We start from the raw sequence: 56,437 nt of genomic DNA on the forward strand, positions 1-56,437 counted from the left end.
CACGCGGCACGCCAACGAATCTCGAAGCATCGGATGAGGTTGCCGTTCAAGGCCGACCAGGGGGCGTGTCACTGACGCTAGCGAAGTCGCTTGCGTAGACTCGTGGCTATGAGCGCCGAGCATGCGCATGAGGAGCTTCACCACCTGGTGGACCGGCTGTCGCCGGATCAGGCGCGTCGTCTCCTGCGTTTGGTGAGGACGGATCCCGACTTGGCCGAGGCGGCGGAGGAACCCTCTGAGCCGGCTCGTCGCAGGAGGTTGTCGATCGCAAGGATCGGTGCCTCCGGTGAGGGAGATCTGTCGGAACGGGTCGAAGATCTGCTGGCGGAGCGGTTCAATCGGTCAACGTGACTGCAACGCTCCTGGCCACGGGCCCCTTGATCGCTGTGGTAGATCGTGATGACAAGCACCACGCCTCATGCGTGCGTCTCCTTGAGGAGTTGGTGGGACCGCTTCTCCTGCCTTCGACCATCTTGATCGAGGCCGGGTGGACCGTTAACAGGCACATGGGGTCTCGTGTGCACGCGCGGTTTCCGGATCTGGCTGCCGAGGAGTTCGAACTGGTCCATCTGGTGCCGGTCGATGTGCGGCGAATGGCTGAACTCGTCCGTACCTACCGAGACGCTCGGCTCGACCCAGCTGACGTCTCTGTGGTCGCCATCGCGGAGCGCCTGAACGTTACCCAGATCGCCACTTTGGATCGACGCGATTTCACCTTGATCCGACCTCGACACGTGTCAGCGTTCACGCTGCTACCGGAAGTACTTCGCTGACCTGGTCGAACAAGAGTGGAGCGGGTGACGGGAATCGAACCCGCGCTGTCAGCTTGGGAATCGTACGGATCCGGCCACGTAGAGCCGCTGACCTGGGCGTACGGCCGGCCCTGAGTGTCCGTGGTTGCCCCTCGTTACCGGGGCTAATGGCACGCTAATGGCACGGCGATCAAGCCGCAGAGCTGGACTTGGGCGCATCGCGCGCACCCCGCGCCCGAGATGGCATCGGTGACCCGGCCAGTCGAGATCAGCGACACAGTCCCCTATTCCTTATGCCGGGGGCGTGGCAAGAAGCTGTGTGGGTGTTCGTCGGATACGGCGGCGCGTACTACTCCTGGCAGTCCGCCGAGAAAAGGCATCCGGTCAGCGATGTGGTCGGGGCAGCGCGAGAGCTGGCCGGTTACCTATACCGGTAGCCCATCTAGAGCCGGCGCGGCGAGACACCCGGAGCCGGCCTACTCCGCCGGCGCCGGAGATGGGCGCGAGGCATGATCGAGACGCAGCGCACGGCGGGCGAGGACGGCGAGGACGACCGCTGGGACCAGCACCATGAGCACACCCATCGGCCAGCCGTCAGCCCAGGTCGTCGTGTAGGCGCTGGTGGCCAGGTGCACCGCTAGGGGGACGGTGAGGAGGGCGGCGCTCCTGCGTCCGACCGGTGAGCGAAGCGCGAGGCCGCTCGCCACGAAGGCGGCGGCGATGAAGGGCAGGTCCTCGATGAGCATCATTCCGTAGACGGGGGTGGGCAGCCAGAACATCACCTGGTTCCAGATCAGCGTGGCGAACACCACGAAGGTCCAGGGGAGCAGCCGTCTCGCGCCGAGCAGGGTCAGGCCCCGCCGGGGCGTCCGGCAGAAGGTCAGCGCGAGCGCGGTGACGACGGCGACGTAGGACCAGCCGTCGATTTGCGGGAGGACCCGGACGACGAACCCGCCGCCGTCCGCCACCCCGGTCACCGGCCACATGTCGGTCGCCATCAGCCCCCATACGGCCATCGCCACCAGCCCCCACGCGGCCGCCGAGGTCACCCGGCGCAGGTTCGCCGCCGAGGCGGCCAGGGCGATGGCGGACAGGAGCGGCGGAAGCAGGAGCCAGACGAGGTCGGCCGGCGGGTGGAGCTGTATGCCGCCGCCTGTGGTGACCAGCGTCATCGCGCGACCGGAGGTGAACGCGAGCGCTTTGGCCAGGGCCAGCAGGAGGCCGATCGCCCCGGTGACGGCGAGCGCGTCTTGCCAGGGCCCGGACCTCCCCCGGCCGAACGCCCGGCGGGCGCGCAGGCGTAAACCGCCGTGCAGCAGGTCGAGCGCGTCGCGTACACCGGGGCGTCCTTGACCGGGGTGTGCCCCCGCGAGCAACACCCCGATCATCTCCTCCTCGTGGGTCGCCCGGTGGTCACGCGGATACCAGGCCAGCAGCCTGCGGTATCGCGCCTCCAGCGCGTCCTGCGACTCCGGTCCACCCGTTCGCCCTGTCGTCGGTATCGCGTCGGCGGCACTCACGCGGCACCTCCGGCCAGACGGGCCTGCAGGCGGGTCGCCGCCAGGTCGGCGTGGGCGCGCAACCGCTCGGCCTCCGCCGACAGCCGGGTGGCCCCCTCGCCGGTCAGCATGTAGTAGCGGCGGGCCCGGCCCTCGACGACCTCTTCGCGGTCGACCGCGATCAGCCTCTCCTGGCTCAGCCGGTCCAGCGCCGCGTACAGCGTGCCCGCCCGCAGCCGCACCCGCTCGCCGGAGATGCGCTGGACGTCGGTGATGATCCCATACCCGTGCTGTGGCCCGGCCGCGAGCGCGGTCAGAATCAGGAACGTCGGCTCCTGCATTGGTCTGATACTCATGCCATCAGTATATACCGATGATCTGACTATCGACCAGAATGGTGCAGCGCCTGGCGCGGGGGCCGGCGCGGAGGGCAGTCACCATGAGCGGGCCGCCGCCAGCAGTTCGTTCTGGACGGCGGCGATGTGCGGCAGGCTAGTGGCGCCGGCGCGGGTGGCCAGAACCAGGGTGTTGATCGGCGGAACCTCCGGCTGGAGCAGCGCCACCAGCTCGCCGCCTGCCAGCTCGCGGGCGCAGAGGTAGCGCGGCAGCACCGTGATCCCCACGCCAGCCGAGACGGCGGCCAGCACTCCCCGCAGCGCGATGGCGCGGATGGGGCATGACAACGTCAGGGCCGCGATGATCTGTCAGCACGCGGTTCGCGGGGCGGACAACGCGATCACGGACGCGATCAACAAGCAGCTTGAAGAGCGGGACGGCGACGAGCGACGGCGCGGCCGGGGTGCTGATCCCTGCGGGGGATAAGAGCTACTGGCCCGCTAATGGCCCGTGAGGATCGAAGGGTCTTAGAAACAATCAAGGCCCGGTCGGGAGTGGATCCCTGACCTGGGCCTTAGGCGTGGAGCGGGTGACGGGAATCGAACCCGCGCTGTCAGCTTGGGAATCGGTTACTGATCTTGGCGGCCTGGCCTGCGAGAACTGCAATACAGGTGAGAGTGGGCCACGCATCCGTGAGTCCCCGTGAATGCCCGCTGTTCCCCGTCCGTTCTGGCACGCATCTGGCACGCGATCAAGACCCTGACCACATCAGAACCACCTGGCACGTGACCGAAAGCTTGTGTCCTGCTCCGGGATGGTGCCGACCGGTGAGGATCGTGAGCGGTTGTGGGGCTGTTGCAGAACGTGTTGCGGTAGTCGGTCCGTCGCCTGGTTCTCCCCCGGCATCCTCGTAGCTGCCGATCCCCAGGGCGAGGCCGCTGTGTCAAGGGTCAACGAAGTTGATCGCGTAGCGACGCCGTAGGCGCCCCTGACTCGGCGGTCACAACCGGGACACTCGACCAGCGAGGAGGACGGGACTCCTGACGATGGCAACTAGATCACGCTTCGATGATCGAGATCAGGGCTGGGGCGAACATTGCTGTGGTTCGAATCGCGCCACAAGACTCATATCAGGCCGCTTACGACAAATCTCTTGCAGCGTGCCAACAGGGTCTCGATCTAATCTCAATGACGCGGGGGCTTGCATTCGCGATCAAGGACACCGATTCGCACTTGGTCTGGTGGAATCGCTCACATGAGACCATAGCAAGACTGACGCTCTTTGTGGTCGCTACCTTTGATGCGCCGCCGGCTCCTTTAAGAGTTCTGGACAGCAACGGGATGGACGTAACCCCTACCCCTGTCCCTCCTGCCTGGGACCAAAGTTATCGATACTATCGCCTCTCGCAGATTACACCCGACATGGCCGACGCGTATCGGAATATGTTCCTAATGCTGGAGTCACTGCTTAGTGATATTCGACCTCAGAGATATGGCGAACGCGAGAATGACTGGCTTAAGGCTGCCTTAGGGGAAGCCCATAGACTTTATAATCTAAGTGGGTTTAGCAATCTGGCGAAGCCAGGTCGTGAAGCCGAGGGCCTGCGTTCTGATTTCGCAACGGAGGCAAGGCACCCACTAAACCACGCAAAGAGACAGCGAAACAACGCGCTCCCCTTAGAGCGCGCTCTGCGCAAGACCTTGTTGGATAAGCTTGAGCGGCTTAGCGCTCTCTGTCTTTATGTTGCAGAGAAGCGGTTCGGGGTACGTCGAATCCAGGGAGGCATCTTTCCCTCATGGGTCAGATCCAGCCTCGATCAGCGAACTACGGCAGCGTTCTTGATCCTCAACAATGAGCAGCGCGAACTAGATCTACAAGCGCAATCGATTCCGATCGCTTCCGAGGCGACTTCGCTATGGATCACTGCAAGACGCGACACGAGCTACGAGGACGCTTATCGATACGCAATGTTCGGGCAGGCTTCCAAAGTGGAGCTTGCCAAGATTGACACCATCAGGCGAGTTATCAGCACTCTGGACGGCATAAATCCTTTTGGTGAAGGGCAGCTTGATAACGCCCTAAATCCGGCGGGGATTTCATGTCTCCAAATGGTTTTTGGTCTACACGTCTTGAATAGGCGGAGCAATCGAAGAGACTATAATCTATAGACTAAATTAGATGTCGTGGTCAGAGATGCCATGCCGGACCGCCGTGGAAACTCATGACGGCACGCCTAGCTCTAAACAAATGCAGTGGCATCTCCGGAGGTCTGTTGATGGAGAATCCCCTAGTGGATAATGAATTCGAGGGTAGCATTGGATTCTTCTGGCCATTTAATGGCAAGTTGCCCAACCTTCAGGCATCGGAACCGGAACGAGGCTATGTCCACCGGGATGGTGGGTGGCTGATAATCGAGACGCTTGACGAAGACGTTGCGCGAAAGTTTTCGGTCAGGCAAGCCGAGGGTTCACCGCTGGGTATAGCGGCTCTGCTTCCGGAGAAATCGGTACTGTTCCTTGAGAATATCCGAAGTGGGTGGATTCAACGTTCGGGGTATCGGGCTTCATCGAGAAGGTGCAGAGCTAGAACTGCCATCAGTAATATCCCCTTCGATCGCCTCTTAAGCTCCAAGGTTAAGGCCCTAAGCGCGAACTTTCATGGAGTCGGTGATTGGGCCGGCCTGTCGGCTACCAAAGAGAGTAGGGATCAGGATGAACATGGCCGCATTCAGAGTTGGACAGTTACTCTAAAATCCGCGAATGCGATCAGTCACCCCCTTAGGCAAGGGAGATCCCTGATGATTTCAACGACATGGAAAGTAGGAGGAGATGAAGACCGACGAGTGTTGAGCGCTCCAGTAACCATCGGTTGTTCCAGTCTTCGCCCGCGCGATGTCTGGGATCTACTACAGCCACTACTTCATGTCCAAGGGCTCCTCAATCTTGCATGGGACGGTTTTGTGGCTGCGGATACGGGATCGGCAGAGCTGCACCTCAAGAAGAAGGACGGAGTTGACCTCTCTACCCGTCCTGAAATGTGGAATGGTGCTCTCATGGTGCCATTGGCTGGGGTCTCAGCGCCAAAATCTATGAACGAAAACCCACTTTTCAGCCTCTCTGCATTAGGGGGCATCGCTGGGCTTACACGATGGATCCGATTGTGTGACGAGCATCCACGCGCAATCAATCCGGTAATCAATCGTTACCGATACGGCCCCACAACAGCCGAAACAACTTTGTTGGATATCGCTTCGGCAATCGAGTATTGGGTTAAGTGTAACCGCCCAGCCGCATGGGCGAACGCTATGTATGCCCAGGCGCTGGCTGGCCGTGTTGGTAATCATTTCACGAAGTGGGTCGGTGATCCGGAAAAGTGGGGTAGGGACTTTTGGAGGACGTATAACAAACTCAAGCACGAGATTACTTACGCTGTTGATCCGCATAGCGTGTCTGATCTTGCACAGAGTGGGCGGCTTCTTTTGGCTGCTGCGCTTCTTGATCGAGCAGCTTGTTCGAAGGCTCCGAGCCGTCAGTTGTTCAATACCCACAGGACCGATCGCCTAGGCCGAAGACTTCGGTCTCTATACACTTAGCCTTCTTCGGCGGCAGCTTTTATTGGGGATGATTCTGGCCTCGTGAACCGTGCATGCTGGCTCAGTGCTGGTGAGATGAGGAAAGAAGCCTTCATCCGGCGGCGGTGCGTACAAAGTGCGGCATGCGTGCCTAGGTACGGCGAGTGCTTGGTACGGCGGGCGGCCCGCGTTCCTACCGCCGGCCGGGACCGGCGTCCACGCCGCACGCCCGGCCGGCGGAGCGGGTGGCGGGCCGTGCGGCGGCGCGGAGCGCTGCCGCCTTGATAGATATGAGCGCAATTCGGCAACCACGTCACCTTGGCTAAAGCTTCTACGTCGTGAGGTTTCCTGCTGAGGCCAAGATGTTGCCAATATAGACATGTGTCACCCCTGGGCGATGGGAGTGTCTCTGTTCAAGGCTCGTTGTGCTCGATACTTTCCTGGAATGGCGAGGGGAACGACTGGAATCATCAAAAAGTACTGGGGATACTTGATCGTTGGTCTCTTGATCTGGGGATGGTGGGCGGCTGAAGACAAGGGAAAGATCGCCCCACTTTTGATCATCGGTTCAGTACTCGCGATCGTCTACTTTCTCTTTCGCGTCCCGCGTACATGCGGAGCAGTCGGCCGCCAGGGGCCTTGCAGAAATAACGCACGTGGACTGTTGTTCGGCTGCAACCAAGTTCGCCAGCACAAACGCCAGAACTTCGCCCGCAAGCTCGGACGTGATCGTTGGAAGCAACTGAACGCAGGTCTTTGGGTTTCCCCTAAGGAACGTGTGGCGACGTTGTCATGTCTTGGCTCCGCGTTCTCCGGGATAGCTGCTGTTGTCGCGATCATTCTGGATAGAGGTTAGTCCCAGCCATTCAGCGTGAGGTGCCATGGGTAGCGGTTCAGTAGCGGGAATGCGCCGTGGCCGGTCGGGTTAGGCGCAGTTGATGGCGGTGTAGGAGGCGTTGTAGGTCGAGGTGACCTGCCGGCCGTCGATCGTCGCGGTCGCCGTCACGGTCGCACTGCCCGTGGCGATCTGCCCGGCCCTGGTGTTGAAGGACTGGTAGGCCTGCTTGCCTTGGGCGACGTCGGCCACGGTCTTCGAACCGTAGGGGGTGGTCAGCGTCACGTTCGCCGGTACGGCGGCGTCGTTGACCGCGGTCACGGCCACGTACGCCGTGGTGCCCACGCAGCGGGCGGTGGCGGTCACGGTCAGCGCGAGCTCCGGAGCGCCCGGCACCGTGAACGACGCCGCAGCTTCCGACGCCTTCAGATAGTCGAAGCCGAGGTACTCGGCCTTGACCGTCCGGGTACCCGCAGGCAGACCCTCCGGCAGCGTGACCGTGGCCGCGCCGTCCTTCAGGTGGGCGAGTTCCGACCACGAGCCGATGCTGAACCGCACCTGACCACCGGTCTCGAACCCGTCAGCGGCCTCGACGGTGGCGGTGGCCGTGGTCGTCTGGGCCCCGCTCGCGTACGGCTCGACGGCCACCTTGGTGGTGGTCGTGACGTCGCTGTTCGGGATCCCGCGGATGTCGTTCCACTCACGGACGGTGAGCGGGATCACGGTGCCGTGACGCGGACGGACGACGCCCGCGTTGGTCATCGTGAGCGGCTTGGCGTTCCAGGTCGGAGCCTCGATGTTCTCGTGGCACGCGGCCTGGTACCCACCACCGTTGGTGTACCGGTCACCCCAGAGGTAGAACTGGCCGGGGCAGGAGGTGTCACCGGGGTTGGCCTTGAAGATGACCGGCCCCTCGTACCCCTGGTTGGCGACCCACGTCGTGCGCCCCAGAGCCGGAGCGAGCAACGTCCAGTTGTTGATGTTGCTGTCCAGGAAGTCGGTGTGCTTCTCCGAGAAGATGTCCGAACCCTGGTTGCCGGCCTCGTTCTTGGTCACACGGTAGTAGTGGTCACCGACCCGGATCGCGGTCGTGTCGATCCGCGACAGCGGGGCCGGGTCCTGCCAGACCTTGGGGGCGGAGAACGTCTGGAAGTCGCGCGTCGTGGCGTACCACATCTGCGCGTTCCCCTGACCGGTGCGGTTCACGGGGTCGTTCCACAGCGACTGCGCCCAGAACACGGCGTAGGCGCCGATCTCCTCGACCCACAGCGACTCGGGTGCGAAGGCGTTGCCCGCGTTGTCGGGCGCGACCTTCACGTGCCGCTGTGGAGTCCAGTTCACCAGGTCGTGCGACTCGAACACCTCGATGTACTGGGTGTCGTTGATCGCGTATCCGCCCTGGTCGTACCAGTTCAGGTCGGTGGCGATCATGTAGAACGTGTCGCCGTCGGGCGAGCGGACGATGTGCGGGTCACGAAGCCCCTGGTCGCCCAGCTGGGAGACGAGCGACGGCCAGCCCCCGGTCAGACCGGTCCAGTCCAGAGCGGTGTTTCCGTTGGACGTCGCGAACATGATCTGCTCGCCGTCGGCGATCCCCTCGCCCTTGAAGTACCCCATGAAGTACCGCTCGTGCTTCTCGGAACGGGGCTTCGCGGTGATGGTCACCGGGAACGACTTCGTCTTCGAGGCCGAACCCTTGGTGATGGTCGCCGTCAGGGTGGCGGTGACATCCGCACGGCCGAAGGCCGGGCGGGTCACCTCACCCGTCGGGGTGACGAGGTCGGTGGTCGACTTCCAGGTGATCGTGGATCCGAACTCGCCGCCGGCCGGAAGGTTGATGTTTCCGTGCACGTCGTCGGTGGCGTACAGGGCCAGGTCGAACGCGTCACGGTCGACCGCCTGCGCGTCGTCGAACTCGGCCTTCACCACAATGGGGATCTCCCGTGTGGTGACCTCTTGGGCGCCCTTGCGGACGGTCGCCGTGAGCGTGGCCGTCGCGTCGGGCTGCCCCTGCGCGGGTCGGGTGATCTTGCCGGTCACCGCGACCTTGCGTGCGCTGGGGACGGCCGGAGGGGTGTAGACCTCGACGACCGACGGGTCCGAACTCGTCCACGTGATGGCCGAGCCCGCCACGGAGCCCACCTTGGGCAGAACGATGTCGCGTACGATCGCACTGGTCAGGCCGAGGTCGATGGCGGCGGCGTCGGCGCTAACGCCATTGGAGACGGTCTCTTTCGCCAGGGCGAGTGTCTCTTCGGGGCTCACTGCCCTGTCGTAGACCCGGAAGTCCCGGAGCGTTCCGCGGAATGAGTAGTGGCCCGACGTCTGCGAGCGAGCGAGGAAGTTACAGTTGGTCCCCGCGGCGTTCACCGACGGCGGCGTGGTCAGGTTCGTTGACGTCGCGTGCTGCACGCCGTCGAGGTAAAGCGTGCCGGTCCAGCTCGTGCCGTTCGCGTTCAGGGACTGGGTGTAGGTGACGTGCGTCCAGGCTCCCTCGGTCATGCGGACCCGGTTCTGCTGGAGGTTCGCCGAGCCCACCGCGACGCGGAACCGCTGGGTGTTCGACGCGAAGATGGAGCCCTGGGCGCCGGTGTCGACGTCGCACGAGCCGGACTTCCTGCCGAAGCCCCACATCTGGTGCTCGCCGACGTTCGCCGGGTCGATCCACACGTCATAGTCGACCGTGAGGTTCGACATGCCGGCGGTGATGTCCTTCGGCAGCGCCACGTACGCACCGTCGAGGGCGCTCGCGTAGGAGTCGGGGTTGAACCTGACTCCGTTGCCGGTCAAGGTCGCCTTCTCCGGATTGACGAGCGTGGCGTTCGCCGCCGAGCCCGCGCTACCCGAGTTGACCAGCGTCGTCCCACTGGTCTCGTCGAGGGCGAAGTGGTGCACCAGCCCCTCGTTGAGCTGCTCGTCGGCAGCGCGCGAGGGTGTCGCTGCCAACGAGACGGAGAGAAGCGCGCCCAGGGCCAGGCCCGCGACACCTCTCCCCTTCCGGATCAGTCGGTGGCGCGACCTTTGCTGTCGCAATCTCACTTGATCCTCCTTACTCCGGTCGCTGTGGACGCGTGGGGCACGGCCCCATTGGGGGCGGGGGCGACCGCACTCGCGGGAGAGGCGAAGCCCGAATGGATGGTCAGCGCGCCGGCGAGGCCCAGCGTGATCAGGTCTGGTTGAGCGCTCCGACGAGACGAGGGCAGCACAGACAAAGGGTTACCTCGCTGTGAGATGTGGGGGGATGGTGTGAACTGGGGGGGACGGGGCCATATATCACAGATGTCCGGGTCTCGAATGCAGACACTAACCGCCAGTCCCGGCGAAAGACAGCCTCAGTTGCACCCAAACTTCTGCGTGAACCGACGAAAGTTATGCGATCCTGGACGAAAGTCTCGTCCCTGTCAGCACTCCGCAAGCATCAAAGCGACCATAGGGACGGGAATTACCAGGTCACGTGGGGTTCTTACCGCCGGTGCCGTCCGCCTGCTGCCCGCGCATCACCCGCCCAGGCCGACCCAGACGGGCGGAGCGGCGTCGGACGACCACGGCGGACCGCCAGCACATCGAGGAATGCGACCTCCACCGCGACGACGTGCCGTTTCACGTCAAGTACGCCCGCCGTCTCCGTGGGATCCCGACAAACTGATCGCGGACGGCATAGGTCGGCTGGCCGAGCGGATCATGAGCGGCAGCGAGGATCACGGGGGATCGGGCACGTAACGGGCACGGAAGATCCAAAAGGTGGCGGAAACGGATAAGGCCCGGGTCGGAAAATGCTTCCTGACCTGGGCCTTTGGCTGTGGAGCGGGTGACGGGAATCGAACCCGCGCTGTCAGCTTGGGAAGCTGATGTTCTGCCATTGAACTACACCCGCGTCGATCACCTGGGTGATGACTGCGTCTACTCTAGCGGAACTTGGAGGGTGGGGGGTGATGGGTTGGGGGGGAGTTGCGGGGTGGGGGTTGGTAGGTTGCTGAGGTGCTGCTTTCGGATGGGGATATTCGGGCGGAGATCGAGTCGGGGCGGGTCAAGGTTGATCCGTTTGATAAGGAGATGGTGCAGCCGTCTAGTGTGGATGTGCGGCTCGATCGGTACTTTCGGGTGTTCGAGAACCATCGGTATCCGCACATCGATCCGTCGGTGGAGCAGCCGGAGCTGACGCGGCTGGTGGTGCCGGAGGGGGAGGAACCGTTCATCCTGCATCCGGGGGAGTTCGTGCTGGCCTCCACCTATGAGGTGATCGGGCTGCCGGACGACATCGCGGGGCGGCTGGAGGGGAAGTCCAGCTTGGGGCGGCTGGGGTTGCTGACGCATTCGACGGCGGGGTTCGTCGATCCGGGGTTCGAGGGGCATGTGACGCTGGAGCTGTCCAACGTCGCGACGTTGCCGATCAAGCTGTGGCCGGGGATGAAGATCGGGCAGCTGTGCATGTTCCGGCTGAGTTCGCCGGCCGAGCATCCGTACGGGAGTGCGCGGTACGGCTCGCGCTACCAGGGGCAGCGGGGGCCGACGCCCAGCCGGTCGTTCATGAACTTCCACCGCTCGGTGGTCTGACCGGGGAGTGATCCGACCGCGTGCGCCGGTGGTGTACGCGGGTTTCTCCATGTTTTCTTGCGCTTTGGTGCGCTTGCGTTCTGTGTCCGAGGTATTACCGAGGGGAGGGCGGGAAGCGAGGGTGGGGAGGGCGATAGGGTGTGCGAGGTTTGTGCTGGTTTGGGAAGATTGACGCCGCTGGGGGGGAGTGACGGGAGAGTGCCGGTGAGGCGGATGGGTGTGCTGGGCCGGCATGGGTACAGAAGGTGTCCGGAAGGGAAAGAGGAGGTTACGCGCGAGTGTTCAGGTCACGAACTTCGCATTTCAGCCACTACCCCTTAACCTTCTCTGCGGACAGTCCCCGCACATCTGGAGATCGACGTGCGCCTGCGACTCACGCCACGTGAGGACAGCTACTATGATCTGTTCGCCGACTCGGCGAACAATCTCGTCACCGCATCCCGTCTGCTGGTCGAGATCATCGGTGACGGCTCGGACAGGGAAGCCCTGGCCGAGAAGATGCGCGCGTGCGAGCACGCCGGCGACGAGCGTACACACGCGATCATGAAACGCCTCAACGAGAGCTTCATCACGCCGTTCGATCGCGAGGACATCTACCGCCTGGCGTCCAATCTCGACGACGTCATGGACTACATGGAAGCCGCCGCCGACCTCATCGGCCTCTACCAGATCGGCCACCTCCCCAAGGAGGTCGTCCGGCAGGTCGAGGTGCTGGAGCGCGCGGCGGAGCTCACCGCGGAGGCCATGCCGCGGCTGCGGTCGATGAAGAACCTCAACGAGTACTGGATCGAGATCAACCGCCTGGAGAACCAGGCCGATCAGGTCTACCGGCGTCTGCTCGCCAAGTTGTTCAGCGGCGAGTACGACACGCTCACCGTCATGAAGATGAAGGAAGTCATCGATCAGCTGGAGATGGCCGCCGACGCCTTCGAGCATGTGGCGAACACGATCGAATCGATCGCGGTCAAGGAAAGCTAAGTGGAGCTCACGCTAGTCATCGGCGTGATCGTTGTCGCCCTGGTGTTCGACTACACCAACGGCTTCCACGACGCCGCCAACGCGATCGCGACCTCGGTCTCGACCCGCGCCCTGACCCCTCGCGCCGCCCTGCTCATGGCAGCCGGCATGAACTTCGTCGGCGCGCACATCAGCACCGAGGTCGCGAGGACGGTCGGCACCGGCATCATCGAGCCGCCGTCCGGCACGCACGGCCTGGTCATCGTGGGTGCGGGCCTGGTCGGCGCGATCGCGTGGAACCTCATCACGTGGTACTTCGGCCTGCCCTCCTCCAGCAGCCACGCCCTGATCGGCGGGCTCGTCGGCTCGGCCCTCGCCGCCTCCAGCGACATCCTGTGGAGCGGCGTGGTGGAGAAGGTCGTCATCCCGATGGTGATCTCGCCCCTGGTCGGTTTCCTGCTGGGCGGCATCATCATGATCGCCATATTGTGGATCTTCCGCCGGGCCAACCCCCACAAGGCGACCCGCGGTTTCCGGTACGCCCAGTCGATCTCGGCCGCGGCCATGGCGCTCGGCCACGGCCTGCAGGACGCGCAGAAGACGATGGGCGTCATCTTCCTCGCGCTGTACACCGGCGGGTACGTGGCGGCCTCCGACCCGATCCCGCAGTGGGTGATCCTCTCCGCTGCGGCGGCGATCTCGCTCGGCACGTACGCCGGCGGCTGGCGCATCATGCGCACGCTCGGCCGTAAGATCATCCACCTGAACCCGGCCCAGGGCTTCGCGGCCGAGACGGCGGCGTCGGTGGTGCTCTACACGATGGCCATCGCGGCCAAGGCCCCCGTCTCCACGACCCACACCATCACCAGCGCCATCATGGGCGTCGGCGCTACCAAGCGGCTGTCGGCGGTGCGGTGGGGCGTGGCGGGGAACATCCTGGTCGCGTGGGTGCTCACCATCCCGGCGGCGGCGGTGGTGGCCGCGCTGACGTACTGGGCGCTGCACTGGGTCGTCGAGTAATTCACGTAACCAAATTGTGACTGAAAACCGTGGAATACGCACGGTATCGGTGAGGGCACGGCGGGGTGTCACCCGTGGCTGTACATCACGTCGACGTCCCAGCGGGCGAACCCGAGCGCGGTGTACAGCCGGATGGCGGCCGGATTGTCCTCGTCCACGTAGAGCATCACCTCGGGGAGGCCCCGGGACCGCAGGTAGGTCAGCCCGGCGACGGTGAGCGCCTTGCCGAGGCCGCCGCCCTGTTCGTCCGGGTCCACGCCCACGACGTACACCTCGCCGAGGTCGCCGGGGTCGCCGTGCACCTTCGTCCAGTGGAAGCCCACCAGCCGCGGCGGGTCCTCGCGGACGGCGAGGAAGAACCCCGCCGGGTCGAACCACGACTCCTGCTCGCGCCGCCGCAGGTCCTCGGAGGTCCAGGACCCCTGCTCGGGGTGGTGGGCGAACGCGCGGGCGTTCAGCTTGAGCCACGCGTCGTCGTCCGAGCCGGGCCGGAACGCGCGCAGCCGCACCCCGGCGGGCAGGTGGACGGACGGCAGCGGCTCGGCCAGGGGCCGGCCCATCCGCCAGAGCGACCGGGCCTTGGTGAAGCCCAGCGCGGCGGCCAGCCGTTCCGCCCCGGGATGCCCGCCGTGCGCCCACAGGCGCAGCCGCCCGCCCGCCTCGTCGAGCGTGGCCCCGAGCAGGTGCCGCCCGAAGCCGCGCCCGCGGAAGCCGGGGTGGACGACCAGCTCGCCGCTCGGGCCCTCGGCGGGATCGGCGGGGTCGATGTGCGCGAAGCCCGTGAGCGTGGTGCCGTCGTACAGCAGCAGGGCGCGGGAGCCGGGGCCGCCGCCGTAGCGCAGGTGGAGCATCGCGTGCTCGTTGAGGGGGCTGACCGAGTCGGCGCGGGTGGCGGCCTCCACCAGGGCGGCCACCGCCGCCGCCTCCTGCTCGTCGAGCCGCTCGCGGACGTCCACTCTCATGGTCGAACTCTAATCTGGCAGAAGACGCCATCAACTGGCGGGGTAAATCGTTACCTGTGGTTCGTTTTATGCTGAGCTGACGTCCCTAGTGTCGTGGGCTATGAGCTCAGGAACGTTCCTGCGGACCGCGGTCGCCGGCCTAGTAGTGGCCGCCGGTCTCGCGGTGGCCGTCGCCGCTCCGGCGTCGGCCCACCCCAAACCGCCCAAGCCCCCCAAGCCGCCCGTGACGGTCCCCGTCCGGCTGGTCGCCATCAACGACTTCCACGGCAACCTGGAGCCCCCCACCGGCTCCGGCGGCGCCATCGTCAACGAGAGCGGCACGTCGGTCCCCGCCGGCGGCGCCGCCTTCATGGCGACCCACCTGAAGTCGCTGGTGAACCGGGACACCGCCGTCGTGGCCGCGGGCGACCTGATCGGCGCGACGCCGCTGATCTCCGCCGCCTTCCACGACGAGCCCACCGTCGAGCTGCTCGGCAAGCTCGGCCTGGACGTCTCCAGCGTCGGCAACCACGAGTTCGACGAGGGAATCGCCGAGCTCAAGCGCATCCAGAACGGCGGCTGCCACCCCGTCGACGGATGCTCCCCGGCGGGCCGCTGGAAGGGCGCCAAGTACGAGTACCTCGGCGCCAACGTCCTGAAGGAGGACAGCGGCAGGTACGCCCTCCCGCCGGTCGCCATCAAGAAGATCAACGGCGTGAAGGTCGGCTTCATCGGCCTGGTCACCCAGACCACGCCGACCATCGTGACCGCCGCCGGCATCGAGGGCCTCGAGTTCGCCGAGGAGGTCGAGTCGGGCAACCGCGCGGCCCGGCTGCTGCGCCTCGCGGGCGTGAAGGCCATCGTGGCGCTGGTGCACGAGGGTGACTCGGTCGCCCCGAACCAGAGCCCGGACGCCTGCCCGGTCACCCCGGCCGCGGGCACCCGGATCGCCCAGGGCCTCAGCCCGGACGTGGACCTCGTCGTCATGGGTCACTCCCACCAGGCCTACATCTGCAAGACGCAGGACCCGGCGGGCCAGGACCGCTACTACACCCAGGGCTCGTCGTTCGGCCGCGTGCTGACCACGATCGACTTCCAGGTGGACAAGAAGACCGGTGAGGTCGTCCGCTCGTCGGTGGTGCCGGACAACCACGTCGTCACCCGCGACGTGACGGCCGACCCGGCGACCAGCACGTTCGTGCAGACCTGGAAGGACCGGGTCTCGACGGTGGCCAACAAGCCCATCGGCAACATCACCGCCGACATCGGCCGCACCGCCGCCCCGTCGGGTGAGACGCCGCTCGGCGACCTGATCGCGGACGCGCAGCTGGAGGCCACCAGGACCGGCGGCAACGCCGAGATCGCGCTGATGAACCCCGGCGGCGTGCGCGCCGACCTGACCTTCGCCCAGAGCGGGTCGGAGGGCAACGGGGTCGTGACGTACGGCGAGGCGTTCACCGTCCAGCCGTTCAACAACCTCATGCAGGTCGTCACGCTGACCGGCGCGCGGCTGGACGCGCTGCTGGAGCAGCAGTGGCAGAGCGGCGGCACGGTCACCCGCATCCTGCAGCCGTCCGCGTCGCTGACCTACACGATGAACCTCTCGCAGCCGATCGGCTCGCGGGTGTCGGACATCAAGATCAATGGCGTGGCGGTCACCGACGCGCAGCAGATCAGGGTCGCGGCGAACAACTTCCTGGTCGGCGGCGGTGACGGCTTCAGCGTCTTCCGCGAGGGCACCGACCTGTGGAGCGGGCCGCTGGACATCGACGCGCTGGTCGCCTACTTCGGTGCCCACACGCCGATCGCCCCGCCCGCGGTGGGCCGCATCACGCTCGCCGGATAGCACAGACCGTCCCGGGCTCGCCCTCTTGAAGGAGGGCGAGCCCGCGGATCGGCCGGTGTCTAGCGGTGGACGGGCGCGGGCTCGCGCTCGTCGATCTGCTCCCCGCCGCGGTCCGGGACGAAGCGGTACCCGACGTTGCGCACCGTGCCGATCAGCGACTCGTACTCGGCGCCCAGCTTGGCGCGCAGGCGCCGCACGTGGACGTCGACGGTGCGGGTGCCGCCGAAGTAGTCGTATCCCCACACCTCCTGCAGCAGCTGGGCGCGGGTGAAGACCCGGCCTGGGTGCTGCGCGAGGTACTTGAGCAGCTCGAACTCCTTGAACGTGAGGTCGAGGGCGCGATTGCGCAGCCGGGCCGTGTAGGTGGCCTCGTCGATCGAAAGATCGCCGCTGCGGATCTCGTCCGGAACCTCGTCGCTCGCGGAGATGGACATGCGGCCGACGGCGAGCCGGAGCCGCGCCTCGACCTCCGCGGGTCCCGCCGTGTCGAGGAGAACGTCGTCGGCTCCCCATTCGGCGGTCATCGCGGCCAGCCCGCCTTCGGTGACGATCACCATCAGCGGGCAGTCGATACCAGTGGTCCGGAGGAGGCGGCACAGGCTCTTGGCATGTACGAGCTCCCTCCGGGCGTCGACCAGGACGGCGTCGGCCGGCGGCGCGTCGATCAGAGCGGACGCCTCGGCGGGCGCCACACGGACCGAGTGAAGGAGCAGCCCAAGTGCGGGCAGGACCTCAGCAGAGGGCTCCAATGCGTTGGTGAGCAGCAGCAGATTACTCACAGCACCTCCTCATCCAGAGGCTGATCGGGGAGTGAGAGGACGCGGCTTCGCTCACTCACCGCATCGGCCTCCTCCCCGCGTTGTGACGGCGCAGCCGTACAAAACACGTAAAGGACCCGGGGGCTTCATCGCCCAGGTCCCGTCAGTACGTGAGGATAGCCCACGGGAAAGATGCGTCCATAGGCCGGTCACCTGTGAACGACCTATCACCCGGGAAATACGCGGGAAATACGCGTAACCGAGCCCTTGCCGTGTGTTACCCGCGTACCGCGAGGCGAGGGCCGGGTCGCGGCTGGGAAGGGCAGGTCACTGATGGCAAAAGGTACAGTCCGTTACTGGGCGGCGGCCAAGGAGGCCGCGGGTGTCGCCGAGGAACCGTTCGATGCGGCAACTCTGGCTGATCTGGTGGCAAAAATCACATTAAAATATGAGAATCCGGATTTGGAGCGCGTGCTGGGTCTCTCGTCCTTCCTCGTGGACGGCGACCCCGCGGGCACCCGGGATCCGCGCACGGTCGCGCTGAAGGACGGCGCGGTCGTGGAGGTCCTGCCACCCTTCGCCGGTGGGTGAGCGTTTCGCCCCCGGACCCCGGGGGAGTTGGCCGGACGCGGATGCTCTCCGCATGTGGATCCCCGAAGGAGTCGGATGCGCAAGTTCTTGGTCTTCCTGATCCTGCTCGCCGTCGCCCTCGTCGTCCTCGACCGCGTCGCCGTCTCCGGCGTGCAGAGTGAGATCGCCCGCCAGATCGCCGCCAAGTACGACCTGTCGAGCGAGCCGAAGGTCGAGGTGCGCGGCATCCCCTTCCTCACCCAGGCGGTCGCCGGGCACTACGACGAGATCAGCGTCGGCATCGGTGAGATGACCACCCCGGACGGCGCGAGGGTCTCCCGCATCGACGCCGTCCTGTACGGCGTGCGCGCCCCGCTGATGGACCTGATCCAGAGCCCCGCCACGGCCGACATCCGCGCCGACCGCGTCACCGGCACCGTGGTGATCTCCAAGGAGACCCTGGACCGGCGCGCCCCGCGCGGCCTGAAGGTGACCGGTGGCGGCGACGACTCCCTCAACGTCACCGGCAAGATCACCGTGGCGGGGATCGAGATCCCGGTGAACGCCACGATGAAGATCTCGGTCGTCTCCGGCGGCATCCGCCTGACCCCGGAGAAGGTCAACGGCACGCAGGTGCCCGACGCCGCCCGCCTGCTCAGCTTCAACGTGCCCATCAAGGACCTCCCCCTCAGCCTGAAGATCAAGAGCGTGCGGAGCACCTCCGAGGGATTGGCCGTCGAAGGCACCGCCACGGACGTGCCGCTACGTGCCTGAACCGGACCGGCCCGCCGTACGTCATGAGTCTGTGAGCCCCGCCGGAACAGCCGACGAGCAGCTGATCAGGACTCTTTTCGACGAACACGCGGGGTCACTCTATGGTTACGTGTTGCGATTGACGGGCGATCCGGGCAAGGCGGAGGACGTGGTTCAGGAGACGCTGCTGCGAGCGTGGAAGCATCCGGACATGCTGGAGGGCCGTCCGGTGCGGGCCTGGCTGTTCACCGTCGCCCGCAACCTCGTCGTCGACCACCACCGCGCCCGCAAGTCCCGCCCTCCGGAGACCGGTGACGAGGCGCTGGCCGTGATCCCGGCCGACGACGAGCTGGACCGCGCCGTGGAGTCGTGGGCCATCGCCGACGCCATCGCGGCGCTGCGTCCCGAGCATCGCGAGGTGCTCCTGGAGACCTATTACCGCGGCCGTTCTGTGAAGGAGGCGGCCGAGATCCTGGGCATCCCCGCCGGAACCGTCAAGTCCCGCACCTATTACGCCCTGCGCGCGCTGAAGCTCGCCCTGGAGGAACGAGGGCTGGCGCCATGACCTGCGAGGAGGTACGGATGTCGCTCGGCGCGCACGTCCTCGGCGCGCTGGAGCCGGAGGAGGCCGTCCTGGTGGAGGCGCACCTGGCGACCTGCCCGGAATGCCGGGACGAGCTGGCCGGGCTCACCGGGCTGACCGCGATGCTCGCCCGGGTCGGCGAGGAGGACATCGAGCAGGTGGGCCGCCCGCCGCACGCCGTGCTCGACCGCCTGATCACGACGTCGGCGCGCCGCAGGAGGCTGAACCGCGTCGTGCTCGGCCTCGCGGCGACACTGGTCACGGTCGCCCTCGGCGGCACGGCCTTCCTCAGCTTCGCCGGCGGGGGGCCGGCGAGCGACGCCGGCGCGCCGGCCGCCCTGGCGTCGGCGCCGACCCCGAACCCCAGCCCCGAGGCGGCGGCCGGGCAGCGGCGCAGCATGGAGCAGGACACCGCCGACCAGCCGATGCTCGCCACGGGGTCGGCCGTCCCGCCGGGCGAGACGCCGATGCTCCAGAAGGGCGACGCCGCCTCCGAGGTGTCGGGCCGGCAGAACGGCGTGAGCGCCTTCCTCACCATGACCCCGGGGACCAAGGGCACCGCGATCACGGTGCAGCTGTCCGGCGTCCCGAGCGGCACCTCCTGCCGCGTGACCGCGGTCGGGCGGAACGGCACCAGGGCCCCCGCGGGCAGCTGGACGGTCGAGAAGGCCGACTACCGCGACGGCATGGCGACCTTCACCGGGCACACCGAGCTGCTGCCCGCGACGATCGAAGGATTCGACATCAGCACCTCGACCGGACGCCGCCTGCTGTGGCTACCCTTGCCGTGAGCACCGCGCGTTTCGCGGTGCGCGCGGTGAGGAGTGAGATGGAGACCGTGTCGCCGGCCGACCTCGGCGCCGAGCTGGGCGAACGCGCCACGCTGGTCCACTTCTCCACGGCCTTCTGCCAGCCGTGCCGGGCCACCAGGCGCATATTGGGAGAGGTGGCCGAGATGGTCGCCGGGGTGCGTCACGTCGAGGTGGACGCCGAGTCGAGCCTTGACCTGGTCAGGCGGCTCGGCGTGGAGAGCACGCCGACGGTGTTCGTGCTGGACGCGAGCGGCCGCGTGCTGAAGCGCGCGAGCGGCCTGCCCCGAAAAGCGGACGTGATCGCGGTACTCGGGCGCACTGTATCTCACGAAACGGACGCGACGTGACAGATGCCGGGACCAGAGGTACTGTCGTGGACATGACTTCCTCGACAGAGCTGACCAAGCGGCGGGCGGTTGATTTCTGCCGCGTCGCCACCGCGCTCTGTCGTATTGCCTGAGGGCGATCCGTCGCGGCCCGCACCGCCACCGATCTGAAGAGTGCCCGTTCCCATCGGCACGACCCCTTCAGGAGCATCCCGTCATGCAGGTCCAACTCGCAGGTGCCCGCGCTTCGGCGCGATCGTGGCCTGCGCACGGGTCGGCGGCCCTGCTCGCCACGTTCCTGAACAGCGCTTCCCGGCACGTCCGGGCCGCGCCCAACGTACATGATCACCCGCCGCTAACCCGATAACGGGAGGTTCCCCAATGAGCCGCTCCGCCGTACTGGTGGACGCCGAATGGGTCGAGGCCAACCTCGACACCCCTGGCGTCGTGCTCGTCGAGGTCGACGAGGACGCCAGCGCTTACGACAAGGGCCACATCCGTGGCGCCGTGAAGATCGACTGGAAGAAAGACCTGCAGGACCCGGTCCGCCGTGACTTCGTGGACCGCGAGGGCTTCCAGGCCCTCCTGTCGGCTCGGGGCATCGCAAACGACGACACCGTGGTGCTGTACGGCGGCAACAACAACTGGTTCGCCTCCTACGCCTACTGGTACTTCAAGCTCTACGGCCACCAGAACGTCCGCCTGCTCGACGGCGGCCGCAAGAAGTGGGAGCTCGACTCCCGCGAGCTGGTGACCGACACGCCCGCGCGTGCCGCCACCCAGTACACCGCGCAGGACCAGGACCTCGAGCTGCGGGCCTTCCGCGACGACGTGGTCAACGCGATCGGCAAGCTCAACCTCGTGGACGTCCGCTCGCCCGACGAGTTCACCGGCAAGCTGCTCGCGCCCGCCCACCTGCCGCAGGAGCAGGCGCAGCGCGCCGGCCACATCCCGACCGCGCGCAACATCCCGTGGTCCAAGGCGGCCAACGACGACGGCACGTTCCGCTCCGACGACGAGCTGCGCACGCTGTACGGCGAGGCCGGCGTCGACTTCGGCAAGGACACCATCGCCTACTGCCGCATCGGTGAGCGCTCCGCGCACACCTGGTTCGTCCTGCACGAGATCCTCGGGCAGGCCAACGTCAAGAACTACGACGGTTCATGGACCGAGTACGGCTCGCTGGTAGGCGTGCCGATCGAGCTGGGGGAGGCCCGATGACCACCACACAGGGGTGCGCAGCGCCGGAGCAGACCGTCGCGCTGCCCGCCGGCATCGACCTGGCCACCCAGGCCGTCATCCAGGGAGTCGTCACCGGCACGGGCACCGCCTACGCCCGCCTGCTCGACCACTCCGGCGAGTTCACCGGCGAGGTCGTGGTGTCCGACGAGGGCATCTTCCGCTTCTTCGCCGCCCCGGGCTCCTGGACCGTCCGCATCATCGCGGGCGGCGGCAAGACCAAGGACGTCGCCGTGGAGGCCCGCCTCGGCGAGGTCGCCCAGCTGCAGGTGGCCGTCTGACGGCCGCTCACACGTCGCGCTGACGGCCGGTGCCCCGCTACGGGGCACCGGCCGTCACGTTTCGGGCAACGGCCGATGATGCTGCTGCGGCCGCTGGGGCCACGTCGATAAGATGCACCGGATGTCCGAAATCCGTACTCCGACGGTCTGGTCCCTGCCGTGGCACACGCTGCGACTGGCCGGGCGCTGCCTGCTGCCGCTCGTGATGTGGTTCTCGGTGGGAGAGCTCGCGCGCTTCGGCCTGCTGGTCGGCGGCACGGAGTTGTCGCACGGCTCCATGCGCGACCTGCGCCTCACGCTCACCATGCTGGTGTTCCTGGTCATGGTGATGATCGGCCTGCTGGTGAGCACCGGCATGTTCCTGTCGCTGCGCGGCGCGCTGTACGAGACGCGGGCCCGGCGCGCGGAGGGCCAGGAGGACGAGAAGCTCACCGACAGCGTCGGCCGGACCATCGTCCCGTTCACGGTGCTCTACCTGAGCTGGGGCTGGCAACTGGACGACGTGCGCGCGTTCCTCAACACCGACATCGAGCGGCAGAGCGGCGACAAGGGCTACCTCGGCGCCTGGGCGGACTACTTCACCGGCGCCGACCAGGGCACGGCCCAGGGACTCACCAGCCTGAACTTCAACATCACGCTGATCATCATGCTCGCCGCCTTCCTGGGCCGTTACGTGCTCAGCACGCTGCACGAACGTCGCGGCGGCCGTACGGTGGCCCTGCTCATCGCGTTCTGCGAGCTGGCCTTCTTCTACTACGGCGTCCAGGTGATCGCCTCCCGGGGTGACTGGGTGGGCAGCCGGGCCGGCGTCAGCTGGTGGCACGGGTTCCTGGCGGACATGTCGGCGAACATCCCCGGCTGGTCGGCGTTCTGGTCCTGGGTCGGCGAGATCTGGCCGCAGGCCTGGGAAGCGCTGATCCTGCCCGGGGCCTGGCTGACCGTCGCCATCCTGATGTACGGCGCGTACGCCGAGGACGCCAAGTCCGTGATCAAGGACACCCGCCTGGAGGGCGGGATGACCGAGGTGGAGCGCGCCTTCGCCGAGCGCAGCCACTCGCTGACCCGGCGCACCCTGACCAGGCTCTTCGGCCGCTGGGCGCACTGGGTGGCGCTCGCGCACACCGTCCGGCTGACGGTGCGCGGCGGGGCGCCGCTGTTCGGCCTGTTCGCCGTGTGCTTCGCCGCGATCAAGATCGGCGAGGGGTACGCCGCGCGCGGGCTGGAGTACCTCCTCCACAGCGACTTCCCGCTCTTCTACTGGAACGTGCTGTTCGTCCCGATCAACTTCGCGGTGGACCTCGGGGTGACGGTACTGACGACATGCCTGCTCGCCGCGACCTTCGACGTCGCCGCCGGGGCCGAGCGGCGGCGCGCGGCCGCCCCGGCGGTCAGCGGTCGAAGTGCAGAGCCGGCCCGGTCCGCTCCAAGGCCTGACGCTGGTTCGTCCACAGTTCCAGTTCCACCTGGTCCGCCAGTTCCGTCGGGACCGCGCTGAGCAGGGTGAACCGGCCGGGGATCCCGGGGAGCATCTCCTTGGGGGTCTTCGAGGGCAGGGCCAGCCACGACCGGCCGCGGGTGTCGGTGAGCAGGAAACCCGGCGGGGATGTCGTGTAGTACTTGCCGTCGTCGTTGATGGCCGTCCCCTCCAGCTCGATCTGCAGCATCAGCCGGTCGGGGGTCTCCGGGTCCTGCTGGGGGGAACGGGCGAACCCGATCACCTTCCACTCGGCGTTCTGCAGCTTGACCGTCATCCCCTGCGCCACGTAGCGCACCTCGGCCTTCTGCACCCGCGAGTCGTACCGGTTCAGGGCGTCGTATCCCTGGACGGCGAGGAACGCGGCGCTCAGGCCGACCGCGCCGAACAGGTGCAGCCCGAAGCGCGCCACGGCGGGCATCGGGCGGCGGCGCCGCCGCACCTGCCGCTCCGGGGCCTCGTCCTCGGCCGCCGAGGCCTGCGGCGGGGCGGGTGGCGGCGGCCACGGCGGCGGGGAGGCGTCGGCGGGCGCGGCCCAGGCGTCGACCGGCGGGGTCTGCGGGATCGGGGGCGGGGCCTGGGGGATCGGGGGCGGGGCCTGGGGGATCGGGGGCGGCGGAGCCTGCGGGGCGTCGTCCACCACCGGGATCGGCATGGTCGAGCTGTTGCGGGAGTCCGGGGGCGGCCAGACCCGGGTGTCCGGGCGGGGCAGCCGCGGGCCCGGGGTGAACCACGAAGGCTCCCCGGACGGCGGGCGGAAGACGCCGGTGTCGTCCTGCTTGCGGTCCCTGCGCATCAGCCGTTCACCTCGTAGACGTCCTTGGCGCCGGCGACCGTCCGCCTGGCCGCGGCCTCGTCCATGCCGGTGTCGAACGACGCCTCCGCCATGAACTGGTCGCCGAAGAGGGGGGACGGCTCCTCCGAGACGATCACCCGCGCCCCGGCGACGTCCTTCGGCGGCACCTCGAAGAAGAAGAGGCCCGAACGCCACCAGCCCGGCTGCACCCACTTGGAGGCCAGCCCCGCGGTCTCGGGCACCCGCTCGGTCGCGTCGAACAACCTGCCGTCCGCGGTGAGCAGCCGCGCGGACAGCCGCACCGGCCTGTTCGGCGTGGTGGCGCCGACCTTGGCGATCATGAAGACCTGGTCGGTGGGCGCGTCCTCGGTGGAGTACTGCTTCTTGACCCGCACCGTGCGGGCGAACTCGACCCGCTCCAGCCGTGCGGTGAACCGCGGCGTGGTCAGCTCGTCGTGCATGCCGCCCGAGGCGGTGAGCGGGTCGTTGAGCCGGTCGGGGGTGAGTATCAGCGGCTGCATCCAGACGGCGGCGGCCACCAGCGCGAGCCCCACCGCGACGCCGAGCGCCTTTCGCCATCCCGTGACCCGCGCGGCGGCCGGGGCGCCCGGAGGCGGCGGACCCTGGACGGCCGGACCGGTGGGCGGCGGCGCCTGCACGGCCCGGCCGGCGGGCGGGGCCTGCGGCGCGGCACGGCGGGCCATCACGCGTCCACCGACCGGACCGGCAGGTCGACCCGCGCGGTGACCACGGGCTCCCAGCGCCCGGTGCGCCCCTTGGCCACGTCCTCCTTGGTGGGGGGCTTCTCCTCCATGACCATGGTCCATTCGTAGGTCTCGGCGAAGAACGTCTCGCGCCACACGTACGTGCCGGTGTCGATCCGCACGCTCTTCGGCGCGCGTTCGCCCTCGGCCAGCTCGAACGCCATGATCACGGTGCTCGGCACGCCCGGGTGCAGCTGGTCGTAGGCGTGTCCCGGCACCGAGACCACGAAGCGGGGACCGAGCCCCTCCGAGGGGTCCTTCGGCTTGATGACCTCGCCGTCCGCCCGGACGGTGGGGAGCACGTTGTCCATCGTGTACGCCGAGATGGTGCGGTCCGACTGGTTGGTGACCGAAAGGACGATCTCCAGGTACCGCTTGTCCGAGATGCCGATGCCGTCGTGCCCGCCGACGCGCACCACGGCGTCCACGAAGCGGGTGCGCATGCGGCCCTGGTCCACCTCTGCTCCCTTGCCGAGCGACTCGGGCGCCGGGACGGCCTCCTCGAAGCCGCCGAGGAAGGCGTTGGCCGCGAGGACGCCGGCCACGAGGACGGTCACGACGGGGAGCAGCACCAGCCGTCGGGCCCGCCGGCCCCGCGCGGATGGAGACGTCATGGGACAGGATGCTAGTGGTTGTCCATCCACATCCGCCGCATTCGTCCCACTAGTTCTCCCCAGTGACCCGCGCCACCCGCCAAGGGTCAGGAAATCGGTCCGAATGGCGAGAACCGTGCCCGAATGCGAGGAGCACCTCTTACGCTTGCACAGTCGGAGAGCGGACACGATGTCAGGGCTCTCCCGCAGGCGCGACCATCGACAGGTGGAGGTCCGGTGGCGGAAGGGCACCCAGACCGTGCGCAGCTCCAAGCTGACCGCATCTACCTCGGGTGCGAGTACGCCCTTCTGCATCCCGATCCGGGGCCGCCGCCGAAGCGGCCCTCGCCGGGGGAGATCCCCGAGGAGCCGGACGTCGTGGACCCGGTCTGGGTTCGCCGGGAGCGGCTCCAGGAGGACCTGCTCAACCGGCCGCTGAAGACCTTCGGTGTCCTGATGGCGCTGATCAGCGTGTTCATCCTGGTGCTGGGCTTCACCGAGGTGCTCGGGTGGCCGTTCGCGGTGATCGGGCTGGTCGCGACCGGCGGGGTGGCCTCCATCTGCGGGTACGCCGTCCACCAGGGCAAGCGGGCGCTGCGCTCGCGCATCAGGGAGCAGGAGGCGCTGGTCGAGCGGCGCCGGGAGACCCGCGAGAAGAAGCTGCACGAGGCGCAGGAGGAGCACGCCGGGCGGTACCGCGAGTGGGCCGCCAGGAAAGAGCAGTACGACAAGCAGCTCACCTGGTACGCGGTCTCGGTGCCGGACGAGATCGACCGCATCGACGTGGCCGGTGGCACGCTCCCGGGATGGTCCGCGCTGATCACGACGCTCGGCGCCACCCGGCTGTACAGCGGCGGCCACCTCACCGTGCTCGACCTGTCCGAGGGCGCCGTCGCCAAGGACCTCATCGCGCTGGCCCGGCGCGGCCAGGACGACCCGCTGGTCTGGGTGCTCCCGGCCGACCTGCCCCGGCTCGACCTCGGCGCCGCGCTGCCGCCCGAGGCGTTCGCCGACGTGCTCGCGCACGTGGTGAGCGTCAGCGAGGAACACCGCACCACCCGCGACCTGAGCTTCGACAACGCCATCCTGGAACGGGTGCTGGAGGTCCTCGGCGAGAACGCCACCATCAACCAGGTGACCGCCGCGCTGCGCGCCCTGGCCCAGGTCGGCGACCCGCGCGACGACCTGCGGTTCGGCCTGCTCACCGCCACCCAGCTCGAACGCATCGGCACGCTGTTCGGCCGCGGCGTGACCGACCGCGTCGTGATCGAGCGCGCCTGGGCCCTGGAGTCCCAGCTCCGCAAGCTGGAGCGGCTCGGCTCCGAGCGCGTGCGGCTGCAGCCCGCCCAGCTGCGCGCCAAACTGCGCGTCATCTCCATGGACCGCCAGGCCGGGGTGTTCGGCAACCGCGTGCTCGGCACGTACGTCGCCACCGCGCTCACTCACATCCTGCGCCGGGCACCCGTACCTGAGCGGCCCTGGGACAGCACGATCATCGTGGCCGGCGCGGACAAACTGCGCGGCGACGTGCTCGACCGCCTGATGGACGCCTGCGAGACCTCCCAGACCGGCCTGGTCCTCACCTACCGCTCCCTCACCCCCACCGTGCGGGAGCGCCTCGGCCGGGGCCACGCCGCCGTCGCGTTCATGCGCCTCGGCAACGCCGAGGACGCCCGGGTGGCCAGCGAGCACATGGGCACCGAGCACCGCCTGGAGCTGGCCCAGCTCACCGAGACGATCAGCCCCGCCGTGGACGGCCTGAACGGCTCCTACACCTCCACGGTGAGCGGCTCCACCGCGCTCGCCGTCCCCGGCGAGGAGGAGGAGAAGGGCGAGGACGGCCTGCGCGAGGGCATCACCGAGTCCACCGAGTGGGGCCGCAGCGCCACCAAGGCCATGGGGGAGGAGCGGGTGCTGCACCGCAGCCGCGAGTTCCTGGTGGAGCCGCACCAGCTCCAGCAGCTCCCCACCACCTCGGTCATCGTCACGCACGCCACCGCGGAGGGCCGTCAGGTGCGGCTCGCCGACGCCAACCCGGCCATCCTCACCTTCCCCAAGACCACCCTGGGGGAGTTCGCCGAGGTCCGCCGGGTCATGCTCAAGCCGGCGAAGCCGGAGAACGTCCTCGACGAGGACCCCTTCCCGCCCAACCTCGGCCCGCCGCCGGAGCGGCTGGACTGGAGGAGAACGCATTGAACAGGTAATCCCCTGGCAAACGTCGGTGGCATAAGGCATATGGGCTTGATATGCAGGCAAGCGTGTCCTCAGCAGCGTCCAGCGCGCCGATCCCGCTGAGCGGTCCGTGGTATCGCATCCAAGCGATCACGGCCCCCTCACGCACGTCCTCGGCCGAGTGGGACTTCGTCACGGTCCTGCCCGCCGTCCTGTCCGCCGCCCAGCGCAACCGGCCGTTCGTCATCGGCTGGCTGTCCCGCGGCTCCGGCGCGCCCCTCGAGCTCATCACCAACGCGGGGCCGCTCACCCCGCCCCGTCCGCCGCGCCGCGCCGCCGGAGGCGCCGTGGAGGAGCCGCCGCAGGGCCCGCAGCCGCTGCTGTTCCCCGGCGGCGCCCGGGGCGTGCGCATCGGGGACGACTGGCTGGCCGACCTCGCCGACCTCACCTGGACGCCCTGCCCCGGGCGGCAGGCGCCGCCCCTGAACGGCCGCAGGGAACCGAGCCCCGACGACCTGCTGCGGCCCACGCTGTTCGAGTCCACCCTGGTCACGCTGATGTCCCGGCCGTTCGCCTGGCTGGTGGTCGCCGAGCCGACCAACCTGCTGGACGCCGAGGTGTCCCACCTGCGCACCCAGCTCAACGTGCTGCGGCAGTACGGCGACGCGTCCGAGCGCAGCCGCTTCGACGCCGAGCGGGCCGAGCGGCGCATGCAGGAGCTGGACGCCTTCCGCGAGGCCGGGCTGTGGAACGTACGGGTGCTCGCCGGGGCCGCCGGGCCGGACGAACTGCGGCAGATCGCGCCCGTGCTGGTCGGCTCGGTGGAGATGAGCCACCACCCGTACCGCCTGCGCAGCGCGCTGTCCCTGCCGATCCTCGCCGGTTTCGGCAGGCCCGGCGTGCTGGAACCGGTGTACGGCTTCCCCGAGGTGCTCGGCGTCACCCTGCAGGACCCCGCCGACGACGCGAGCACGCCGTTCGCCGCCACCGCGGGCGCGCTCGCCGCCCTCGCCGGGCTGCCGCGCCGCGAGGTGCCCGGGGTGCGGGTGCTGGACGCCGGGTTCTTCGACGTGACCAGCGAGGCCGACGTGAACAGCACCGGTGAGCCGCTGCTGAACCTCGGCGCCATCATCGACGGGCAGGACCGCGCGGTCGGGTCGTTCCGGGTGCCGCTCGCCTCGCTCAACCGGCACGCGTTCATCACCGGCGCCACCGGCTCGGGCAAGTCCCAGACCGTGCGCCACCTGCTGGAGCAGCTCACCGAGGCGGGCATCCCGTGGCTCGCCATCGAGCCCGCCAAGTCCGAGTACGCCGCGATGGCCGGGCGCATGGAGCACCTGGCGCCGCTCACCGTGATCAACCCCTCGGCGCCGGACAACGTGCCGTTCAGCGTCAACCCCCTGGCCCCCGAGCCCGGCTACCCCGTGCAGGCGCACATCGACATGGTGCGGGCGCTGTTCATGGCGGCCTTCGACGCCGAGGAACCGTTCCCGCAGATCATGTCGCTGTCGCTGCAACGGGTGTACGAGGCCAACGGCTGGGACGTGGTCACCGGCGGCGGCATCCCCGGCGCGGCGGTGCAGCCGTCCGTGCCCACGCTGGAGCAGTTACAGGCGCACGCCCTGGAGGTCATCCAGGAGATCGGGTACGGCAAGGAGGTGCAGGCCGACGTCGAGGGCTTCATCTCGCTGCGGCTGCGCAGCCTGCGGGTCGGCTCGGCCGGCCGGTTCTTCGAGGGCGGCCACCCCGCCGACATCGGCGGCCTGCTCCAGCGCAACGTCGTGCTCGCCATCGAGGACGTCGCCAACGACGAGGACAAGGCGTTCCTGATGGGCACGCTCATCATCAGGATCGTCGAGCACCTGCGCATGCGGGCCAGGCAGGAGAAGGCCACCGGCCTCCAGCACGTCATCGTGATCGAGGAGGCGCACCGCCTGCTGCGCGACCGCGGCTCCCAGCGGGCCAGCACCCACGCCGTCGAGCTGCTGGCCGGCATGCTCGCCGAGATCCGCGCGTACGGCGAGGGCATCGTGGTGGCCGAGCAGATCCCCACCAAGCTGATCGCCGACGTGGTGAAGAACACCGCGCTCAAGGTCGTGCACCGCCTGCCCGCCGAGGACGACCGGAGGCTGGTCGGCTCCGCCATGAACCTCAGCGAGGACCAGTCCCGGCAGGTCGTGTCGCTGCGGCCCGGCTTCGCCGCGGTGTTCGCCGACGGCATGGACCGGCCGCTGCGCATCCAGGTGCCGCTCGGCGAGGACCGCGAGCGCACCGCCCCCGGGCCCATGCCGCCCATCCAGGGCCGCAGGTCCGCCGCGTGCGGGCACGAGTGCATCACCGGCAACGCCTGCACGCTGGTCGAGCTGCGCGAGGCCGACCTGCTGGCCGGCGCGCCGGAATGGGCGTGGCTGCGCATCTGGACCGACACGCTGGTGCTGGCCTTCTGCGCCAACCGCCCGCTGCCCGGGGTGCCCCGGGTGCTCCACGACATCTGGTCGGAGCTGCCGCCCCGGCGCCGCGAGTGCCTGCTGGCCACCCTGGTCGAGCGCGCCGTGGCCCGGCGCGCCTGGTCCCTGCGCACCTGCTACGACCCCGGGCTGCTCACCGTGAAGGGCGCCGAGGTCGCCGCGGCGCTGCTGTCGGGGGCCGACCCCGGTGAGGGCGTCCTCGCGGCGGGCGACCGGCCCGGCGCGGCGTGGGTGATCCCGCAGATCCGCTGGGTCCACGAGGTCGACAGGCTCTTCCCCTACGGCCACCCCGCGCCGAACCTGCGCAGCCCCGCCCCGGCCATGGAGTACGCGCTGTTCGGCACCGACCCCGCCGCCCGCCCGTACCCGCACCTCGGGATGAACGGCTCCGGTGCGGACGGCGTGACCCGCACCGAGCTGCTCGGGCACCGCGCCAAGGCGCTGCGGCACCACCCGCTGTCCATGGAGATGGAACGCAACCGGGTGCTGGCCTGGCGGGTGCTGCTCGGTGACGACGAGCACGAGGGCGTCCAGCGGGACTTCGCGACCGTCGCCATCGGCGTGGAGCCCCGGGACCGGGTGCGGCACATCGCGCAGACCATGGGCGCGGGGTGGCTGGAGACCGTGCTGTCGTGGCCGCGCAGATTCGTCCACCCCTTCGAGGAGGCGGGGGAGAACCAAGCCGAGCTGTCCTTCCTGGAATAAGGGATTGGCGGCCCGTGAGGCGCTCTTCGCGCGGCCCCCACTAGGATCTCGGGCATGACCCAGCTACCGCTGCGGGCCCAGCTCGCGAGTGCCCTCGGGCGGACGGCGGCCACGCTCTCCCGTGTCACCGGGCGGGGCGACGGTTCGGTGATCGGCGGACGGGTCGGGCTGATCCTCGAGCCGGACCTCCTCCGCAAACTGGCCGCCGACCGCAAGCTCGTGCTGGTCAGCGCCACCAACGGCAAGACGACCACCACCCGGCTGATCACCTCCGAGCTCCAGGAGCTCGGCGAGGTCGCCACCAACGCCTTCGGCGCCAACATGCCGGCCGGGCACGTGTCCGCGTTGTCGTCGGCCAAGCAGGCGCCGTTCGCGGTGCTGGAGGTCGACGAGAAATACCTCCCCGAGGTGCTCGACACCACCGAGGCCGGCGTCGTCTGCCTGATGAACCTCAGCCGCGACCAGATGGACCGCGCCGCCGAGATCTGGCTGCTCGCCCAGAAGTGGCGCCGCGCCCTCGCCGGGCGGGACACCCACGTGATCGCCAACTGCGACGACCCGCTGGTCACCTGGGGCGCCAGCACCGCCTCCCAGGTCACCTGGGTGTCCTGCGGGCAGCCGTGGAAAGAGGACTCCTGGTGCTGCCCCGAGTGCGGCGGCCCGCTGGACCGCAAGGAGAACGACTGGGCGTGCCGCGAGTGCACCTTCCGCCGCCCCGAGCCGACCTGGGTGCTGGACGACGACGCGGTGATCGACCCGGTACGGCAGCGCTGGGTGCTGGACCTCCAGCTGCCCGGCCGCGCCAACCGCGCCAACGCCGCCATCGCGCTGGCCACCGCCGAGGTGTTCGGGCTGCCCGTGGAGCGGGCGCTGCCCCGGCTGCGCGAGGTGCGGTCGGTCGCCGGGCGGTACACCACCGTGGAGCGGGACGGCCGGGTGCTGCGGCTCCTGCTGGCCAAGAACCCCGCGGGGTGGCTGGAGGCCTTCGAGGTCGCCGACCCCACGCTGCCGATCATCCTGTCGGTGAACGCCCAGGGGCCGGACGGCCGCGACACCTCGTGGCTCTGGGACGTCGACTACCGGGTGCTGAACGGGCGGCCGGTGTTCGTCACCGGGGAACGACGGCTCGACCTCGCCCTGCGGCTGGACGTCGCCGGGGTGGCGTTCCAGCTCTGCGACACCTTCGACGAGGCCATGCGGCGCCAGACGCCCGGCCGGATCGACGTGATCGCCAACTACACCGCGTTCCAGCAGATTCGAGCGGAGTTCGGCCGTGCCGTCTGACAGCGCCCTGCGCATCGTGTGGATCTACCCTGACCTGCTCAGCACCTACGGCGACCAGGGCAACGTGCTGATCCTGGAGCAGCGGGCCCGCAAGCGCGGCATCCCCGTCGAGACGATCTACGTCCGCTCGGCGGACCCCGTGCCCGACTCCGGGGACATCTACCTGATCGGCGGCGGCGAGGACCGCCCGCAGATCCTCGCCGCCGAGCGGCTGCGCCGGGACAACGGCCTGGCACGCGCCGTCGACCGCGGCGCGTCCCTGCTGGCCGTCTGCGCCGGCTACCAGATCATGGGCACCGTGTTCGGCGGCGAGGAGGGCCAGCCCGTGGCGGGCATCGGCCTGCTCGACATCGAGAGCCGCCGCGGCCCGTCCCGCGCCGTAGGCGAGTTGGCCGCCGAGGTCGACACCGGCCTGGGCGGCCACATACTCACCGGCTTCGAGAACCACATGGGCGTAACCCGCCTGGGCTCCGGCGTCCGCCCCCTGTCCCGCACCGTGGTCGGCATAGGCAACGGCGACGGCACCGAAGGCTGCCACACCGGCCAAATAGTAGGCACCTACCTCCACGGCCCCGCCCTGGCCCGCAACCCCTGGCTGGCCGACGTCTTCCTAGGCTGGGCCACCGGCCCCCTCCTCCCCATAGACGACACCTGGTACGACCGCCTCCGCGAAGAACGCCTGTCCACCGTCCTCCCCAACTGACCCACCCCCACCGCCCCGGTTCGGCCCGCGTCCACCGCCCGGCCACACCCCGCCGCCCGGCCACGTCTCGCCGTCCGGCCGCGCCCCGCCGCCCGGCACCCGCCACTCGTCGCACTCCGCGGGTTGTAGGCACCGGCGCCGAGACGGCGGGACGTTGTACGGCGAAGCCGGCGCCGTCGTACGGTGGGAAACCCGGGCGGGCTGGGCGCCCCGGGAAATGGTCCTCGCGGAGGGCGCGCTCCGCGCGGAAGCCGCAAGGGCTGTTCTCCTGCGGGGGACACCCCCGCACCCCCGAAGCCTGCCGGGCTCACCGTGCTCCACTGCATGGGTTCCGGTGGAATCCCGGACCGGATAGAGCACAGTCGTGATTGGGGGCCGGCTTCAGGAGCCGCGGCGCAGGGAGGACAGTGCCCACAGTTCAGCGATACGCCCGTCGCGCACCCGGAAGATCTCCAGCATGGTCGGTGCCTGCTGGCCGGGAATGCCCTGCACGGTCGTGCGGACGGCGGCGGTGTTTCCCTCGACGACCATGTCCTCCACGATGACCTGCGCATCAGGGAAGGCCTCATGGAACTGTTGCCATGACCGGGTGACACTTTCGGGTCCGGTGGTGCCCAGGGGATGGCTGAAGAAGTCCGTCGTGAATATCTCTTCCGTGGCGGTGTGCTCGTAGGCGTTGAACGCCGCGTACATGCGCAACGCGGCGGCCCGCACTTCGTCTGTCATCGGCTCTCCAGTTCGATCACGTTCGCTCGGACGCGCCGTAGGACGTTCAGCACGATTTCCTGCTGCTCTGCGGTGGCACCGGTGAGCAGCCGCTCCTGGTACGCCCGGTGCGACCGCTCCAGGTCGGCCGCTACCTGCTCGCCGGCGGGGGTCAGTGCGGCCAGGGTGTAGCGGTTGTCAGCCGGGTCGAGACGACGCCTGACGAACCCTTCGGCCTCGAACTCCTTGACCAGCCGGGTGACGCTCGCACCGTCGATGCCCAGCGCCTGGCGCAGATCGCTGTGGCTGGTCTCGCCGTTACGCCGCAGCCGGACGAGCACCTGTACTCGCTGCGGGCTCATGCCCACGTGCCGGGCGAATGCCTGCCGCAGATCGGCACATGCGTCACCGAGCTCGCGGAAGAACGTGTCCTCGGCCGTCTCTTCGTACACCATCTCTTTATATCGTCAACTCTTGATGACATCAAGAGTATGCGTCGTGCCGCCCCGGCGCCGGAAGGGTCGGGTTCCTCAGTCGACTGCAGGGCTGTCCCAGCCGGAGACGAACCAACGGACCGCTCCGGTCGCCGGGTCGTACAACCGGCGGTTGAGGGTGCCGATGTTGCCTCCGTAGACGTGGATCCCGACGGTGGGCTCGTCGCCGACGGCCGTGACGGCGTGGACGTCGTCGTCGGTCGTACAGCACACGGTGACCTGCCCGCGTGCCCACACCTGCTCACCGGCGGGCGTCAGAGCTGTGCACGGCTCGGACGAGGCGGGCTTGAGGTAGCGGAGCTCGCGTTCGGCTCCCGCGTAGATTCCGGCGACGCCCCATGTCTCATGTCCGTGCACGGGGGTGCGCTGACCTATGTTCCAGACGACGGACGCCAGAGACCAGCTGTCGTCGGGGGCGATGTGGAGCGGGTACGTGACATGGTGCTCGTCCGACGGCCGGGTGACTTCCGGGGGAAGCCGGTAGCCGCCCGCCAGCAGAGCGGACAGCAGGGCCGCGACCCGCTTCGTGATCTCGTGCTCGTCGTCGATGCTTCCGACCAGCGATGCCACGTCTCCGATGAAGGTGTCCAAGGTCTTCGCGCTCTCATACGGCTCGGTCGCGTTCATGGTCACCGGCTCTTGGCGGTGAAGGTCAGGTGGGTGACGCCGGAGGGGGCCGAGACCGCCTCGATGTCGTACGTCTCCTCCAGCGACTCCAGGCCGTCCCAGAGCCGGACACCGCGGCCGAGCACGATCGGGACCTGCACCACGTGCATGTGATCGACCAGCCCTTCGGCGAGGAAGTCGCGTATCACCGAGGGCCCGCCGCCGAGACGCACGTCCTGGCCGCCGGCCGCCTCACGGGCCCTTTTGAGCGCCTCGGCGGGGGAGGCGTCCAGGAAGTGGAACGTGGTGCCGCCCTCCATCTCGATCGATGGCCGCGGCCGGTGGGTGAGCACGAAGACCGGCGTGTGGAACGGCGGGTCAGCGCCCCACGCGCCCTTGTAGGCGGGGTCGTCCTGCCAGCCGGGCGGACCGAACTTGCCGGCGCCCATGATCTCGGCGCCGACGCCGGGACCGTGCATCGCGGCGAACGCGTTGTCGGTGCCGCCGCTGCCGCCCCGGCCGCCGCCCATCTCATGCCAGAACCGGGTGGCGAACATCCACTCGTGCAGGCGTTCTCCGGCGTGACCGAACGGGGCATCGGGGGCCTGACCGGCGCCGGTGGCGAAACCGTCGAGCGAGATCGAGAAGTTGTGAACCCTTACGTCGGACATCAGCGTGCTCCTTCGATGGTGCGCTTTCCGGTGGACACCAGCATGAGCCACCAGATCTATGACGTCTAATGCTGATGTTCCGTCAATTTCATCGATATTCTCGATGAATGCTCAACCTGATCCATCTCAAGGTTCTGGCCGCGGTGGGGCGCCACGGCTCCGTGACCGAAGCCGCGAAAGAGCTGCACTACTCGCAATCGTCGGTCAGTCACCACCTGGCACGCCTGGAAGCGGCCACGGGCGCCAAGCTCATTCAGCGCGTCGGCCGTGGGATCCGGCTGACCCCCGAAGGGCGGCTGCTGGCCATCCGGGCCACCGAGATCGTGGGACGGGTCGAGGCGGCCACCACCGAACTGGCGGCACAGGTCGGTCTGCAGGCGGGGCGAGTCCGCCTGGCCGCCAACGCCTCGGTACTGAGCACGCTCGTGCCCAAGGCGGCCGCCACACTGGACCGGACGCACCCGGGACTCGAACTGATCCTGATCGACCGTCACCCGGTGGAAGCGCTACAGATGCTGCGGCACGGCGAGATCGACATCGCACTCACCTTCCAGCACGCCGACGCCCCGCGCGACGGAGAGGAAGAGGGCTTCCGCCTGCTCCACCTGGCCGACGACCCGATCTACCTCATAAGCCGCCGACCCGACGACAGCCTCGCCAACCACCGCCATTCCCCCTGGATCGGCGGTTGCCAACGATGCCAGGCCGAACTGATCACCGTATGCCGGCAAGAAGGCTTCACCCCACGCATCGCCTCACTCAGCGACGACATGGTCGTCGTCCAAGCCCTGGTCGCCGCCGGCAAAGGCGTCACCACCCTGCCCGGCCTCGCCCTCCAAGCCCACCGCCACCCCGACATCCACACCACCGAACTAACGAACTCCCACCGCAAGATCCACGCCGTCACCTACGGCGACCCCCCCGACCCACCCGCCGTCGCCGCCGTACTGGCGACTCTCACCCAGTCAGCCAGGTAAACGCCGCCGAATGCACCGACCCCGCCGTTCCACCTACGTTGAGGGTCCAACGGCGAGCCGTCGAAGTGTCCCGCCCAAGAGGTCCCACCGCCCGCAGAGGCACCGACTCCGGCCCAGGCGAACAATGCCGAGGTGAGCGGCGACGGTCGAGGGGTGGAGTCAAGACGGTGGGGAAGGGACGAGGCCGGCAGGCTCGGGGGTGCGGGGGTGTCCCCCGCAGGAGAACAGCCCTTGCGGCTTTCGCGCGGAGCGCGTCCTTCGCGAGGACCGTTTCCCGTGGCGCCCAGCACACCTGGGTTTCCGCCGTAAGGCGGCGCCGGTTTGCCGTGCGTGGATGTCGTTGTGCCGGGTCAGTAGACGAGGGCCTGGGCGTTGTCGGTGAGGGCCTCTTCTACGAAGGTTGAGGCGCCGGCGATTCGGATGCCTTCGATGACGTCGTCCACGCCTATGCCGCGGCGGGCGGCGCATTGGGTGCAGACGGTTACCTTGCCGCCGGTGAGGACGATGTCCAGGAGGTCGGAGAGGGGGGTGGCCTCGGGGAGGGTGAACTCCTTGGCGCGGCCGGGGAGGCCGTACCAGGCCGACTCGCCGGTCAGCCAGAGGGAGACCGGGACGCCGCTGGCCACCGCCGCGGCGGCTACGGTGAACGCCTGGTTGCACCGCTCGGGGGCGTCCATGCCCGCCGTCACCTTTATCACCATTGATCGCGCCATGATCTCAGCCTATGCGGGCACTACGGCGCTCCACCAGGGGCGTTCCTCTAGGCTCATGCCCATGGAGACCCCATCTTTGCATCCCGCCCTGGAGCCGATCTCCTTCCTGCTGGGCAGGTGGGAGGGAGCCGGCGTGGGCGGCTACCCGTCGATCGAGAGCTTCCGCTACGGGCAGGAGATCGTCTTCGACCACAACGGCAAGCCGTTCCTGACCTACGAGAGCCGCACGTGGCTCCTGGACGACGAGGGGAACATGGTCCGCCCGCTCGCCAGGGAGAGCGGCTACTGGCGGGCGCAGCCGGAGCGCCAGCTGGAGGTCGTGCTCGCCCACCCCACCGGCATCGTCGAGATCTACATCGGCGAGGTGGCCTTCCACAAGATCGAGCTCCGCAGCGACGTGGTCGCCCGCACCGCCACCGCCAAGGAGTACACCGCGGGCCACCGCCTGTACGGCCTCGTCAACGGCAACCTGATGTACGCCTACGACATGGCGGCCGAGGGTCACCCGTTGACATCCCATTTGTCGGCGGAACTCAAGAAGGTCGCCTGACCCCGTGCATGAGAAAACCCCGGGCGTGCTCCACCTCCCGTAGGAAGTGGGCCGGCTGGACCATGGAAGGAGTTTTCACGAACTCCCCCCGCCGGCTGCCCGGGGTTCCGGTGTCTGTCTTGGATTACGCCGGACGGCACCCGCGCCCCGCGAAGGGGCAGGACGTCTGGACGAAGGTCCTGACTCAGGCGATGTCCCTAGCGGACAGCCACCTCGCTAGTCCAAGAATGACTAACCATTATTCGGACCACCTCCCTTCTGCGTGCTCGTACTGTATGCAGCTCGCGAGAAGCCGTGCAAATGATTTCGAGCCCGCCTCGGAGCTCGTCGCGGGCATCCGTACAGGCGAGAGCGGCGCTGGGATTCGGCAGTGACACGCGTCACACTTGGCCCGTGCGCTTCTCAGTGCTTGGGCCGCTGGCCGTCCGGTCCGGCGGCGTCCAGCTGGAGATCAGGGCGCGGCAGCAGCGGGCCGTCCTGTCGCGGCTGATCGTCGCGGACGGCGCCGTGGTCTCCGTCGACGCGCTCGTCGACGCCGTCTGGGGGGCCTCGCCGGCACGGGAGGCGGTCAACGGGTTGCACGCGCTCCTGACCCGGATCCGGCGGGTGATCGAGCCGGGCCGGCCCGCGCGCGGCCCGGCCACCGTGCTGGTCAGGGAGCCCTCCGGCTACGCGCTGCGGGTTCCGGCGGACGCGGTGGACGCGCGCCGCTTCACCGCCGCGATCTTGAGCGGGCGGGAGCACCTGACGGCGAACCGCCCCGCGCGGGCGCTGACGTCGCTGGACGCGGGGCTGGCGGAGTGGCGCGGCACGCCGTACCCGGAGTTCGCCACCGAGAGCTGGGCGGTGCCCGAGGTGACCCGGCTGGGGGAGTTGCGGGCGCTCGCCGGTGAGTGCCGTTTCGCGGCGCTGCTGGAGCTGGGCGGCACGGCGGAGGCCGTGGTGGGGCTGGAGGGGGCCGTCCGGGAACAGCCGCTGCGGGAGGAGCTGTGGCGGCTGCTGGCGCTCGGGCTGTACCGGTCGGGTCGGCAGGCGGACGCGCTGGCCGCCGTACGCCGGGCGCGTGCCCATCTGGCCGCCGAGCTCGGCATCGATCCGGGGCCGGGGTTGCGCGCGCTTGAGTCGATGCTGCTCAACCAGGACGAGGCACTGCTGGGCGGCGAACCGCGGCCCCGTCCGTCCTCCGGTGGGGGAGTGCGTCATCTCGCCGGACGCACCCGGCCGCTCGGGGCCCTTCTCGGCGTGGCCACCGGGGCGGGGCGGCACCGCCCCGGATACGCCCTGATCTGCGGTGAGGCCGGCGTGGGGAAGACGTGGCTGGTGGAACGGCTCGCCGACTCACTCGCCGGCCAAGGATGGCGGGTCGCCTGGGGGCGCTCGGACGAGGCCGCGGGGCGGCCCGCGCTGTGGCCGTGGATCCAGGCGCTGACGGCGCTCGGCGTGAGCGTGCCGGAGCACGAGGAACGTGCCCCGGCGGACGCCGCCGAGGCCCGTTTCCAGCGGCACGCGGGGCTCATCCGGCGCCTGTCCGACGCCACGGCGAAGGCACCCTGCCTGGTCGTCCTGGACGACGTGCAGTGGGCCGACGACACGTCCCTGCGGCTGCTGGCCGACCTGCTCACCTTGGCCACCCCCGCGGGGCGGTTGTGCGTGGTGGCGACCCTGCGCACCGGGGAGCCGGAGGGACGTGAGCTCGCCGAGCTGCTGAGCGCCCTGACCCGTGCGGGAGCGGCGCGGATCGAGCTGCCGGGGCTGCCGGTGGACGCGGTCCGGTCGATGGCCGACTCGTCGCGCGTGCCGCTGAGCGATCGGGACCTGGACCGCCTGATGGCCAGGACCGGCGGCAACGCCCTGTTCGTCCAGGAGACGCTGCGCCTGGCCGCCGCCGAGGGGATCGGCACCGCGCTGGCCGAGGTGCCGTCCGGGGTGGCGGACGTGATCCGGCGCCGCGTCTCACGGTTACGCGGGACCGGTCCGGCCGGTTCGGGAGCGGACGCGCTGGAGATCCTCAGCGCGGCGGCGGTGATCGGGCACGCCGAGGACGTGCCGCTGCTGGCGGCGATCACCGGGCGCGGGCCCGCCGACGTGCTCACGGCGCTGGACGCGGCCGTGTCGGCGCGCCTGCTCACCCCCGGCCCGGCGTTCACCCACGACCTGGTCCGCCAGACCGTCTACACCGGGCTCCCCTCGGCCCGGCGCGTCGCGCTCCACCTCGCGGCCGCCGACGCGCTCGCGGCCCGGCCGGGGGCCGATCCCGAAGCGGTCGCCGTCCACTATCTGGCCGCCTCCCCGCTCGGGGCCAGGCGGGCGGTCGACTGGGCGCGTACGGCGGCGCTGGTCGCGCAGGGCCAGCTCGCCTACGAGGACGCCGCCAGGTGGTGGGCCGAGGCGGCGGCGGCGCACGCCGAAGCGGCGCTACCCGACCTGCCGGAACGGGCCGGGCTGCTGCTGTCAGAGGTGGCCGCCCGCCTCGACGCGGGCGACATCAGCGGCGCCCGGCGCGCGAGGAACCAGGCGCTGCGGGTGGCCGAGGCGGCGGGCGGCGAACAGGCCCAGCTGCGTGCGCTGGTCTCCGTGGAACCCCACGGGCTGTGGATACTGAAGGACTTCGACGCCATCGAGCTGCACCTGGTGAGACGGCTGGAGAACGCGCTGCGCGCCCTCCCCGAGGAGGACTCGGAACCGCGGTGCCGGCTGCTGGCCACGCTCGGCATGGAGCTGTACGACGCCGGCGCCGAGCCACGCTGCGAGCGCCTCACCGCCGAGGCGATCGCCATGGCACGCCGCATCGGTGACCCCCGCCTGCTGGCGTTCGCGCTGCACGCGCGAGCACTGGCGATCGTGCGCCCTTCCAACCGCGCCGAGCTCACGGCCATCAGCGAAGAGCAGGCCAAGCTCGGCGAGCTGCACGGCATGCCGGTGCACGTCGTCGTCGGGCGTATGCGGCTCGCCTCGCTGGCGGCGGCCCGCATGGCGATCGCCGAGGCCGACCGGTACTCCGCCGAGTGCGACGCGCAGATCCGGCGGCTCGGGCTGCGGTTGCACGCGGCCCAGCAATCGGCCTGGCATGTCGCGCGCCTCGCCGTCGCCGGGCGGTTCGACGCCGCGCTGGCGGCCCTGGAGGAGACCTGGGAGCGCCTCGGCCGGCTCGGCCTGTTCCAGCTCGACCAGCACCACGTGATCGGCCGCTGGTTCCTGCTGGTCGCCGCCGGCCGGGCACACGAGATCACCGGTGAGATGATCGCGGAGTCCGGCGTGGCACGCATGATCCCCGCCGCCGCGCACGACTTCGCCATCGTGGCCTCGGCGGCGCGCGGCGAGAAGGACCGGGTGGCGGAGCTGGCCGCGGAGCCCTGGATGCCGCTGGGCGACGACTGGACGCTCGGGGCCTTCCTCGCGCTGCGGGCCGCCGCGGTCGTCGCCGCCGGGGACACCGAGGCGGCCGGGCAGGTCTACGCCCAGCTGCTGCCGTACTCGGGAGGCCTGACGCTCGGCGGGAGCATTCTCACGCTCGGCCCCGTCGATCTCCACCTGGCCGGGCTGGCGCTCATGCTCGGCCGCCGGGAGGAGGCGCGAGCCCTGCTCCGCTCCTGCGTGGCCGCCGCCGAGCGGGAACGGATGACCTGGTGGGCCGGACGGGCGGCGGCCATGTCGCGCGCAATTCCCAGCCAATAGCCGGACAGGAGCCGTCTCGCATCCTCTGGGGGACCACGAGAGGAAGAGGCGGATATGTCGTTCAACGGGGGGGCGCACGGTCACGCGTGCCCGCACCATGTGTACGGAGCGGGGCTATGAGACGCCTGCTCGGAGTTTTCGTCGTGCTGGTGATGAGTGCGGGGATCGCGGTGCACGCTCTGCCCGCTCCCCCCGCGCACGCTTCGGCGGCACTGTGGACCACGTACTCGCGGAACACCCTTTTCGCGGGGTACATGCGCTCGAAGCACAACCCGGAGTCCTTCAAGGACACGCTCCTCAGCATGTTCCTGCTGAGCTGGAGGCGGCACAACCGGAACGTCTCCGAGAAGGACCTCCGGGGCCAGGCGCTCTACCTGCGCAAGGTCATCGACGACGCGGCGGCCGGGGCGACCGGGGAGTCCGGAGACGTCAAGACGGTCAACACCGTGTTCCGCGTCCTGCGGACCCTGAGAGAGGTGCCGAAGGTCGGCGACATCGATGTCGCGCCCTACATCAAGACGGTGCTGAACTACTGGGACCAGTGGCACAAGGAGGACTGGGAGAAGGCACTCAAGGAGACCGCCCAGTACTGGGGATCGGCCGCGATGAGCGAGTGGATGCGGCTGTACAACACGGGCACCGACGAGCACTACGCGAGCGTTCCGGAGTGGGCGGAGGGCGACGACGCCTTCAGGAACGTCTGGAACGGCGAGGTCGGGTACAAGTACGGCATCCCGGCGAACGCCAGCTGGGACTGGCTGAGCACCGTCCCGGAGATCCGCGCGATCCTCGACCTGCGCGCCCTGCGGAACCTGGTCGGGAGGACGCCGGAGTACGTGAACGAGCTCAGGGCTTCCGACGGCATCACGCACGAGCTCCTCGTCCGGCTCCTCGGCACCGTGGAGACGGCGGCGAAAGAGGCCGAGGACGCGCGCGCGGCGGCCGAGCGGGCCAACCGGCGGCCTCCGGTGCCCGATCAGGTACGTCGCTACCAGGAAGCGGTGACCGCGGCCGAGGAACGGCAGAGGGCCATCGACGGCGCGGGCGCCGCGATCTTCATCATCAGTTCACTGATCGGCTTCCATGATCCGGAGGCCGCCAAGGACGTCCGCAGGGTCGGCGAGGGGACCCTGCAGATCATCAGCTCGATCAGCAAGTTCGTGCCGGAGATCGTCGGGCTGGGGCTCGCGGCGGCGCTGACGGGGCCCGGAGCGCTCGTGGCACTGGGCGGGATCACCAACGGCATCCTCACCATGCTGCCGGTGTTCACCGGGGAGGGCCCCTCGGACACCGATCTGGTCCTCGGCCGTCTCGACCTCGTCCGCGAGGAGATCCGCGGGCTCGGCGAGTACATGGAGTCCCGGTTCGACCGCATCGAGCAGGGCCTCAACAAGTTGTACGGCGACATGATCGCCGAGTTCGCCAAGCTCGACGGGAGTCTTGAGCAGATCAAGGGGCGCCTGGCGGAGATCTCCCTGGGGCTCGGGCAGATCGAGATGAAGGTGGACTTCTACGGGCAGAAGCAGCTGGAGGCGCTCGGCCTCGCCGCGCTGAACGACTTCGACACCATGAAGGACCTCTACATCGACTACGCCCAGAAGAACAGCGGGCGGCCCCTGACCGACCACGTGGGGTTCGGCGAAGCCGAGAGCGCCTTCTACCGGGCCGCCACCCAGATCGCCAAGCACCCCACGTTCGTGGAGAGCGAGAATCCGGACCTCGCCGTCGCCTTGGACAACTACAAGGTCTACGGGCTGGTCAGCTATCTGGCCGGTCGTGCCCGGGACGACCACGACCGCGCCATCCCCGCGGAGCCCAGGCTCGTGCCGAACGTCACGGTGTGGGAGCAGGCGGCCAACGCCTACGCGACGCTGGCCATCCAGAATCCCGACCTGGCGCGGGAGAAGGAGTCCTCGCGCGCGAGGGCCATCGTGGACCAGGGCCGGCTCATCCAGCAGGTGGCGAGCTCGCTGTCGGTACCGTCGGCCGATCCCGGCGCCGGTGGCCGCCGCACGAACAAGCTGTTCACCGGCCTGATGGGCGACTACAAGACGGCGCTCGCGGGATACGCGTCCGCGGTGAAGGCGGTCATGTCCGCGGTGCTCGACGGCAAGGACGCCGAGCTCTTCGGCCTGCCGGACCAGGTCGTCCGGAACCCGGCCGCCCTCGACGGCCCGGCGGAACTCGGCTCCTGTGGAACCGGGGCGGCCGTCACGGTGCCGGTGCCGGCGAACGCGCGAGGCCGGACGCTCGGCGACGAGCTGATGCTGGCGCAGATCCTGAATCCCGCCGGCCACGGGTACAGCGCGTGCGCGGACGTCCAGTTCGTCAACGTGCGCGACACCGACGTCCCGTTCCTGATCAACGCGGACATCAGGCTGGTCATTCACCAAAGCTTCACGGTGAACGGGTCGTTCGTGCCGATTCGGACGCTGCAGATGACCTGGCCGCTCGGAGACCCGATCCCGCGCCACACCGCGAGCGTCAGGCTCCCTCAGCTCTTCGCCCAGACGTGGCCGGCCCAGCGGCCCGCCTTCGAGGCCGGCGCGCAGGTCACCTCGCACAACCCCCAGGTCATCACCCAGATGCGCCAGGAGAACCAGGACCGCCTGAGCGGCCTTCAATTGCACTTCTACAAGCAGCTGAAGGAGAAGCTGGCCACGCCCGGCAGCGATGCGCACAGGGCGTCCGGCAAGCTGGCGGCGGCGGTCAAGAAGCTGCGCGCCTACACGCAGATCGCTCTGCCGGTGACCGTGCAGGCGGACGGCGTGCTCCACGGCCTGCTGTGGGGCGCCAACACCGCGGCCCTGCCGACCGACATCCCGATGCCGCTGCCCGGCGACACGGCACCGCCGGCCGGGTACCTCAGGGCGGCGTACGACACGGCCATCGCCAACTACGCGACCTGTCTGCCCGCGGAGCCGGGGCAGCCCTGCACCGGCACCGCGCACGCCCGGTTCGTCCCCCTGGCCGGTCAGCCCTGGCTCGACACCACCGCCAAGATCGTTCAGGAGGCCTCCGGCCGCTGCCTGGACATCTACGCCGACAAGGCGGCCGCCGGGACACCGGTCGTGATCTACGACTGCCACGGCGACCACAACCAGCACTGGTACCCCGACGGAGACGGGCGGATCGTGGCCCGGGGCGGCGTCTGCCTCGGCGTGCAGTCCGGCTACGCGCGCGCCGTCCCCTGCGACGGCGGCGCCGCCCAGCGCTGGACCGTACATCCCGACGGCCCGATCGTGCACTCCACGGGAAAGTGCCTGGCCACCTATGACGGCGGGACGGACAACCTGAGCCAGGCCGTGATCACCGACTGCGACGGCAGCGCGAAACAGCGCTGGCTCTCCAAGCTCGGCACGGCGCCGTCGCTCACCGGCGACCCGGTGTCCGACACCGTGGCGCTCACCGCCATGGCCAGGCTCGACGCCCTCGGCGTGCAGTACGCCAACGCCTTCGAGCACCTGTGGACCAGCGGGCAGCGGCAGGGCGAACGCTGGCCGGCCGTACAGGACGCCATCGACAAGGTCACTCAGGCCGACCAGTCGGTGCACAAACCCTGGGCACCTCACCTCATGGTGGACGGCTGGCGCGTGACGGCCTCCAGCCAGGAGACACAGCAGGTCGGCGGTGCCGCCGTCAACGCGATCGACCAGAACGTCAACACCTTCTGGCACAGCCAGGCGTCGGCCGACTACCCGCACGAGATCACCGTGGATCTCATGGGTGCCGCCGGCGGTTCGAAGATCATCGAGGCGGTGTCCCACACCCCGCGGCAGGACGGCAACGTCGTCGGCCGGGTGGGCAAATATGAGATACACGTCAGCATGGACGGATCGAACTGGGGGGCTCCGGTGGCGTCCGGCGCGTTCCGCGACGTGGCGAGCACACAGACCGTGCGCTTCACCCCCGTCCAGGGCCGCTACGTGCGGCTGCGCGCGCTCGGCGAGGCCGCCGGGCGATCCCGGATCGCTGCGGTGGCCGAACTGGCCGTCGACGCCTGGAACCCACCGGACCCGGCGGCGCGCAGGCTCGTCCTCCACACCGGCTCGCTGCGCTGCCTCGACGTCTACGACAACTCCACGGCGGCCGACGCGCCGGTCATCATCTACGACTGTCACGGCGCGGCCAACCAGCAGTGGCGCAAGCCCCTCGATACCGGCGCGGGGCCGGTCCGGAACAAGGACGGCACCTGCTTGGACGTGAAACAGGAGGCCGAGCTCCGGGTGGTCGTCAACACCTGCGGCACCGCGCCCGCGCAGCAATGGGAGGTGCGGCCGGACGGCACGCTCCACAACACCTTCTGGCAGCGCTGCGCGGCCACGCGGGACCAGCGGAGGGAGAACCTCACCGGGGTCGTGCTGGTGCCCTGTGACGGCGGGGACGCCGGTCAGGTCTGGGGGTGGGACGCGATGTTGCCCTGACACGACCGCCGCGCCGGCTCCGGGAGGGTCGCCCGGAGCCGGCGGAACCGTAGACTCGGGGCATGGCCAGGACTTGGCACGAGGAATTACGTTCACGGGGGTACCGGGTCACACCGCAGCGGCAGCTGGTGCTGGAGGCGGTGACCCGGCTGGGGCACGCCACGCCGGAGGACATCTGCGGCGAGGTGCAGGAGACGGCGCGGGGCGTCAACATCTCCACGGTCTACCGCACGCTTGAGCTGCTGGAAGAGCTGGGGATGGTGACCCACACCCATCTCGGGCACGGCGCGCCCACCTACCACCTGGCGAGCGAGGCCGACCACGTCCACCTGGTGTGCCGCAACTGCGAGACGGTGACCGAGGTGCGTCCGGAGCTCGTGCGAGGCCTGGTCGACTCCCTGGACAGTGAGCTGGGGTTCGCCACGGACGTCCACCACCTCACGATCTTCGGACAGTGCGCGAACTGCCGCTCCTGAGCGAGATGCGCGGCCCCGCCTGCGCGGGCACAGCATCGGCCGCCGGCGCGGGGACCGGTGACGGCGCGGTTCTGAGCGAGGTGCGCGGCGTCTGATGGCGGCGCGGGAAGCGGTGGCGGCGCAATAGCCTTGAGGTATGCGAAGCCCTCTGCTGGACACGCCAGGCGCCGTCGCCGCGGACGCCCCCGACGCGGCCGTGGCCGCGCACTACGGTGAGCCGTACGCCGAGCAGCGCGCGCTGGCGGCGGGCGAGGCGCTGGTGGACCGCGGCGACCGGGAGGTCGTGCGGATCTCCGGGCCCGACCGGCTCACCTGGCTCAACGACCTCAGCTCCCAGAAACTCGACACGCTGCCCCCGGGCACCCCGGCGCAGACCCTGCTGCTCGACGCGCAGGGCCGCGTGGAGCACCACCTCACCCTCGTCGACGACGGCACGTCCGTCTGGGCGCACGTCGAGCCCGGCACGGGGACCGCGCTGATCTCCTTCCTGGAGAAGATGCGCTTCATGCTGCGCGTCGAGATCACCGACATGAGCCCCGCCTACGCCGTGGTCACCACCGGCGCCCCGGGGGCCGGAGCGCCCGCCGAGGTGCCCGCCGGCGTGATCGCGATCGGCGAGGACCTACTGGTCCCCCGGGAGGACCTCGCGGGCCTGCCCGCCGCCCTCGGCCGCCGCCGGGCCGGGCTGTGGGCCTACGAGGCGTTGCGCATCGAGGCGCACCTGCCCCGGCTCGGGTTCGACACCGACCACAAGACCATCCCGCACGAGGTCGGCTGGATCGGCGCCGCCGTCCACCTCAGCAAGGGCTGCTATCGCGGCCAGGAGACCGTCGCCCGGGTGCACAACCTCGGCCACCCGCCCCGCCGCCTGGTATTCCTCCACCTGGACGGCAGCGCCGACACCCTCCCCCCGCACGGCTCCCCGGTGACCTTCGGCGTGGGCGCGCCGCGCGAGGCCGACCCCGAGGCCGCTGTGGAAGGCGCCGCCGAGCCCGGCCAGATCGGTTTCGTCGGCTCCTCCGCCCGCCACCACGAGCTCGGCCCCATCGCCCTCGCCGTGATCAAGCGCACCGTCCCGGTCGACATCGAACTGCTGGCCGACGGCGTAGCCGCGACCCAGGAGGTCGTCGTCCCCCCGGACGCGGGCCGCAACGTCACCATCGACCCAGCCCTCCGCCGCCGCATCCGCTGAGAACAGGCCCCTCCGGGCCGGTCCCACTCCCGCGCCACGACCGGCCGGCCGCAGGAGCCACTCCCGCGCCGCGACCGGCCAGCCGCCGGAGGGGGCCTTGAGGAGCGGGTCTTGGCTCGCGATCCGGCCCGGCCTGGTCGCCGGAGCGGGTCTTGGCTCGCGATCCGGCCCGGCCTGGTCGCCGGAGCGGGTCTTGGCTCGCGATCCGGCCCGGTCCGGTCGCCGGAGCAGACCTTGATTCGCGATCCGGCCCGGTCGCCGGAGCCCGTCTCGCCTCGCGGGCGGCCCCGGGGTGGGTCAGACCTCGACGACCAGGGTGATCGGACCGTCGTTGACCAGGTGGACCTTCATGTCCGCGCCGAACACTCCCGTCTCCACCCGGGCCCCGAGGGTGCGCAGCTCCGCGACCAGCGCCTCGACCAGGGGCTCGGCCACGGGGCCTGGGGCGGCGGCCTGCCAGGTGGGGCGGCGGCCCTTGCGGGTGTCGCCGTACAGGGTGAACTGGCTGACGACCAGCAGCGGGGCGCCGACGTCGGAGCAGGACTTCTCGCCGGACAGGATCCGCAGGCCCCACAACTTGGCGGCGAGCTTCTTGACCTCGGCGGGGCCGTCGCCGTGGGTCACACCGGCCAGCACCATCAGGCCGGGCTCGTCGATCGCCCCGACCACCTGACCGTCCACCACCACCGACGCGGACGTCACCCGCTGCACCACGGCACGCATGGTCCCGCATTCTTCCACCGCCCTCCGGCGCGCGAGTGGCCGGGCGCGCTGAACGCCGCCGAACGGCCATCCGTAAACTCAGTCGGCGAAGGGAGATGACGTGTCCGCTGCTCCGCTGATCGTGGAAGTCGTCCGTTCCGGGTTCGTCGAGTCGGTCCACCAGGCCTGGGTGTTCGCGGTGAACGCCGGGGGCTCGCCGGTGGTGGCCCGGGGGGACGTGACGGCCGCCGCGTCGCCGCGCTCGTCCATGAAGCCGTTACAGGCTCTCGGCATGCTGCGCTCCGGCCTGGAACTGGACGGCGAGCTGCTGGCCCTGGCCTGCGCCAGCCACGCGGGCGAGGAGTTCCACGTGCAGGGCGTCTCCAAGATCCTTATCGGAGCCGGGCTGGACGAGGAGGCGCTGCGCTGCCCCGAGGACCTGCCCTCCGACACGGGGGCGGCCCACCGGGTGCTGCGGAACGGCGGCGGCCCGGCCCGTATCACCATGAACTGCTCGGGCAAGCACGCCGCGATGCTCGCCACCTGCGTGCTGAACGGCTGGCCGCTGGACGACTACCGGTTCCCCGGGCACCCGTTGCAGCGCGCGATCCGCGCCACCATCGAGGAGCTGACCGGCGAGCGGGTGGCCGCGACCGGCGTCGACGGGTGCGGCGCGCCGCTGTACTTCGCCTCGATGGCCGGGGTGGCCCGGGGGTTCCGCGCGCTCACCCTGGCCGCGCCGGGCACCGCCGAGCGGCGCATCGCCGACGCGATGCGCGGGCACCCGGAGTGGACGTCCGGCACCTCCCGTCCCGAGGCCGCCCTGATGCGGGCCCTGCCGGGGCTGATGCTCAAGGCGGGCGCCGAGGCGTTCGACGCGTTCGCCTTCGAGGACGGCCGCGCCGCCACCGTCAAGATCGTGGACGGCGGCCAGCGCGCCCGGGTCCCCGTAACGGTCGCCGCGCTGCGCGCCCTCGGCCTGGACGCCCCCGAACTCGACACCATGGCCACCCCCCCGCAGTTCGGCGGCGGCCGTCCGGTCGGCGAGGTCCGCGTGCACGGCCACCTCTGACCGCACCGGCGTCTCCCGCGGCCGTGCGGCCTGGGACCGTGCGGCCTGGGACCGTGCGGCCTGGGACCGTGCGGCCTGGGACCGTGCGGCCTGGGACCGTGCGGCTCGGGACCGTGCGGCTCGGGACTGTGCGGTCCGGGACTGTGCGGTCCGGGACTGTGCGGTCCGGGACCGTGCGGCTCGGTGTCAGATGGGGCGGCGGAACTGGCGGGCGGCCGAGATGGCGCCTGAGGTGGTCAGGGTGAAGGTGCTCATGGAGTCGGCGAACTTGGAGAGGTCCCACTCGGCGGGCCCGTGGTACCAGTACAGGTTGTCGGCTGGGCCGCCCTGGCCGTTGATCGAGGCGACCACCCGGGCCCACCGGTCGACGTTGTCGAAGACCACGGCGTAGGGCAGGTAGCGGGAGAACAGCTCGATGCGCTGCGCGGGCGGCACGTCGCCGATCTCGCCGGAGGCGAGGTAGTGGCGGAAGCCCAGGGTGTGCGCGAGCGCCGAGGCGCCCTTGGCGGTCTTGGCGGGCATGTACTGCCCGCCGACCGACAGCGCCGCCCCGGCGATGATCAGCGCCAGGCCGAGCAGGCCGTAGGTGGTGAACCACGCGAGCAGCACGGTGGCGACCACGCCGAGGCCGGTGACGAGCACGCCGAGGGTGGTCCACCGGGTACGCACGGAGTCGGGGCGGCGGGCGAACCAGCCCTGGCCGACGACGTCGCGGTACAGCGAGTCCCGCACCTTGCCGAGCCCGGCGGCGAACGAGCCGTGCAGCCCGGACAGCAGCACCGAGTCCCGCCCGTCGAAGATCGCTTGGTACAACGCCCGCTCGTAGTCGAGCAGGTCGGTGAGTGACGGGCCCGGCAGCTTCACCAGCAGCCAGTCCGGCGCGTCGTACGCCCCGCGCGGCTGCTCGTCGATCCGAAGGTACCCCCGGACGGCGAGGTCGACGACGGTGGCGGTGACGTCCACCACGTCGGCCTGCTCGTCGATCAGGGTGCCGATCTGGCCGGGCCGCACGCCGTCCGGCGGGGTGAACCGGCCGTTCTCGACCGCGCTGAACGACCCCGACTCGTTGTGGACGGCCCTTGAGTCCCTGCCGCGGGTCCAGTAGAGCAGCGCGAGCCCGCCGAGCATCAGCACCAGCAGCCCCGCCAGCGCGCCCCCGGTGACCGTGTTGAGGGTGAAGGCGCTAGCCAGCTCGAAGCGGCGCTCAAGGATCGGCTTGCCGCCCGTGGTGCCCACCGGGAACCCGGCCACGACGGTGAAGGTCTGCCCCGGCCCGAGGCCCTGCTGCTCGAACTCGGCGCGGGTGCCGCCCTCGTCCATGGAGACCGAGGTGCAGCCGATGGCCGAGGTGAGGTCCCCGGCGAAGCACGAGAGGCTCTGCAGCGGCGCGGGGCCCGCCAGCGCGACCACCGCGGTGTCCACCGGCGCGTCCCAGCCGCCCGCGGCGAACCACCGCAGCTCCTCGCCCCCGGTGACCGGGGTGACGGCGCCGGTCACGTCGTACTCGAAGGTGGCGGTGCCGTCGCCCTTCGGCGTGATCGTGTCGCCGTCGAGGGTGCCCTGGCCCTTGAAGCCGCTGAGGCGGTACAGGCGGTCGTTGGCGTCGTCGTGCCGGGTGCGGGTGAGCAGGGTGCGCCGGACCTGGCCGGTGTAGGTGATCTGCTCCTTGACGTGCAGCACGCCCCCCGGGCGCAGCTCCATGGTCATGCTGGTGCGGCTCACCCGGCCGGCCTCGGCGGACGCGGGGGCGGCGAGGGGGACGGCGAGCACGGCGAGGACGGCCGCGGGGGCGAGACGACGGAGAAGATCCATCATGGGGCGTCAGCCTAGCGGGCACCGGTGACACGGTGCCGGTGGTTGGCGTCCCCTGTGGAGGAAGTGCGGGCTAGGCCCGATGGATCACCAGGGGCCGTAGGGACCGCTGGAGCCACCGCCGTTGCCCCGGCCGATCTCGTTGACGGCGGGCTTGACGTCGGCGAGGTAGATGCCCGAGCCGATGACCGACGCGATGACGAAGATGCTCAGCGTGGGGAGGTACTGCACGACGGCCGCGAACGAGAACAGGGTGGCGAAGCCCAGGATGAGCAGCCAGAGCTGCTTCTTGAGCTTGCCCGCCACGGCGAACGCGCGGGCCGGGGTCCGCAGCGCGTGGACCAGGGCCCAGACGCACAGGCCGAGCGCCCCGATGGCGAGCACCCAGAAAATGAGATCCAGGACTCCATGGATCTGGAACATCGACTCTCCCAGGGTCATGTGACCGGCCGACTTCAGCCTAGCTCGGACCAAGAGGTTTCGGTGCCTGGGCAGGGCGGGGGTTCGGCGTTCCCCCGGACAACGGACACGGCCCGTCCCGGGTTCCGGGCGGGCCGCGTGTTCTTCGCGGGTCGTGCGAAGGGTCAGGCCTTGGGGCCGGTCGTGCGGGCCGGCTTCTTGACCGTGGTGGCCTTGGCCTGGGTGGTCTTGGCCGGGCGGGTGGCGACGGGGGGCTCGGCGGCGGTGGACGCGTCCTGGAGCTCCAGGGCGGCCTCGCCGGTCACCCGGCTGACGACCTGGCGGCCCCGGCCGGCGAACTGGTCGTACAGCAGCGTCGCCCTGGCGGCGAGCTGGTCGGCGTAGACCTTGGCGAGGTTCGGGAGATCCTTGGCCACGGCCTCGGCCTTGACCTGGACGTTCCCGGCGTAGCGCCGCGCCATGACGGGCAGCTCGCGGGCCACGTCGCGGACCTCGCCGCGGCGGGACTGCAGCCGCTGGATCTGCTCGGGCAGCTCGCGCAGCTTCTCGACCGCGAAGTCGCCCGCGCCCGCGACGGCGTAGAACGGCTTGGAGTCGGTCAGCTTCTTGACCTCGGCGTTGATAGGCATGGGTTAACCTTCCTTGGGTTCGGGTTGAACACGGCCGTTGCGCGCCGCGTGCGAGGAGGTGGCCGCCTCCTCGACGCTCTCCGCGCCGGTCCCGTCGGGCTCCGGTCCGGTCCGGGCGTCGGTGACGTACCCGGCCTGGTCCGGAGCCTCGGCGTGGGTCTCCTTGCGGAACGACTCGTATATGTCGATGAGCACCTGGCGTTGCCTCTCGGACAGGTGCGGGTCGGATCGGATCGCGGCGAGCACGTCGCTGTCCGGCACCCGGTCGTCGATGAGGCCCGCCTGCACGTACAGCGCCTGGGAGGAGATCCGCAGACCCTTGGCGATCTGGTTCAGGATCTCCGCGCTCGGCTTGCGCAGGCCCCGCTCGATCTGGCTCAGGTAGGGGTTGGAGACCCCTGCCTGTGAGGCGAGCTGGCGAAGAGAGATCTTCGCCTGCGTCCGCTGGTCGCGGATGTACTCGCCGATCGAGCCGACCTTCGGTAGTTCCATACCTTGATTCTGCCGCACGGTGCTTGCAAATGCAAACGCCATGGCTAACACCTGCAAGCAGCAGGGGGGTGATCAGCCCGGGTAGACCCAAAGGAACGGCGCGGACACCGCCAGCAGCACCGAGAAGGTCACCAGCCCGTACCGGAACCGCCTCGGCAGCGCCACACCCGGCTTGACCAGGCGGTTCACCCGGGCCATGACCTGCTCGCCCGCCGCGCCGAGCGCCCCGCTCGGGGCCGGCATCGTCCCGGCGGTGCCGAAGCGCAGCAGCGCGGTGGCCAGGCGGCGGGCCGAGCAGTAACGGCGGGCCCGGTCGTCGGCGGCCATCTCGACCAGCAGGGCGACCGAGGAATGGGCGTCGCGCACCACGCTCAGCCAGGGCAGCGCGCGGGTGAGCGCGGTGAACGGCAGCAGCACCAGGTCGTGCCGCTCGCGCGCGTGCGCCGCCTCGTGCGCCAGCACGGCCGACAGCTCGTCATGGCTGAGCAGCGACAGCGTGCCGGCGCTGACCACGACCTCCGAGCGCAGGCCCGGCAGGCAGTACGCGGTGGCGCCGGGGTGGTCGAGCACCCGCACCCCCGGCACGCCGGGGTCCTCCCGGGCGATCAGCGACAGCAGCACGCGGTGGCGCCGCCGGGCGAGCAGGGTCTGCGCGCCCGCGGCCAGCAGCACCGTGACCAGCACCGACAGCAGCGCCAGCCCCGCGATCATCGCGGCGACGCGAGGGATGTCGTGCGGCAGCCGAAGGCCGTGGCCCATGCCCGAGGAGATCGCCGAGTCGGCGTAGGCGTGCAGGCCGAACACCACGCCGCCGCCGTAGGGGGCGAGAGCGTACGCCAGCAGCGCTCCTACGCTGGCCAGGCCCCAGGTGACCCCGAGGGACTGCCAGAGAAGGATCGCCGCCCGGGGGGTGCGCCAGGGCCAGCGTGCGAACGTCAGCCGCCACGAGCCCACCGCGCACGCCAATGCGAGCGCGGTCAGGACAGCGGCGGCGATCACTCTTCTTCCAGCTCCGTGAGTGCTTTGCGCAGGATTTCGGCCTCGGACCCGGAGACCGTCTGCGCGAAGCGCGTGAGCGCCGCGGAGCGGTCCCCGGTCATGTCCAGAGCTTCCAGCATAAGCTCGGCGACGTACGCGTCGCGGCTCGCCTTGGGTTCGTACCTCCAGGCGCGGCCGTCACGGGTGCGCCGCAGGAAGTTCTTGCGGGTGAGCCGGTCCAGGACGGTCATGACCGTGGTGGGCGCGAGGTCGCGGTCGGCGATGAGCCGGCCGACCTCCCTGGCGGTCAGCGGGGCGTTCTCGGCCCACAAGATGTCCATGACACTGCGCTCAAGCTCACCGAGACCCTTCACGCGGACAAGCCTACCTCGGGTAGTACTACGTCGTGTAGAGGACCTGTCCCGATCCGCCGCCGGGGGCCAGCGCCTCCCACGGCACGGTCACCTCGCCGAGCCGCCACCTGCGCCGCCCGCCGAGCGGCGGCCGCACGGCGACCGGCCAGGACGCGGCGAGCAGCTCCACCGCCGCCGTCCACCTCGGCCGCATCCCGTAGGCGGCGTACGGCGCGGCCACCGCCCAGCAATGGTCGAAGTCGCGCAGGAAGGCGTGCACGCGCTCGCCCGGCACGTTGCGGTGGATCAGCGCCTTCGGCAGCCGCTCGGCCAGGTCGCCGGGGCTGCCGAACCCGGCCATCCGCGCCGCCAGCGTCACCGTGCGCGGCCCGCGGGCGTCCAGCGTCACCCACGCGGCCCGGTGGCCGACCTCCGAGCAGGTGCCCTCGACGATCACCCCGTCCGCCGCCACCCCGGCCCGCAGCAGGTCCCACGCCTCCCAGGCCCGCGCCTCGTCGTACTGCCGCAGCACGTTGAACGCCCGGACGACCAGCGGCGGCCGGTCCACCGGCAGCTCGAACCCGCCGTACGCGAACGACAGCCCCGGCCGCTCGTACGGCCGCGCCGCCGCCACCCGGGCCGGGTCGATCTCGACGCCCACCACCTCGACGTCCGGCCTGATCCGGCGCAGCCGCAGGAACAGCTCGGTCGTGGTGACGTGGGAGGCCCCGTAGCCGAGGTCCACGACCAGGGGCCGGTCGGCGGACACCAGCAGCGGGCCGTAGACGGCGCAGATCCACCGGTCCGCCCGCCGCAGCCGGTTGTGCCCGGTGGTGCCCCGGGTGATCTCGCCGGACGCCCGGGGGGCTCGCGCGCGCATCGCCGGGTCAGGAGACGCGGTGGACCTTGTGCTGCGCCGCCTGCGCGCGCGGACGGATCACCAGCCGGTCGATGTTGACGTTCCACGGCCGGGTGACGCACCAGGCGACGGCGTCCGCGACGTCGTCGGCGCTCAGCGGCCCCGGCACCCCCTCGTACACCCGCTCGGCCTGCTCGGCGTCCCCACGGAACCGGGTGAGCGAGAACTCCTCGGTGTACACCATGCCCGGCGCGATCTCGGTGATGCGCACGGGCTCCCCGCACAGTTCCAGGCGGAGCGTCTCGACCATGGACGTCTGCGCGTGCTTGGCCGCGCAGTAGCCGCCGCCCCCCTCGTACGACACCAGCCCGGCCACCGAGGTGATCATCAGCAGCACGCCGTCGCCCGACTCGATCAGCTTGGGCAGCAGCGCCCTGGTCATGCGCAGCGACCCGAGCACGTTGACCTCGTACATCCGCCGCCAGTCGTCCACCAGGCCCTCGGCGACCGGCTCCAGGCCGATGGCGCCGCCCGCGTTGTTGACCAGCACGTCGCAGCCGTCCAGCGAGGCGGCGAACTCGGCGACCGACTCGTCGGAGGTCACGTCCAGCGTGGCGGGACGGATCGCGGGCACCTCGGCCGCCAGCTTGTCCAGCCGGTCCCTGCGCCGCGCCGCCGCCACCACGTCGAAGCCCTCGGCCGCGAGCCGCCGCGCGGTCGCCTCCCCGATGCCGCTGCTCGCGCCGGTCACCACCGCTGTCCTGGTCATCGTCCGTCCTCACCGTTTCACAGCCGTGTCATCGGATCCGCGCCCGGCGGGGCGCCGTCCACCCTGGCCATCCTGCCAGCGTCCTAGCGGCGGCGTCGCGGGAGGCCCGAGGCGGGAATAAGCGGGAATCTACTGAACTATCCACCGGTTATAACCGGTTTGGAGGTGATGTCAGGTGGCGGGAACGCCGCTCGTGCCCAGGATCAGACGGGTCGCGACGATCAGCATGCACACTTCGCCGCTGGACCAGCCGGGCACCGGCGACGCGGGGGGGATGAACGTCTACATCGTCGAGGTCGCCAAACGCCTGGCGGGCCGCGGTGTCGAGGTGGAGATCTTCACCCGTCAGACCGGCAGGGACCTGCCTCCCACCGTCGAGCTCGTGCCCGGCGTGACCGTGCGGCACGTCACCGCGGGGCCGTACGAGGAGCTGAACAAAGGCGACCTCCCCGGTCAGCTGTGCAACTTCCTGTCCGGGGTGCTGCGCACCGAGGCGGCGTACGACGCGGGGCACTACGACGTGATCCACTCCCACTATTGGCTGTCCGGCCAGGTCGGCTGGCTCGCCAAGGAACGCTGGGGCGTGCCGCTGGTGCACACCATGCACACCATGGCCAAGGTCAAGAACCTCCTGCTGGCCCGGGGCGACAAGCCCGAGCCGGTCGCCCGGGTGCTCGGCGAGGAGCAGGTCGTGGAGGTCGCCGACCGCCTGGTCGCCAACACCGCCACCGAGGCCAGGGAGCTGATCGACCTCTACGGCGCCCCCGCCCGGCGCGTCGAGGTGGTCAACCCCGGCGTCAGCCTCCAGGTGTTCAAGCCCGGCCCGCGCGGCGGCGCCAGGGAACGGCTCGGCCTGCCGCCGGACGCGCACGTCATGCTGTTCGTCGGCCGCATCCAGCCGCTCAAGGCCCCCGACGTGCTGCTCAAGGCGGCCGCCCGCATGCTCGCCGACGACCCCGCGCTGCGCTCGCGCCTGCTGGTCGCGTTCGTCGGCGGCCTCAGCGGCAACGGCCTGGCCCGGCCCTCCTACCTCACCGACCTGGCCGCCGCCCTCGGCATCGCCGACGTCGTACGGCTCGCGCCGCCCGCGCCGCAGCATGAGCTGGCCGACTGGTACCGCGCGGCCGACGTCACCGTGGTGCCGTCCTACAACGAATCCTTCGGCCTGGTCGCGCTGGAGTCGCAGGCGTGCGGCACGCCGGTCGCCGCCGCGTCCGTCGGCGGCCTGCGCACCGCCGTACGGGACGGCGTCTCCGGGGTGCTCGTCGACGGCCA

The 56,437-nt window shown here is 69.8% G+C and carries 53 protein-coding genes and 1 tRNA gene (1 of these 54 cut by a window edge); 30 read left to right on the plus strand and 24 right to left on the minus strand.

Annotated elements, in window-relative coordinates:
• Nucleotides 1-108 precede the first annotated feature (108 nt).
• Nucleotides 109-351 carry a hypothetical protein gene (locus tag ACFP1K_RS03235; RefSeq protein WP_380746938.1) on the plus strand — a complete coding sequence of 81 codons (243 nt, stop codon included), beginning with the start codon at nt 109-111 and terminating at the stop codon, nt 349-351.
• Nucleotides 348-773, plus strand: a complete 426-nt coding sequence (locus ACFP1K_RS03240) for a type II toxin-antitoxin system VapC family toxin (protein ID WP_380746939.1) — start codon at nt 348-350, stop codon at nt 771-773. The genes ACFP1K_RS03235 and ACFP1K_RS03240 overlap by 4 nt, the downstream gene beginning before the upstream one ends.
• 455 nt (nt 774-1,228) lie before the next feature.
• Here ACFP1K_RS03240 and ACFP1K_RS03245 read toward each other — a convergent pair whose 3' ends face one another.
• The 3 genes from ACFP1K_RS03245 to ACFP1K_RS03255 form a co-directional block, all read right to left on the minus strand.
• Nucleotides 1,229-2,272 carry a hypothetical protein gene (locus tag ACFP1K_RS03245; RefSeq protein ID WP_380746940.1) on the minus strand — a complete coding sequence of 348 codons (1,044 nt, stop codon included), beginning with the start codon at nt 2,270-2,272 and terminating at the stop codon, nt 1,229-1,231.
• Nucleotides 2,269-2,607, minus strand: a complete 339-nt coding sequence (locus tag ACFP1K_RS03250) for a PadR family transcriptional regulator (RefSeq protein WP_380746941.1) — start codon at nt 2,605-2,607, stop codon at nt 2,269-2,271. The genes ACFP1K_RS03245 and ACFP1K_RS03250 overlap by 4 nt, the downstream gene beginning before the upstream one ends.
• Nucleotides 2,608-2,685: 78 nt before the next feature.
• A complete protein-coding gene (locus ACFP1K_RS03255; RefSeq protein WP_380746942.1) occupies nt 2,686-2,934 on the minus strand; it encodes a LysR substrate-binding domain-containing protein in 249 nt (82 codons plus the stop codon).
• Nucleotides 2,935-3,655: 721 nt separating this feature from the next.
• Here ACFP1K_RS03255 and ACFP1K_RS03260 point away from each other — a divergent pair.
• From ACFP1K_RS03260 to ACFP1K_RS03270, 3 genes are all read left to right on the plus strand, one after another.
• Nucleotides 3,656-4,756: a hypothetical protein gene (locus ACFP1K_RS03260; protein ID WP_380746943.1), complete on the plus strand. Its 1,101-nt coding sequence runs from the start codon at nt 3,656-3,658 to the stop codon at nt 4,754-4,756.
• 107 nt (nt 4,757-4,863) lie between these two features.
• Nucleotides 4,864-6,180: an ApeA N-terminal domain 1-containing protein gene (locus tag ACFP1K_RS03265; protein ID WP_380746944.1), complete on the plus strand. Its 1,317-nt coding sequence runs from the start codon at nt 4,864-4,866 to the stop codon at nt 6,178-6,180.
• Between the two features lie 424 nt (nt 6,181-6,604).
• On the plus strand, nt 6,605-7,015 hold the full coding sequence (locus ACFP1K_RS03270; protein WP_380746945.1) for a hypothetical protein: 411 nt from the start codon (nt 6,605-6,607) through the stop codon (nt 7,013-7,015).
• Between the two features lie 69 nt (nt 7,016-7,084).
• On the opposite strand, the gene ACFP1K_RS03275 is transcribed toward ACFP1K_RS03270, so the two are convergent.
• On the minus strand, nt 7,085-9,940 hold the full coding sequence (locus ACFP1K_RS03275) for an immunoglobulin-like domain-containing protein (protein ID WP_380746946.1): 2,856 nt from the start codon (nt 9,938-9,940) through the stop codon (nt 7,085-7,087).
• 854 nt (nt 9,941-10,794) lie between these two features.
• A tRNA-Gly gene (locus ACFP1K_RS03280) sits at nt 10,795-10,868 on the minus strand.
• Nucleotides 10,869-10,972: 104 nt separating this feature from the next.
• Here ACFP1K_RS03280 and dcd point away from each other — a divergent pair.
• The 3 genes from dcd (at nt 10,973) to ACFP1K_RS03295 (ending at nt 13,525) form a co-directional block, all read left to right on the plus strand.
• Nucleotides 10,973-11,548, plus strand: coding sequence for a dCTP deaminase (dcd, locus tag ACFP1K_RS03285; RefSeq protein WP_380746947.1), 576 nt, complete (start codon nt 10,973-10,975; stop codon nt 11,546-11,548).
• Between the two features lie 360 nt (nt 11,549-11,908).
• Entirely contained in the window at nt 11,909-12,526 is a 618-nt protein-coding gene (locus ACFP1K_RS03290; protein WP_380746948.1) for a DUF47 domain-containing protein, read from the plus strand.
• Nucleotides 12,527-13,525 (plus strand): inorganic phosphate transporter, encoded by a 999-nt coding sequence (locus ACFP1K_RS03295; protein ID WP_380746949.1) that lies wholly within the window; start codon nt 12,527-12,529, stop codon nt 13,523-13,525.
• Nucleotides 13,526-13,593: 68 nt separating this feature from the next.
• Here ACFP1K_RS03295 and mshD read toward each other — a convergent pair whose 3' ends face one another.
• Nucleotides 13,594-14,487, minus strand: coding sequence for a mycothiol synthase (gene mshD / locus ACFP1K_RS03300; protein ID WP_380746950.1), 894 nt, complete (start codon nt 14,485-14,487; stop codon nt 13,594-13,596).
• Nucleotides 14,488-14,587: 100 nt separating this feature from the next.
• Here mshD and ACFP1K_RS03305 point away from each other — a divergent pair, with 100 nt between their 5' ends.
• Nucleotides 14,588-16,312, plus strand: a complete 1,725-nt coding sequence (locus ACFP1K_RS03305; RefSeq protein ID WP_380746951.1) for a bifunctional metallophosphatase/5'-nucleotidase — start codon at nt 14,588-14,590, stop codon at nt 16,310-16,312.
• 59 nt (nt 16,313-16,371) lie between these two features.
• Here ACFP1K_RS03305 and ACFP1K_RS03310 read toward each other — a convergent pair whose 3' ends face one another.
• On the minus strand, nt 16,372-17,091 hold the full coding sequence (locus ACFP1K_RS03310) for a response regulator transcription factor (RefSeq protein WP_380746952.1): 720 nt from the start codon (nt 17,089-17,091) through the stop codon (nt 16,372-16,374).
• 312 nt (nt 17,092-17,403) lie between these two features.
• On the opposite strand from ACFP1K_RS03310, the gene ACFP1K_RS03315 reads away from it, so the two are divergent.
• From ACFP1K_RS03315 to ACFP1K_RS03355, 9 genes are all read left to right on the plus strand, one after another.
• Nucleotides 17,404-17,661, plus strand: a complete 258-nt coding sequence (locus ACFP1K_RS03315) for a MoaD/ThiS family protein (RefSeq protein ID WP_380746953.1) — start codon at nt 17,404-17,406, stop codon at nt 17,659-17,661.
• A 75-nt stretch (nt 17,662-17,736) separates the two neighbouring features.
• Nucleotides 17,737-18,414 (plus strand): LmeA family phospholipid-binding protein, encoded by a 678-nt coding sequence (locus ACFP1K_RS03320; RefSeq protein ID WP_380746954.1) that lies wholly within the window; start codon nt 17,737-17,739, stop codon nt 18,412-18,414.
• Between the two features lie 31 nt (nt 18,415-18,445).
• Nucleotides 18,446-18,958, plus strand: a complete 513-nt coding sequence (locus ACFP1K_RS03325) for a sigma-70 family RNA polymerase sigma factor (RefSeq protein ID WP_380746955.1) — start codon at nt 18,446-18,448, stop codon at nt 18,956-18,958.
• Complete coding sequence (locus tag ACFP1K_RS03330) at nt 18,955-19,767, plus strand: anti-sigma factor family protein (protein WP_380746956.1); 813 nt, start codon at nt 18,955-18,957, stop codon at nt 19,765-19,767. Before ACFP1K_RS03325 ends, ACFP1K_RS03330 begins: the two co-directional genes overlap by 4 nt.
• A 38-nt stretch (nt 19,768-19,805) precedes the next feature.
• Complete coding sequence (locus ACFP1K_RS03335) at nt 19,806-20,135, plus strand: TlpA family protein disulfide reductase (RefSeq protein ID WP_380747077.1); 330 nt, start codon at nt 19,806-19,808, stop codon at nt 20,133-20,135.
• 32 nt (nt 20,136-20,167) lie between these two features.
• On the plus strand, nt 20,168-20,248 hold the full coding sequence (locus tag ACFP1K_RS03340; RefSeq protein WP_380747078.1) for an Ms5788A family Cys-rich leader peptide: 81 nt from the start codon (nt 20,168-20,170) through the stop codon (nt 20,246-20,248).
• A gap of 247 nt (nt 20,249-20,495) precedes the next feature.
• Nucleotides 20,496-21,335 (plus strand): sulfurtransferase, encoded by an 840-nt coding sequence (locus tag ACFP1K_RS03345; protein WP_380746957.1) that lies wholly within the window; start codon nt 20,496-20,498, stop codon nt 21,333-21,335.
• Entirely contained in the window at nt 21,332-21,634 is a 303-nt protein-coding gene (locus ACFP1K_RS03350) for a DUF1416 domain-containing protein (RefSeq protein ID WP_380746958.1), read from the plus strand. Before ACFP1K_RS03345 ends, ACFP1K_RS03350 begins: the two co-directional genes overlap by 4 nt.
• Nucleotides 21,635-21,755: 121 nt before the next feature.
• Nucleotides 21,756-23,129 carry a hypothetical protein gene (locus tag ACFP1K_RS03355; protein ID WP_380746959.1) on the plus strand — a complete coding sequence of 458 codons (1,374 nt, stop codon included), beginning with the start codon at nt 21,756-21,758 and terminating at the stop codon, nt 23,127-23,129.
• On the opposite strand, the gene ACFP1K_RS03360 is transcribed toward ACFP1K_RS03355, so the two are convergent.
• The 3 genes from ACFP1K_RS03360 to ACFP1K_RS03370 are packed head-to-tail and all read right to left on the minus strand — an operon-like array spanning nt 23,023 to nt 25,282.
• Complete coding sequence (locus tag ACFP1K_RS03360) at nt 23,023-23,904, minus strand: hypothetical protein (protein WP_380746960.1); 882 nt, start codon at nt 23,902-23,904, stop codon at nt 23,023-23,025. The two genes, ACFP1K_RS03355 and ACFP1K_RS03360, sit on opposite strands and share 107 nt — an antisense overlap.
• Nucleotides 23,904-24,608, minus strand: coding sequence for a hypothetical protein (locus ACFP1K_RS03365; protein WP_380746961.1), 705 nt, complete (start codon nt 24,606-24,608; stop codon nt 23,904-23,906). Before ACFP1K_RS03365 ends, ACFP1K_RS03360 begins: the two co-directional genes overlap by 1 nt.
• On the minus strand, nt 24,608-25,282 hold the full coding sequence (locus tag ACFP1K_RS03370) for a hypothetical protein (protein WP_380746962.1): 675 nt from the start codon (nt 25,280-25,282) through the stop codon (nt 24,608-24,610). Before ACFP1K_RS03370 ends, ACFP1K_RS03365 begins: the two co-directional genes overlap by 1 nt.
• Nucleotides 25,283-25,498: 216 nt before the next feature.
• Here ACFP1K_RS03370 and ACFP1K_RS03375 point away from each other — a divergent pair, with 216 nt between their 5' ends.
• The 4 genes from ACFP1K_RS03375 to ACFP1K_RS03390 all read left to right on the plus strand — a co-directional run bounded on the left by ACFP1K_RS03375 (nt 25,499) and on the right by ACFP1K_RS03390 (nt 32,593).
• A complete protein-coding gene (locus ACFP1K_RS03375) occupies nt 25,499-27,457 on the plus strand; it encodes a hypothetical protein (protein WP_380746963.1) in 1,959 nt (652 codons plus the stop codon).
• Nucleotides 27,458-27,519: 62 nt separating this feature from the next.
• Nucleotides 27,520-30,606 (plus strand): ATP-binding protein, encoded by a 3,087-nt coding sequence (locus ACFP1K_RS03380; RefSeq protein ID WP_380746964.1) that lies wholly within the window; start codon nt 27,520-27,522, stop codon nt 30,604-30,606.
• 54 nt (nt 30,607-30,660) lie between these two features.
• The gene (locus ACFP1K_RS03385; protein WP_380746965.1) at nt 30,661-31,890 is read left to right on the plus strand and encodes a MurT ligase domain-containing protein; all 1,230 of its coding nucleotides are present in this window, start codon (nt 30,661-30,663) and stop codon (nt 31,888-31,890) included.
• The gene (locus ACFP1K_RS03390) at nt 31,880-32,593 is read left to right on the plus strand and encodes a type 1 glutamine amidotransferase (RefSeq protein ID WP_380746966.1); all 714 of its coding nucleotides are present in this window, start codon (nt 31,880-31,882) and stop codon (nt 32,591-32,593) included. Before ACFP1K_RS03385 ends, ACFP1K_RS03390 begins: the two co-directional genes overlap by 11 nt.
• 381 nt (nt 32,594-32,974) lie before the next feature.
• Here the strand turns inward: ACFP1K_RS03390 and ACFP1K_RS03395 are convergent, their stop codons facing one another.
• The 4 genes from ACFP1K_RS03395 to ACFP1K_RS03410 form a co-directional block, all read right to left on the minus strand.
• Nucleotides 32,975-33,319: an ester cyclase gene (locus ACFP1K_RS03395; RefSeq protein ID WP_380746967.1), complete on the minus strand. Its 345-nt coding sequence runs from the start codon at nt 33,317-33,319 to the stop codon at nt 32,975-32,977.
• Nucleotides 33,316-33,753 (minus strand): MarR family winged helix-turn-helix transcriptional regulator, encoded by a 438-nt coding sequence (locus ACFP1K_RS03400; protein ID WP_380746968.1) that lies wholly within the window; start codon nt 33,751-33,753, stop codon nt 33,316-33,318. Before ACFP1K_RS03400 ends, ACFP1K_RS03395 begins: the two co-directional genes overlap by 4 nt.
• 75 nt (nt 33,754-33,828) lie before the next feature.
• Entirely contained in the window at nt 33,829-34,419 is a 591-nt protein-coding gene (locus ACFP1K_RS03405) for a cysteine dioxygenase family protein (protein ID WP_380746969.1), read from the minus strand.
• 2 nt (nt 34,420-34,421) lie between these two features.
• Complete coding sequence (locus tag ACFP1K_RS03410; protein ID WP_380746970.1) at nt 34,422-35,069, minus strand: dihydrofolate reductase family protein; 648 nt, start codon at nt 35,067-35,069, stop codon at nt 34,422-34,424.
• 107 nt (nt 35,070-35,176) lie between these two features.
• On the opposite strand from ACFP1K_RS03410, the gene ACFP1K_RS03415 reads away from it, so the two are divergent.
• Nucleotides 35,177-36,046: a LysR family transcriptional regulator gene (locus ACFP1K_RS03415; protein WP_380746971.1), complete on the plus strand. Its 870-nt coding sequence runs from the start codon at nt 35,177-35,179 to the stop codon at nt 36,044-36,046.
• 350 nt (nt 36,047-36,396) lie between these two features.
• On the opposite strand, the gene ACFP1K_RS03420 is transcribed toward ACFP1K_RS03415, so the two are convergent.
• Nucleotides 36,397-36,759: a DsrE family protein gene (locus ACFP1K_RS03420; RefSeq protein WP_380746972.1), complete on the minus strand. Its 363-nt coding sequence runs from the start codon at nt 36,757-36,759 to the stop codon at nt 36,397-36,399.
• A 61-nt stretch (nt 36,760-36,820) separates the two neighbouring features.
• Here ACFP1K_RS03420 and ACFP1K_RS03425 point away from each other — a divergent pair, with 61 nt between their 5' ends.
• From ACFP1K_RS03425 to ygfZ, 5 genes are all read left to right on the plus strand, one after another.
• Complete coding sequence (locus tag ACFP1K_RS03425; protein WP_380746973.1) at nt 36,821-37,309, plus strand: FABP family protein; 489 nt, start codon at nt 36,821-36,823, stop codon at nt 37,307-37,309.
• Nucleotides 37,310-37,702: 393 nt separating this feature from the next.
• On the plus strand, nt 37,703-40,984 hold the full coding sequence (locus ACFP1K_RS03430) for a BTAD domain-containing putative transcriptional regulator (protein ID WP_380746974.1): 3,282 nt from the start codon (nt 37,703-37,705) through the stop codon (nt 40,982-40,984).
• A 116-nt stretch (nt 40,985-41,100) separates the two neighbouring features.
• Nucleotides 41,101-45,408: a ricin-type beta-trefoil lectin domain protein gene (locus ACFP1K_RS03435; protein WP_380746975.1), complete on the plus strand. Its 4,308-nt coding sequence runs from the start codon at nt 41,101-41,103 to the stop codon at nt 45,406-45,408.
• Between the two features lie 62 nt (nt 45,409-45,470).
• Entirely contained in the window at nt 45,471-45,884 is a 414-nt protein-coding gene (locus tag ACFP1K_RS03440) for a Fur family transcriptional regulator (protein WP_380746976.1), read from the plus strand.
• 136 nt (nt 45,885-46,020) lie between these two features.
• On the plus strand, nt 46,021-47,076 hold the full coding sequence (gene ygfZ / locus ACFP1K_RS03445) for a CAF17-like 4Fe-4S cluster assembly/insertion protein YgfZ (RefSeq protein WP_380746977.1): 1,056 nt from the start codon (nt 46,021-46,023) through the stop codon (nt 47,074-47,076).
• A 297-nt stretch (nt 47,077-47,373) separates the two neighbouring features.
• Here ygfZ and dtd read toward each other — a convergent pair whose 3' ends face one another.
• Nucleotides 47,374-47,799: a D-aminoacyl-tRNA deacylase gene (dtd, locus tag ACFP1K_RS03450; protein WP_380746978.1), complete on the minus strand. Its 426-nt coding sequence runs from the start codon at nt 47,797-47,799 to the stop codon at nt 47,374-47,376.
• Nucleotides 47,800-47,899: 100 nt separating this feature from the next.
• Here dtd and ACFP1K_RS03455 point away from each other — a divergent pair, with 100 nt between their 5' ends.
• On the plus strand, nt 47,900-48,850 hold the full coding sequence (locus ACFP1K_RS03455) for an asparaginase (RefSeq protein WP_380746979.1): 951 nt from the start codon (nt 47,900-47,902) through the stop codon (nt 48,848-48,850).
• A gap of 186 nt (nt 48,851-49,036) precedes the next feature.
• On the opposite strand, the gene ACFP1K_RS03460 is transcribed toward ACFP1K_RS03455, so the two are convergent.
• The 8 genes from ACFP1K_RS03460 to ACFP1K_RS03495 form a co-directional block, all read right to left on the minus strand.
• On the minus strand, nt 49,037-50,665 hold the full coding sequence (locus ACFP1K_RS03460) for a DUF2207 domain-containing protein (RefSeq protein WP_380746980.1): 1,629 nt from the start codon (nt 50,663-50,665) through the stop codon (nt 49,037-49,039).
• A gap of 84 nt (nt 50,666-50,749) precedes the next feature.
• Nucleotides 50,750-51,085 carry a DUF2516 family protein gene (locus ACFP1K_RS03465; protein WP_380746981.1) on the minus strand — a complete coding sequence of 112 codons (336 nt, stop codon included), beginning with the start codon at nt 51,083-51,085 and terminating at the stop codon, nt 50,750-50,752.
• Between the two features lie 161 nt (nt 51,086-51,246).
• Nucleotides 51,247-51,711 carry a hypothetical protein gene (locus ACFP1K_RS03470; RefSeq protein ID WP_380746982.1) on the minus strand — a complete coding sequence of 155 codons (465 nt, stop codon included), beginning with the start codon at nt 51,709-51,711 and terminating at the stop codon, nt 51,247-51,249.
• 3 nt (nt 51,712-51,714) lie between these two features.
• A complete protein-coding gene (locus ACFP1K_RS03475) occupies nt 51,715-52,203 on the minus strand; it encodes a helix-turn-helix domain-containing protein (RefSeq protein WP_380746983.1) in 489 nt (162 codons plus the stop codon).
• Between the two features lie 72 nt (nt 52,204-52,275).
• On the minus strand, nt 52,276-53,202 hold the full coding sequence (locus tag ACFP1K_RS03480) for a M56 family metallopeptidase (protein WP_380746984.1): 927 nt from the start codon (nt 53,200-53,202) through the stop codon (nt 52,276-52,278).
• Nucleotides 53,199-53,555: a BlaI/MecI/CopY family transcriptional regulator gene (locus ACFP1K_RS03485; protein ID WP_380746985.1), complete on the minus strand. Its 357-nt coding sequence runs from the start codon at nt 53,553-53,555 to the stop codon at nt 53,199-53,201. The genes ACFP1K_RS03480 and ACFP1K_RS03485 overlap by 4 nt, the downstream gene beginning before the upstream one ends.
• Before the next feature lie 25 nt (nt 53,556-53,580).
• Nucleotides 53,581-54,414 (minus strand): class I SAM-dependent methyltransferase, encoded by an 834-nt coding sequence (locus ACFP1K_RS03490; protein WP_380746986.1) that lies wholly within the window; start codon nt 54,412-54,414, stop codon nt 53,581-53,583.
• Between the two features lie 7 nt (nt 54,415-54,421).
• Complete coding sequence (locus tag ACFP1K_RS03495; protein ID WP_380746987.1) at nt 54,422-55,162, minus strand: SDR family oxidoreductase; 741 nt, start codon at nt 55,160-55,162, stop codon at nt 54,422-54,424.
• Between the two features lie 193 nt (nt 55,163-55,355).
• Here ACFP1K_RS03495 and mshA point away from each other — a divergent pair, with 193 nt between their 5' ends.
• Nucleotides 55,356-56,437: the 5' portion of a D-inositol-3-phosphate glycosyltransferase gene (gene mshA / locus ACFP1K_RS03500; protein ID WP_380746988.1), read on the plus strand. The gene runs 187 nt beyond the window's last position; 1,082 of the gene's 1,269 nt are visible here — the first part of the coding sequence; its start codon is at nt 55,356-55,358; its stop codon lies off the right edge, out of view.

Source organism: Sphaerisporangium aureirubrum (assembly GCF_042658925.1).
GTDB classification, from domain to species: domain Bacteria; phylum Actinomycetota; class Actinomycetes; order Streptosporangiales; family Streptosporangiaceae; genus Sphaerisporangium; species Sphaerisporangium aureirubrum.

Coding starts and splice junctions, on each gene's coding strand:
- ACFP1K_RS03235 (WP_380746938.1), top strand. CDS start 109: ATGAGCGCCGAGCATGCGCATGAGGAGCTTCACCACCTGGTGGACCGG.
- ACFP1K_RS03250 (WP_380746941.1), bottom strand. CDS start 2,607: ATGAGTATCAGACCAATGCAGGAGCCGACGTTCCTGATTCTGACCGCG.
- ACFP1K_RS03260 (WP_380746943.1), top strand. CDS start 3,656: ATGATCGAGATCAGGGCTGGGGCGAACATTGCTGTGGTTCGAATCGCG.
- ACFP1K_RS03265 (WP_380746944.1), top strand. CDS start 4,864: ATGGAGAATCCCCTAGTGGATAATGAATTCGAGGGTAGCATTGGATTC.
- ACFP1K_RS03270 (WP_380746945.1), top strand. CDS start 6,605: ATGGCGAGGGGAACGACTGGAATCATCAAAAAGTACTGGGGATACTTG.
- mshD (WP_380746950.1), bottom strand. CDS start 14,487: ATGAGAGTGGACGTCCGCGAGCGGCTCGACGAGCAGGAGGCGGCGGCG.
- ACFP1K_RS03305 (WP_380746951.1), top strand. CDS start 14,588: ATGAGCTCAGGAACGTTCCTGCGGACCGCGGTCGCCGGCCTAGTAGTG.
- ACFP1K_RS03315 (WP_380746953.1), top strand. CDS start 17,404: ATGGCAAAAGGTACAGTCCGTTACTGGGCGGCGGCCAAGGAGGCCGCG.
- ACFP1K_RS03320 (WP_380746954.1), top strand. CDS start 17,737: ATGCGCAAGTTCTTGGTCTTCCTGATCCTGCTCGCCGTCGCCCTCGTC.
- ACFP1K_RS03330 (WP_380746956.1), top strand. CDS start 18,955: ATGACCTGCGAGGAGGTACGGATGTCGCTCGGCGCGCACGTCCTCGGC.
- ACFP1K_RS03335 (WP_380747077.1), top strand. CDS start 19,806: ATGGAGACCGTGTCGCCGGCCGACCTCGGCGCCGAGCTGGGCGAACGC.
- ACFP1K_RS03340 (WP_380747078.1), top strand. CDS start 20,168: ATGACTTCCTCGACAGAGCTGACCAAGCGGCGGGCGGTTGATTTCTGC.
- ACFP1K_RS03345 (WP_380746957.1), top strand. CDS start 20,496: ATGAGCCGCTCCGCCGTACTGGTGGACGCCGAATGGGTCGAGGCCAAC.
- ACFP1K_RS03350 (WP_380746958.1), top strand. CDS start 21,332: ATGACCACCACACAGGGGTGCGCAGCGCCGGAGCAGACCGTCGCGCTG.
- ACFP1K_RS03355 (WP_380746959.1), top strand. CDS start 21,756: ATGTCCGAAATCCGTACTCCGACGGTCTGGTCCCTGCCGTGGCACACG.
- ACFP1K_RS03360 (WP_380746960.1), bottom strand. CDS start 23,904: ATGCGCAGGGACCGCAAGCAGGACGACACCGGCGTCTTCCGCCCGCCG.
- ACFP1K_RS03365 (WP_380746961.1), bottom strand. CDS start 24,608: ATGGCCCGCCGTGCCGCGCCGCAGGCCCCGCCCGCCGGCCGGGCCGTG.
- ACFP1K_RS03370 (WP_380746962.1), bottom strand. CDS start 25,282: ATGACGTCTCCATCCGCGCGGGGCCGGCGGGCCCGACGGCTGGTGCTG.
- ACFP1K_RS03385 (WP_380746965.1), top strand. CDS start 30,661: ATGACCCAGCTACCGCTGCGGGCCCAGCTCGCGAGTGCCCTCGGGCGG.
- ACFP1K_RS03395 (WP_380746967.1), bottom strand. CDS start 33,319: ATGACAGACGAAGTGCGGGCCGCCGCGTTGCGCATGTACGCGGCGTTC.
- ACFP1K_RS03400 (WP_380746968.1), bottom strand. CDS start 33,753: ATGGTGTACGAAGAGACGGCCGAGGACACGTTCTTCCGCGAGCTCGGT.
- ACFP1K_RS03405 (WP_380746969.1), bottom strand. CDS start 34,419: ATGAACGCGACCGAGCCGTATGAGAGCGCGAAGACCTTGGACACCTTC.
- ACFP1K_RS03410 (WP_380746970.1), bottom strand. CDS start 35,069: ATGTCCGACGTAAGGGTTCACAACTTCTCGATCTCGCTCGACGGTTTC.
- ACFP1K_RS03415 (WP_380746971.1), top strand. CDS start 35,177: ATGCTCAACCTGATCCATCTCAAGGTTCTGGCCGCGGTGGGGCGCCAC.
- ACFP1K_RS03420 (WP_380746972.1), bottom strand. CDS start 36,759: ATGGCGCGATCAATGGTGATAAAGGTGACGGCGGGCATGGACGCCCCC.
- ACFP1K_RS03425 (WP_380746973.1), top strand. CDS start 36,821: ATGGAGACCCCATCTTTGCATCCCGCCCTGGAGCCGATCTCCTTCCTG.
- ACFP1K_RS03435 (WP_380746975.1), top strand. CDS start 41,101: ATGAGACGCCTGCTCGGAGTTTTCGTCGTGCTGGTGATGAGTGCGGGG.
- ACFP1K_RS03440 (WP_380746976.1), top strand. CDS start 45,471: ATGGCCAGGACTTGGCACGAGGAATTACGTTCACGGGGGTACCGGGTC.
- ygfZ (WP_380746977.1), top strand. CDS start 46,021: ATGCGAAGCCCTCTGCTGGACACGCCAGGCGCCGTCGCCGCGGACGCC.
- dtd (WP_380746978.1), bottom strand. CDS start 47,799: ATGCGTGCCGTGGTGCAGCGGGTGACGTCCGCGTCGGTGGTGGTGGAC.
- ACFP1K_RS03460 (WP_380746980.1), bottom strand. CDS start 50,665: ATGATGGATCTTCTCCGTCGTCTCGCCCCCGCGGCCGTCCTCGCCGTG.
- ACFP1K_RS03465 (WP_380746981.1), bottom strand. CDS start 51,085: ATGTTCCAGATCCATGGAGTCCTGGATCTCATTTTCTGGGTGCTCGCC.
- ACFP1K_RS03470 (WP_380746982.1), bottom strand. CDS start 51,711: ATGCCTATCAACGCCGAGGTCAAGAAGCTGACCGACTCCAAGCCGTTC.
- ACFP1K_RS03475 (WP_380746983.1), bottom strand. CDS start 52,203: ATGGAACTACCGAAGGTCGGCTCGATCGGCGAGTACATCCGCGACCAG.
- ACFP1K_RS03490 (WP_380746986.1), bottom strand. CDS start 54,414: ATGCGCGCGCGAGCCCCCCGGGCGTCCGGCGAGATCACCCGGGGCACC.
- ACFP1K_RS03495 (WP_380746987.1), bottom strand. CDS start 55,162: ATGACCAGGACAGCGGTGGTGACCGGCGCGAGCAGCGGCATCGGGGAG.